This is a genomic window from Roseovarius sp. M141 (genome assembly GCF_024355225.1).
Classification (GTDB): domain Bacteria; phylum Pseudomonadota; class Alphaproteobacteria; order Rhodobacterales; family Rhodobacteraceae; genus Roseovarius.
In genome coordinates, this window is record NZ_VCNH01000006.1 from 1 (window position 1) to 49,868 (window position 49,868).

The window sequence follows — 49,868 nt, forward strand, 5'->3', positions numbered from 1 at the left end:
GGCCCATCTTTCGGTTGTGACGGCCGGGATAGACGTGCAACCAAAGAAAAATCGGTGTGTCCGGGTGCTGCCTGCGCAGCTTGATTGCGACCTTCCAGCGGTTGATGACGATAAGTGCGGCGGGTCTTTGCTGCTCATCGAGGTCTTGCAGCGATCGCAACTGGCCCGCTCTCGACAAGTGTCGATGGCTGCGACCGTTCTGGTAATGCGTGATCTCGAACCGGGGGCTAAGCGCGGTGGCCACCCGCAGCACCGTGGCCTCGGTGCCGCCAAGCCCGCCGGTCTCGAGATCGGGCAGGTCGTAACCCGCGGCAGAGCACGGATCGACGATCATCAGAGGCACACGCCGGGTCTCATTTCGAAGCACTTTCATTGCGCGGCCATTTCTGTCACCGGGGCGGAGGCGAGGATCCGCTCGACCCGGGCCGACGTGGCGGGCGTGACCGGGATGTCGCGCCGCGCCAGCAGGTCGGGCCGGCTGACATGGCTGATGCCGAGGGTCGGGATATCGACCGGCACGGACTTGACCCTGCCGTTCTGCCGCCAGTCCTCGACCTTGGCCCAGACCTTCTGCCGGTCCGCCTTACGTCTGGCGCTGTCGTAATCCGAGACTGCGGATTGCGTCAGGCTGTCCGGGGTCTCGATCTTGGTCAGCAACAGTTCGGGAACGATCCAGATGACCTCGCCGTTCAGGATCAGCCGGTTGCGGAATTCCCGGTCCTCCTCGATGCAATCCTCGAACCCGCCGAGGCGGCGGAACACATCCGAACGGAAGAGACCCGAATTGATATGTGTCCATTCCCCCCGGCACCTGCGCGCCCATCTGAAGGTTCGGGAACACGTCATCGAGCAGGGACAAATCGCGCCGGATCTCGACGCGACGCCCGTCCGGCAGGATCAGCTCATGGTGGGTGAGTGCCGCGCTGACCTCCAGCCGCTGCCCCGCCTCCTTGTTCGCCAGTTGCCAGTTCAGGCAGTCGTCGGCCCCGATATCCTGCGCGGTCAACACGCGGACCTGCTGCAACACCTTGTCGCGATGCGGGATGTCGTCGGAATCGTGGAACGTGATCGCGTCGCCCGCAGTCAGCAAAAGACCCGCGTTCTTGGCGTTGGCGGTGCCGAGGTTTCGCGACAACCGGATATAGTTGAAACGCGGATCAGAGAGGAACGGCTGCACCGCGCTTTCGATCGCGTCCGTGCTGGCGTCGTCGATGACCGTGACGCGGATGTTCCACCAGCTTTGCTCCAGTGCGGCTCGGATGGCTCCGGCGATCAGATGCGCGCGGTTGTAGGTGGGGATGACGATATCGACCAAGGGGGCGAGCAGGTCGGATGTCATGTGGAAACCTCCGTCAGGGGTGGGGCGATCGCGGCGCGATAGGCGCGCAGGCTTGTGTCGGTCAGCAGCGCGGCGGGCAGCGGCAGCAGGAGCGCCAGCAGCGCGGCGCGGATCAGCGGCTCCGTGGGTTGCACGCCGAGCAGCAGCAGGATCGCGGTGAGGAAGACCATGAGATGACAGGCGGAGAGTGAGGGATCGCCCTTGCCGCCGGCCTTGTCGGTGACCACGAATGTCAGGCGGCAGCCCGTCAGCGCGTCGAAGGTTGCCTTGGCCGATTGCGGGGCCAGCGCGATGCGACAGGCCAGTGCGTGCAGGATAACCGGAAGGGCTTGCCCGTCGCGGATCCCGCGCACGACGACGCGGGTCGTGATGTCAGCCAGGCCGAGCAGGATAGCCCCCGCAGCCAGCGTGGCGGCGACCGTTTGCCCCTGTCCGGTCAGCAGCCAGACCGTCAAGAGCGCGGAGGGAACCAGTGCGAGGCTGAACCAGGCGGTCAGTTGCGACAGGATGACGAGCCGCTTGTGCAGGTTGAAATTGCCGACAGGGGTGAGGATCGTTCGCCCATGTCGCAGCAGGGTCTGGACGTTGCCGCTGCACCAGCGATACCGCTGCTTTTCGAGATCACGCAGGGACAGCGGCAGCAGGCCCTTGCCCACGACCCGGTTGATAAACCGCCCGGTAAAACCGGCGTGGCAAAGCCGCACGCCCAGGTCCGCATCCTCCGTCGTGGTGACACCGGACCAACCCCCTACGTCAATCAGCGCCGCTTTCGAAATCACGCAGAGCGTGCCGGTCAGCAGCACTGCCTCGGCCTCGTCTGCACCGGCGGCGTCGGTGCGAAAATATTCTTCGAGCTCGGCATCCACACCCGGTGCGGTGGTCGTCGTGGCAACATAAGATTGCGGAAACTGCACGTAATCCGCCCCGGTCCGATGCAACGCCTCAGCGGCGCGGCTCAGAAAATCGCGATGGACGACATAATCCGCATCGACAGTTACCACATGGGTCGCATCGGCGCGCGTGTGCGCCAGCGCGATGTTGAGCGCGCCGGCCTTGGCGCCGCGCACGCCCATCCGGTGCAGGAAGGTGATCCGACACGGATGCGCCGTGCAGAAGGTCGCGACCGGCTTCCACAGCGCGGGATCGGCCGTGTTGTTGTCCATAACGATGATCTCGTAGCCACCTGACGGCCAGTCCTGATCGAGTAAGGCCCGCAGGGTGCGGATCACCAAGTGAGGCGGTTCCGAATGGGTCGCAACATGAATTGAAAATCGCGGGGTAACGGATCTCTGCTGACCTGCTGTCAATGACGTGGGCAAACAGGCGATAATTGGCCGAAGAGCCATCAGGGCAACCTGAATTGCAACGATGGCGGCGCAAACGATCATGCCCACTGTCGGAACGGCAGCGGACAGAATCAGTATTCCACAGATTGCGACAAGCCGTAGTTTCACACTCGCCCCCAAGCGTTAAATTTCGATAAATATTATTTACAATCAGTAGTTTGTCCGGTTCGGACGCTACCGAAGAGGTAACAACTCTCGTTGCTGTTTAGTTCCCGCGGGCAGGGCAATTCGCAATCCATGCCGACGCTTCGACAATGCGCCAGACCGCCGGCCCCCGCTTTCAACTGGATTGAATTGGTTTTCCGTCTCTAGTCTTGCGGAAACCACGAAGTATCCATGTCGGCGTAGCGATCATGGAAATCCGTAAGTTCGATCATCGCATCTTCTCTAAGAATCCGGAGGCGATTCTGATCGCGGTGAATGTAGCCATCCTCTTCCATCCGGATGAAGGTCTTGCTGATGTAAACGTTGGTAAGGCCCAGATAATCGGCAATCTGGCTCTGGGTCATTGGCAGGCGAATGGTGTCGGTCATATCCCGGTTGGTGATCCTGAGCCGCGCGATCAGATCCAGCAGCATGTAGCTGACCCGTTCTTGCGCACTCATCCGGCCCATTGCACGGAGCACATCGATCAAAACGACTTGGTCGCGAAGCGCTATCGACAGCAAAAGTGCCGAAAGCCGCGGAGATCTGCGCAGGATTTCGTCGAGCGACGACTTTGGAAACGGACACAGGCACACTTCTTCGACAGTGCGCAGTGTGGTCGTGGAGTGCTTAAGGGCGACGTCGGGGAAACCGATGATGTCGCCGGGATGATGGATCTTGACGATCTGGCGGCGGCCATCGGGCAGATCGGTATAGCTGAAGGCCCAGCCATGCTTCACGACATAGAGGTCCTTGTTCTCGTCACCCCCCTGATACACCTCATATCCGGCACCAAAGTTGCGCTCTGCCTTCTCTAGTGTAGCCAATCTGTCCCGATCCGCATCTGACAGGGAGACGTAGTGTGAGAGCTTCGTAACGAGGCAACTGGATTTGCTGGACATGATGGCCTTTCTATTTGCCCCCCGGATGTGAAGCCAGTCAAAAATGTTGAGAACGATGAAGATCAGCGCTGAGATGAACGCCGCCTCTTTCAGGTAACCTAGCCCGCAGGCGATACCGATCGACCCTACGGCCCAGATCGCCGCGCCGCTGCGAACGCCCTTGAGCCGTCCATCGTCGCTGGGCGACATGATCGCCCCCGCTCCGAGGAAGCCGATACCGCCGACAATACCTTGGATCAGACGGGTGGGATCGATCGACATGGCCTCGTCCTCGGCCATACTGCTCAGGGCAAAATTAAGGGTGACTGCCATCAAGGCGGCAGAGCCAATGGCGACCAGGACATAAACTCCTGCCCCTAAAGGCTTGCCCTTGATCTCGCGATCAAGCCCGACGACCAACCCGCATGCGCCGGAAAACAGGACGCGGAGTATGAACTCACTGAAATCGACCATTATCGAAAACTTACCTCCGCAGATTGTCGTCATCAACTTTCCTTAGCTGTAATTGCAGGTATCGGGTTTAATCTGCATTGAGAAACGGTAAACGGTCTATGGCTATGGTCGCATGTTGGACCGGCAATCCCTCCGGATGAAAAAGAAACCTTTCCGACAGGAGGAAACACGAATGTTTTTTGACGGATTCGTCATTGATGCCTTTGCCAAGGGTGTCCTGTTGAGCGCGGCTGGCATTGCCTGGATCATCCTGCTAGTCCGCGTGGTCGGCCTGCGGTCGTTCTCAAAAATGACGAATTTCGACTTCGTGATGACCGTCGCCATGGGCTCGCTTCTGGCTGGGGCGTCGCAGTCGCAGGAATGGACAGGATTTCTTCAGACGCTGACGGCGATGGCCACCCTTTTTGCCGTCCAGTATTTCGTCTCGCGGCTGCGGCACTGGTCGCCGCGGCTGGACGCGCTGGTTCAGAACACGCCGGTTTGTCTGATGAAGGACGGCGTCATCCTGCATGACAACCTGCGCGCGACGCGTGTGGCCGAGGAAGACCTGCTCGCCAAACTGCGCGAGGCGAACGCGCTGGAGCTGTCGACGGTGCGCGCCGTGGTGCTGGAAACGACCGGCGATATCTCGGTGCTGCACGGCGATCATGTGGATGAGGTCCTGTTCAAGGGCGTCGCCGAGGACTGATGGAAAACGCCACTTTCTTCGAATTCAGCCCCTATCATCTGACCCTCGCGGTCGTCGGCTGCATCGTGATCCTGTCACGCTGGTTTCCACGGCTCATTTCATCGCGCGAACCGGCGGCCGCGCCGCTGATGATCCTGCTGGGGGCCGGAGCCGTCTTGATGATCCCCGGCCTGCCCGCGCCCCCCGATCCGCGCACGGCGCCGCTGCTGTGGGAGGTGATGGCAGAGATCACCGTCATCGTTGCGCTCTTCGCGGCGGGCATGCGGGTCGACAGCCTCGGGCCGCCGGGAAAATGGGCACCGACGCTGCGGCTGCTCCTGATCGCGATGCCCCTGACCATCGCGGCGGTCGCGTTCCTCGGCGTGGTGCTGGGCGGGCTGACCGCCGGAGCTGCCGTTCTGCTGGCCGCCGTGCTTGCACCCACCGACCCAGTCCTTGCCGCCGACGTGCAGATCGCGCCGCCGCAGGAGGGACAGGAACATCCGGTGCGTTTCGCCCTGACCACGGAGGCCGCGCTGAACGACGGGCTGGCCTTTCCGTTCGTTTATCTCGGCCTGATCCTCATTGCGCAGGGTTTGGCCCCCGCTGAATGGGGGCTTCAGTGGTTGCTGGAGGACGTGATCTACCGGATTTCCATCGGGGCCGCGATGGGCTGGGCCGGGGGGTGGCTGCTGGGCCAGATACTGTTCAACCTGCCGCGCGAAACCCGGCTGGCCGATACTGGCTCGGGAGTGATCGCGATTGCCGGGGTGTTCCTGTGCTACGGCTCCACCGAACTGGTCGAAGGCTATGGTTTCATCGCCGTGGCCGCGATGGGCCTATCGCTCAGGCGTATTGAGAGCGAACACCACTATCATCGGCATCTGCACGATTTTTCGGAATCCATCGAACACGCCCTGACGGCGCTTTTGCTTATCGCTCTGGGAGCCCTGCTCCCCACTCTGGCAGCGGACCTGACCTGGAGCCATGTCGCCATCGCGGTGCTGCTGATCGTGGTGCTGCGCCCGCTTGCCGGATGGATATCGTTGACGGCAAGCGCGCTGGCCCGTCCCGACCGAGCGGTTGTTGCCGTCTATGGGGTGCGCGGGATCGGGTCGATCTATTATTTGGCCTATGCGACAGGCTACGCCGAACTCGATAACCTGTCCGACCTGTGGATCATCACCGCACTGACGATTTTCCTGTCGACCGTCCTGCATGGTTTCACAGTGGGCTGGAGCATGGAAAAGATCGGGAGATGACTATCAGATCAATCTGTTTGGAACTGAGGGTGAGCGCTTTGGATATCATCCATAGAGGAACGCCTAACCACGTGAAGGTGCCGCAATGTCGCTAGTTATCGGACTTTTAGGATGGCTTTTCCTGATCATCGTCACGACGGACTTTCTGATCACGACGGCTGGCACAAACGATAGCAGTCCAATCGCGATACGTGTGGCCCGGACCGCATTCCGCCTGTTCAGGCGACTGCCCGACACGGACATCAAGCACAAGATCATCGGCCCGCTGGTCGTGGCAACCGTGGCCACATGGTGGATCCTGAGCGTGAACCTGTCCTGGGCGATGATCTTTTACGGCATCACTGGATCAGTCGTGGACCAGAGCAGCGGGTTGTCGGCAAGCCCGGTCGGATTCATATCGCACGTCGGTCATCTCCTCTCGACGGTTGGAGGCGGCACGACATCGCCTGCCACATCGACTATCTCACTCCTGGGTGTAGTGGTCGGTGTGAATGGCATGGTTGTCCTGACACTCGGCGTGAGCTTTGTCATGGCGACCACTCAAACGGTGGTCCATGGGCGCAAACTTCTACTATACCTTCACGCCAGCCAAGACGATAACCTCATGCTTTTGAAGGATCTGGCAGGATTGACCGCCGAACTGAACGCCGCTCCCTTTGCGCTATTTTTCAGTCATCAGGATCCAGAAATGAGGGTTCCGGAGAGACTGACAGAAGTGTTTGCCCATAGGCTTGATGACGCGGAGACAGACTGGGCACATCTGGCCCGGGCACTGCCTTATTTCCGGCAATATTCCGGACCCGACGTCTCATCAAAGCTGCAGGAATGGCTCAGGGATTTCTCCGCCCGCCATATGCCGTGATCCGACAGTATAAAGATAGATTATCCGCGCTGCCAAAACCTCATTTTCCCGCAAGCCTCGATGAAATCCGCACAGTCGTCCTTGCCCTCGAGTCGGAATACGCCGTCGTCAAAATCGTCAACTCCTGCCGCATGGAACAGTTGCTCGGCTTCGCCGGTGAGTGCGATGAACTTCGCATGTGCAAAAGCGTCGGCAGCAAATCCCTTGGCCGGATGCATGGATGCCAGCTTTTTTACCCCGTCTGCAGATGCCATTACAGCGACAGCATCATAGAGCACGGATGGCCCGCCATCTATTTTCTGATCCGCCGACACGCTTTTGCCGTCGGACGTCTTGATGCCGCCGATCGTGGGGGCGACGATTTCCATCATGCCGCCCACGTCTTTCACCGCCTGTTGCAACGAGGCGAGCAGGCCCCCATCGATACCGTCGGTTACAAGGATGCCCAGTTTCCGACCCTTGAAGCTATCCGGTCCGTTCTTGAGGATCGACAGCGCATCCGATGGCTTGAGCCCTTCAACCATATCGCGCCGCGGCGCATGCGGTTCCGGCATTTCGTCAAAACCCAGCCCATCCGAGACAGCCTGAGCAAGATCCGTATCGATATTTGGCAAGTGGGCTACGACACGCTTGCGGATATCCAGCACCTCGCATTTCGACAGTTCGAAGATGAGCGCGCCGGCAATGTGGCCCTGCTCCACCTCTGTCTGGCTTTGATAGAACTGGCGGGCCTGACTGTAATGGTCCGCGAACAGCTCCGCACGAACCTTCCGTTTCTCGCCCTCGATCGCTTCGGGATAGGAGGTGAACCCGGTCTCCGCATCAGCCCGAGGGCCGCCATCCTTCCAGCTGTTCGGCTCATAGTTGGCGCGCCCTGCCGGGTTATGCATCGCCATGTGCCCGTCCTGCTGGAAATGAGCAAACGGGCATTTCGGCGCGTTCACCGGGATATGGGTGAAATTCGGCCCGCCCAGCCGTTTGATCTGCGTGTCCAGATAGGAAAAGTTGCGGCCCTGTAGCAACGGGTCGTTTGTGAAATCGATCCCCGGTACGATGTTCTGGGTGCAGAATGCGACCTGTTCCGTCTCGGCAAAGAAGTTGTCGACCACGCTGTCCAGCACCAGCCGCCCGACAATGCGGACCGGCACGTCCTCTTCCGGGATCAGCTTGGTCGCATCCAGCACGTCGAAATCGAACTTGTCGGCAAAGGCGTCGTCAAACACCTGCACACCCAGTTCCCATTCTGGATAATCACCCGCTTGGATCGCGTCCCACAGATCACGGCGGTGGAAGTCGGGGTCGGCGCCGTTGATCTTGATCGCCTCGTCCCAGAGAACTGATTGCAACCCCTGCTTCGGCTTCCAGTGGAACTTCACAAAGTGGCTCTTGCCCTCTGCGTTCACGAACCGGAGCGTATGGACGCCAAACCCTTCCATGAACCGGAATGACCGCGGAATGCCCCGGTCCGACATGGTCCACATAATCATGTGCATGGCTTCGGGCATCAGAGAGATGAAATCCCAGAAGTTGTCATGTGCCGACTGCGCCTGCGGAAAGGCGCGATCGGGTGCTTCCTTAACTGAATGGACCAGATCGGGAAACTTCATCGCGTCCTGAATGAAGAAAACGGGAATGTTGTTTCCGACGATGTCCCAGTTGCCCTCTTCGGTATAGAGCTTGACGGCGAACCCGCGTGCATCGCGGGCTAGATCCATGGACCCCTTGTTGCCCGCTACGGTCGAGAACCGCACGAAGGCCGGAACCTTGCGGCCCTTTTCCTGCAACAGATGCGCCGACGTCAGGTCCGGGATCGCATCCGTGGTCTCGAAATATCCACGCGCGCCATAGCCACGGGCATGCACCACGCGCTCGGGAATGCGCTCGTGGTCGAAATGGAACATTTTCTCGCGGAAGTGAAAGTCCTCGAGCAATGCCGGACCGCGCGGCCCCACCTTGAGAGTGTTCTGGTTGTCCGACACCGGCACGCCCTGTGCCGTCGTCAGGCGCGCACCATCCGGTGCCTGCTGGTGCGTTTCACCGCCTTGCCCCGTTTTTTCGGAGCGCTTCGTTGTCTCGTTGGACTTCTGCGTTTCGATAGAGGGGTGAAAGTGCGGTGATTTTTCAGACATCAGTTTATCTCCAGCGACAGAAATGTGCGCGCAACAGGGGAATTATCGAACAGAACAAATGCTACGCTGCGCAATGTTTCGGAACTTCCATCTAGATTGATGCAACCGGACATAAAATCGTGCTTACCCCTCTTCTCGCAGTCAATCTGCAAAATTCACCAGACGTCCGCCTTGCTTCGGGACGGCTGGAGTCTTGGCAGACGGCTCACTCTCCATTCGCGCTAGAAAAATCATGGAACATGTTTCGATAGACCTCTGGGCTGCCAATCTTGAATCGAGCGTGCAGGATCTGCAGACGTGGCTCGCCGCTCTGGAAGCGCGGGTCGCACAGACGGCAGCGCGGGGCGGACACATGTTGGTCCTTCCCGAGTTCGCCTGTGCCCAGTGGTTGAATTTTGCCCCGGCAGATATGGCGGAGGCGGATACCCTCGGCTGGCTCTTTGAATGTGGGCAGATATCGCTGGATGCGATTGCTATAATCTCCGCGAACTATGGTGTCTCGATACTTGCCGGAACGATACCGTTCGCGGCCGGGCCGGTGGACGGTATTGCCACATATTTCAACCGTGCATGGTTGATAACGCCGGATGGTGCGCGTCATAGCCAAGACAAACTGAGCTTGACCCCGCTCGAAGCTCAGGGCGCTGGCGGCATTACCGTCCATGGTGAATCGATAAATGTCATCGAATGGAACGGGCTACGGATCGCTATGATCATTTGCCTCGACAGCGAATTTACGGACTTGTGGTCCCGACTGGGGACTCTCGATCTCGATCTGGTGATCATTCCTGCCAAAACAGACATGATTACCGGCTACAACAGGGTGTTCGGCTGCGCGCGTGCGCGAGCCATCGAGCTTCAGACTGTTGTGTGTGTTCTGGGCGCAGTCGGAGTGCCCTTCGGTGCCGCGCTGACGGATTCGGGCGTGGGCGGCGCCAGTGTCTTTACGCCTTGCGATATCGGCGTTTCACTTGATGGCATTCACGCGGCGATCGCGCCCCAGACTGCCGCCATGATGACCGATCACGTTCTGGTTGCTGTCGATATTCCTGTAGGTGCGTGTCGCAGGCTACGCAACGGCCATGCTGAGGCGGAGGTTTGTCCCGCACGGTGGGATGCCGGACATCTGATTGTGAATGATCCTGCCTCACCGAAATTGGTGGCATGACCGGGGGGTCACTTAGGTAGCGTTGATCGACGCTTCTTGGTCGTGCGGTGTCGTAGAAAAAAGCGCACCATCTCCCGCGAGGCATCAGGGCCTGTGGGATCGGTGTAGCTTCCGGCCGCATGTCCGCCGGACCAGGCGTGTCCTGCACCATGGACGACCCACTGCTCGGTGTAGGGACGTCCCCTGCCCACCCGATGCACGGTGCGGGTAAATTCACGGCCACCGTGAACGCGCCCTTTCTTTTCTGTCCGGTCAAGGGCGGCGAAAGGTTCGAGTGCGCGAATGGCGATGAAACGACCGTTGCGGGGGTTGATGACCTTATCCGCGTCGCCATGAAAAATGATGGTCGGCACTTGAGCATCAAGACGCTTGCCCGGATCGCCACTTTGCATCGCTCTCGGAACGGATGCTGGATCATGAGCGGCTCCTACGGCCAGCCCCGAATGAACACCGACCGCCGCAAAGATATCGGAATATTCCGTTGCTAGGATCAACGCTGCTGCTGCCCCGGCAGACAGGCCCGCGACATAGACTCTGGAGGGATCGGCGTTCCAGTCGGCAATGATCTTGCGCGTCATGTCCGCCAGCAAAGCGGGTTCTCCCGCGCCCCGGTTCTGATCGCCCCGTCTATACCAGTTCCAGCACCGATAATGATGGGCGTCCCGCGCCTGATCCGGATAAAGAACCAGAAAACCGAATTCCTCTGCCAGTGTATTCATCCCGGTGCCACGCGCAAAATCCTTCGACGATTGCCCACACCCGTGTAGCATGACGAGCAGCGGAAGCGGCGTCGTTGCCTTGTTCGCAGCGACCGGCACATAGAGCTTGTATGAACGGGTGCCAAAAGCGGTCTCATGTTGTCCGGCCTTGAACGTTGCGCCCCGCGGGGTCCTTGCTTGGGATCTGGTGGCAGGAACAGCCGCCCGGGCTTTGACTTTACCACTTCCGCCCATGGCTGCACGCGACGGGCTGGCAGGCTTCACGGCTTTGCGCGCGGGCGTGCCGGGTTTTCTGGCTCTACGTTTCTTCGGTTTGGACGGGCCAAGGAGCGTGCTCCACATTTCGGTGATTGCGGAAGCGCCCGCGCGTCTTAGCTTGCGCTGTGTCTTCGCGCGTGCGCGCCTGAACGGATCGTGCATCTGACCTCACAAGCTCTGAAATATATGATACCGCGGTGTTTCACACACCGGGGTCCGCCGTTTCGCCGCCTGCTTGATTATGGCTGGCAACATGTCCGTTGCAGACGGGACGAGAAGCTCGTCTGCCTTTGCGTTGGCCAGAACGGGAAATCGGAAAAATCGCCCTGTTCTCCATACCGTCGTGTCCGATTGACATGCAACGGACATGTCTTGGTTTAACTCCGGCTTCGACTATTGGTTCATCAGCGAATAGACCTTTTTAATCGCTGCAAAACAAATGTATCGGTATTATCCACAAACCGATGAATTTCGTCATTCGACGGGTCTCGTAGCGTCCATCATTCGCTGTTCTCCGAAGGATCAGGCAGATCTTGTAGTTGCCGCCCGAGCGCCATCAGCCGCCACGCCTGATCATCTGATAACAATTTGCGCGCTTCACCGATGTTCAGCTCTGCACCCTTGACGGGAACCACATTGGCCCGCACAAACCGTCCGGTTTCACGCACCTGCACGTCATGACCCGGAAACCGCTTACGTAACTCGTACTCGAAAGCGTGTCGACGATCGGATGAACATCGGTCGAGTCCAGTTCTCGGGGTGCTCCGTCCAGCAGCTCGGCAACTGCAATGCGAAGGTTGCGCAGCCCGTCCCGCAGGATGTCAAAGGAAATCAGCCCCGCCGCAGCCGCATCAGCCCACCAGAATCCGAAACCAATGCCCACGATACCCGCAATACCTGCCAAGCCCGTCTTCCAGTCGGCTGCGTTCATATCCGCATCTGTGTAGAGGATCTTGTCCATCGCCGCACGGGCCAGCGGTTTCTTCATGTGGCCAAGGATGACAGGGGGAATGATGGAATAGACAAGTGCGGCGACCATCAGCCAGCCCAGCCAGACATCCCAGCCGAGGATCGTGACGTTTCCGATGGTGGGGTGCTCCTGCAGGATCAGAGCACTGGTCGCGTCATAGAGCAGGAATCCTCCCATGGCGGTCAGCGCGCCAGCAGCCAGAAGAAAAGCCAGCGACCCGACACGGTGAAATCCGAAAGGATATTGCTCGGTCGCGGGCTTGTTCTCAAACTTTCGCGCCAGCAGGAACAGGATGGGCGGCAGCAGACTGAGCGTGTCTTCGATCCACGCTGCCTTCATTGCCTGGCTGGATCCCATCGCAAAATACATCACCGCAATGATGGTCAGCAGCCAGAAAATTGACCACCACTCCAGTCTGGCGGCACGGCGCAGCTTTCGCTTGATTTCGTCGGGAAGGTCGTGGCTCATTCGACCATCCCCCGGATTGCGCGGTTTACCGTAATCAGAAACCTGTTTTCGCCCTTGCGAATGGCCAAAGCCCGGTCTTCTGTTTCATTTCCAAGTGTTACGCGGCCCAGCGGATTGCTCAGCGCGACGTCGGCGGCAAAGGGTGTATTGGCTGGAATACGTCCGGCGATAATGTGTAACTTCCCGTTTTCCAACTGCACAAAAAGCGTGTGCGGATCACCTGTCACGAGTTCTGTCTCTGCTTGCATGGCACTGGCAATCCGCGCGACTGCATCGCTATCCGCCTGGTCGAGTGGTTCTACCAACGCCCCGACTCTGAGGATACCACCCGTCACTTCCTCTGTCGTTCCTTCCGGATCATCCGGGACTTTACAAGCAATTAACAGGGACATGGCCAGCACTGCCATGAGGGTGCGCCAGGATTGCGAAGAGATAGCTGTTGCGCGCATGGATGTTCCTGCAAATCCGGCCCCGTCGCCGATGAAATACACTTCCTTTCTAAACCAAACGTTTGAAAATAGGTTCCGAGTCTAAAAATGTGGAACGCTTGTCGTTTCAAATCTATATCTTCATTATCCCGTCTTTGAACATGGCGGCGCACCCGCAAGGAGAGGACCGACATGGCACCGCGCGCACTCTGGAAAGGACAGCTTCGCCTGTCGCTCGTCTCCATCCCGGTCGAGATTTTTTCGGCCACCAAATCGGGCGCGCGGGTGTCGTTCCGCCAGATTCACAAACCGTCGGGCAAGCGCATCCGGTATGAAAAATCCGTTCCCGGCATCGGCCCGGTCAAGACCGATGACATCGTCAAGGGCTATGAGGTGGAGGACGACGAATATATCCTGCTCGACCCGGATGAGATCGACGCGATCAAGCTGGAGACGAAAATGACCTTCGAACTGGTGCAATTCGTTGATGCCTGCGAGATTTCGCCGCTTTATTTCGACAAGCCCTATTACATCACCGCCTCGGACGATCTGGCGCAGGATGCCTATCGCGTGGTGCGCGATGCATTGCGGCAAGCTGGCAAGGTTGGTCTCGGGCAAGTCACCATGCGCGGCAAAGAATATCTGGCGGCCGTCAAACCCTGCGGCGACGGGCTGCTGATGGAGACGCTGCATTACGAGGGCGAGTTGCGCGAGGCCGACCAGATCTTCACCGATATCGAGGATGAGAAAGTTGACAAGGAGCTGCTGGAGGTCGCCACATCCCTGATCGACCGTAAAAGCGCACCTTTCGATGCCGGCGCCTATCACGACAAATATGCCGAGGCGATGCAGGATCTTCTGGAAGCCAAAATCAAGAACAAGAAGACACCGCGCGTGCGGACCGACGACGATGACAGCACTGGCGGCGACAATGTCGTCGATCTGATGAGCGCGCTGAAACAGAGCCTCAAGGATGCCGACGGTAGGAAAAAGAAGAAACCGGCTAAAAAGGTGTCCTAGATGGCCAAGCACCCCGATCCACTGGCCAATTACAACCAAATGCGGGACTTTTCCCGCACCAAGGAGCCACACGGCCGCGTGGGCGAAGCGCGCACGAAACGGCGCTTTCTGGTGCAGAAACATGCTGCATCGCGCCTGCATTATGATTTCCGGCTGGAATGGAACGGCGTGCTGCTCAGCTGGGCGGTGACCAAGGGGCCGTCCCCCGATCCGGGCGAGAAGCGTCTGGCAGTGCGCACCGAGGATCACCCGCTGGACTACGGTGATTTCGAAGGCATTATCCCGAAAGGCGAATATGGCGGCGGCACGGTGATGCTGTGGGATACCGGAGGCTGGGTGCCGCAAGAAGATTTCGAAAAAGGCCTCGCGGATGGCAAGCTGAAATTTACCCTGCAAGGCCAGCGGATGAAGGGCGGCTGGGCGCTGGTGCGGATGCGCGGGAAATCAGGCGAGAAACGCGAGAACTGGCTTCTGATCAAAGAACGTGACGATTACGCCGCAAGCGATCCGGACGGTTTTACTAAGGGCAACGCGGTCTCGGTCAAGACGGGTCGCACCATGTCGCAGATTGCTGACGATACCCCCGCCAAAGCCCTGCCCGACCCTGCCCCCAACCGCAGCCGCAAGCGCCCCGCTTTCGTCAAGCCGCAGCTTGCCACGCTTGTGACCGAGGCGCCCGAGGGCGACGACTGGTTGCACGAGACCAAGTTCGACGGCTATCGCTGCCTTGCCGCACTCGGCAAGGGCGGCACGCGGCTTTACACCCGGTCGGGCAAGGATTGGACCGACAGGTTCCATGCGCTGGACGGCGCGTTCGATCCCCTGCCCTGCGATGCCGCGCTGATCGACGGCGAGGTGATGGCGGCGCGCATCCGCGGCTCGGCGTTCTCCTCGCTGCAAAAGGCGCTGAAAGAGGGCAACGCGCTGATCTTCTTTGCCTTCGACCTGTTGTGCATCGACGGCGACGACCTGCGCAAGAAGCCCCAGACCGAGCGGCGCGAGCGACTGGCACGACTGTTGTCCGGCGTGCCCTCCGGCGGCGGCCTGCGGCTCAGCGAGCATATCGTCGGCAACGGCGCGGAGGTTTTCGCCAACGCCTGCAAGGCCGGTGCCGAGGGGATCATCAGCAAACGCATCGACGCCCCCTATCGCGGCACCCGCAGCAAGGCGTGGCGCAAGGTCAAATGCACGCGCCGACAGGAGTTCGTGATCGTCGGCTATTCGCCGTCGGACAAGGCGGGGCGGCCCTTTGCGTCGCTGTTGCTGGCCAGCCACGAGGGCGATGCGCTGCGCTACAAGGGACGGGTCGGCACCGGGTTTTCCGACGCGGTGATGACGCAGATGGCGCAGGCGATGACCGCGCGCAAGACCTCGCCCTGCGACGGTGTCCCGGACGACATCGCGCAGGACGCCAAATGGGTGCGCGCAGATCTGGTGGCCGAGGTCGAGTTCACCGAATTCACCGGCGACGGCTATGTGCGCCACGCCAGCTTTCTGGGCCTGCGCGAGGACAAGACGGCCGGTGACGTGCGATTGGAGGAACCGATGGAGAACGGCAGCGACACCACCGTGCAGGGCATCCGAATCAGCAACGCGGATCGCCCCGTCTTTCCCGATGCGGGCTGCACGAAGGGCGACGTGGCGCGGCATTACGCGCGCGTGGGCGCGCGCCTGATCGCGCTGGCGGGACACCGGCCCTTGTCGCTTTACCGCTGCCCCTCCGGTATCGACGATCCGTGCTTTTTCCAGAAGCATGACGGCGGCGGGATGCCCGGTGCGCTGTCGCGCGTCAGCATCGAGGAAAGCGACGGCGACAGCGCCGATTATCTGTATGCCACCCGTCCTGAAAGCCTGATCGCCGCCGCGCAGATGGGCAGTATCGAGTTCCACATCTGGGGTGCGCGCACTGACCGGCTGGAACGGCCCGACCGGCTGGTGTTCGATCTCGACCCCGACGAGGGGCTGGACTGGACCGATGTGCAGGCCGCGGCCTTCGACGTGCGCGATGCGCTAGCCGATCTTGGCCTGCAAAGCGGTGCAATCGTCACCGGCGGCAAGGGCGTGCATGTCTGGCTGGCGCTGCGGCGCACCCGCGGCTGGGACACGGTCAAGTTGTTCGCCAAGACCTTTGCCAACGTGATGGCGGCGCGCGACCCCGATCGCTACACTGCAACAATGTCTAAATCCAAACGCAAAGGCCGCGTCTTCATCGATTGGCTGCGTAACGAGCGCGGTGCGACGGCGATCGCCCCCTACTCTCTGCGCGCCCGCCCCGGCGCCCCGGTCGCAGTGCCGGTGACCTGGGACGAGCTGAAGGAGCTGGACAGTGCCAACCAGTTTTCCATGTCCGACATGGCGGCGCGGCTGAAAGCGGATTGCCCCGCAGATCAGGTTCAGGACAATCTGCAGACCCTCAGTGACAATGTGATCGACGCGCTTCAATCCCTGACGGAAGAATAACCGGCGTCCTCTTGGAACAATCCCCGCCAAAGCAGCAAAATGCTGCCAGCCGCACCTGTGCAACGGAACCACTCTGCGTGCTACTCGGTTTTCCTCTTAGAAAATTAGAAGAAGGAGGAAAACAAATGGACAATTCTGCACATGCGAGTCTCGTCTCATCGAACGATGTGAACGGAACTGACGTCTATGGTAATGATGGTTCCCACATCGGCACAATCGACCACCTCATGATCGACAAGCAATCCGGCAGGGTCGCCTACGCGGTAATGGGCTTTGGTGGCTTTCTGGGGCTGGGCGAAGACCATCATCCGGTCCCGTGGGGAAAACTCCGATACGATACGGCCCGGAACGGCTTTGTGACGGACATCACGGAGCAAGAAGTCAAAGGTGCTCCCGCCCGTAGCGACAACTGGTATGGGGACCGGGACTGGGAGCGCCGAACGCACGATCATTATGGCGTTCCACACTATTGGATTTGATGACGAATGCACCGGAAACATCGGCGGCGGCTCTCTCAGAGAGCCGCCATTTTTATACAGCCGATAACTTTTTGATAATGCTCTCTTGAGCTTGTGAGGCATCATGTGGAACTGGCTGGCCGAGAATGCGTCACCTATCCAAGCGGCTGTAGGTGCAATCACCGCTCTGGTCTGGGTCGTCTATCTACAGATCCTTGTCTCAGGACTGCGTCGCCAACGCCGCACCGAAGTCCTGATACACCTCGGTGGCAGTCAAAGCCTCGATGCCCGCGCTTTCATCAGCAACCTCGGTTTCGAGCCGATTTACGTTTTAGAGATTCTTCTGACAATCTGGTCCACGGACGGCGAACGCGAGACCTCCATCGCCGATCGCACTGAAATGGCGAAAGAGGATCTATCCAACCCGAGCGCCACCACCTTTCAAGGGCCTCTGAAAAGCGGGGATTTTATTGATATTGGCAGCTTCGAAGATCTTCTGAAACGTGCTCGCTGGAACACCTCGGACGATCTGGATCCCGGTGCGATCAAACGCGTGGAGATAAAAGTTGCAGCGATTTCAGCCGCCAGTTCCGCCGTGGTAGCATCGAAACGGCAGTTTTACGTTGAGTGTGTCGGGGACAAATGCGGACTTCGACCGAAGACGCTGTATGCCACGCAAATTCGGTCTTGGTGGGGTCGCTACAAACTCAAGCGAGAGTTACAGGAAAATTTGAAAAGCTGATGATTGGACCTGCCCCGGTCCGTAGCAGGGGCAGGTGTTCACGAAGGCAAGATCAAGTCGACTGGTCTGACGCATGGGCCTTGTGAGCAGTGCCTGATCAACCGGATTTTACGTCGATGCGCTTGAGCCCATGTCTTCGTCCATGGTTGTGCGTTCATCAGCATCGATCTTTTCATCCTGATTGCGATCATATCCCCTGAATACACAAGAGTTGTATTCATCCTCGCTCAGCATGGAATCGCCATCGGAATCACAGGACGTAAAATTTCCGGTCTGGCTGAATCCAGTGCTGAACTGGTCCATGTTGATATTGCCATCCGCATCTGTTTCCATAGTGGAATCCTGCGCAAACGCGGCGGTTCCGGTCAACATCACCAGAGCACAGGCAGTTTTCGTGATGATCTTCATTACTTTTCCTCCTGATAAAATGTGGTATGAACGGCAAGGCGTTAGCCTTCATCGTTCAAAAGGATGTTAAGCGTCCTTGGAGGACTGACCTTCAATCCATTTTAAGATGTGCGCATCTAGGCGTCGTTCCGCATAAAAGCGTTTGTAGCCTACATGGTTTCACCGAGCATCTTGCGCAGCTGTCGCGTTAGACGATGTGGCGTGATGGGTTTCGACACCAAGTCGAACTGATGAAACTGCAGAGGAATTTCTTTCCGGGCATAGGCGCTGACAAACGTAATCGGCACTGACAAGGCATCCAGCTTCTCGACGATGGGGAATGAAGTCTCTGGTCCGAGAGTGACATCAAGGAAGGCGGCGTCGATCTTGTGATTTTCTATCAGGCTCATTGCAGCCGCAACATTACTGGCCGGTCCGACAACGCGGTATCCCAAATCTTCGATCATCATCTGGATATCGATGGCAATGAGCCATTCGTCTTCCACGACCAGAATATTATGAGAGTTTTCTGGCCGGGACATGAACGAAACTCCTGTCTTACAAGGGAAACTCCATTTTCAAGCTCAAACCCTCAGGGTTGAATTTTGTTTCCAGTCTGCCATTGAGCTGTTGCTCTACCTGACCTTCAATAAGAACGTATCCGAAGCCGTTTCGTTCCGGCTCGCTCGTCTCCGGTCCATCACGCTCCCGCCATTCGAGAGCCAATCGGTTGTCCGTCGAATTCCACCTCACTTCCAGCGTGCCGTGGCTGTCGGAAAGCGCACCGTATTTGATCGCATTGGTAACGAGTTCATGGATGACCATGCTGATGGCCAATGCCTGGGAAGGCTGCAGGTTCACGTTCGGTCCACTGACGTGGATCCGGTCCTGTTCGAACGGTTCGGTTTCTGCCTGAATGAGGTCCCGCATCCCGACCGTGGTCCAGGAGCGTTCGGACAGCAGGCTGTAGACGCGTGCCATGCCGTGCAATCTGTTGATCAGCGTTTCCAGAGCATCCGGGGGTATTTTCTTTCCCCGGAGCGACGTCTTCACGATGGTGATGATCACGGCCAGCATATTCTTGACGCGATGGTTCAGTTCCGCAATCAGAACTTTCTGGTGCTCCTCGGCTTGCGCGAGCGAGGTGACATCGACCAGTGTGACCACAGCGCCCTCGACCGTTTCATCCGCGCCAAGGTAGGGGGTTATCCGCACCAGATAATGGGGCTTAGCCTCAGACCGGGACAGGCGGTGTTCATAGATCGAGCCTGACTGGAACACCTCGCTTATATGCTCCCTGAGTTCGGGGTAATCGCTGACGCTGGACAACTCTGACAACGGTCTTCCAAGATCCGCAGCGCGCAAATTGAACAATTCCGCCGCCGCGGGCGTGAAGTTGCGGATGACCAGGTCGGCATCCAGAAACACTGTAGCGATCTGGGTCGCGTCGAAAAGATTGCGCAGATCAGCGTTTGCGTGATCAAGTTCTTCGATCTTGCCGCTCAGCTCGGAATTGATCGTGTTCAATTCCTCATTCAGGGACTGCATCTCCTCTTTCGAGGCCTCAAGTTCCTCATTGGTTGACTGGGCCTCTTCATTGACGGATACGAGTTCCTCATTTGATGATTTCAGCTCTTCGAGGGCAGTTTCGTATTCTTCGACGGTGGATTGCAGACGCTCACGCATCTCACGCACTTCGTTTTCTGCCGCCTCGCTTCGACGACTGTGGTCCGTGGTGTCCGCATCAGAATCCGGAAGAGCGGCTTCAACTGGCTCGAAAAACACGATAAACAGCGGATCCCGCTCCCCTGTGCCGCGCAGAGGCTCCACGGTCAGATTCAGACGTTTCAACTCCCCTGAGGCCGTAAGCATCGAAAGGTCGCGCCGAATAGTCGATCGCCTGCTGTCGACCACCTGCCGCAAGGCCGCGCGCAGTTCCAATCGCACATCACGCGGCACCATATCCAGAAGGTGATGAGAGGGGGCGCCGCGCGGCAGTTCCAGCAAACCTCCGGTGCCGCCCGAAACGAAAACGATTTCACCGTCTTCGCGCACGACGGCATGTGCAGGCGTGTGCTGTTCAAGGATATGCCGTTCGACCTTGTGGCGCAGCTGGATATCGGACAGCCCCTGTTCGTTGGTGGTCCCTGCCCTCCTGTCGGAAATCCGGTTCATCATGCCGGCCGGGTTCCAGCGCCGATCAGAGCGTTCGATCGCCTGAAAAATACGGCTTTGCTTGTCCACAGTGCGAAACAGATCGGCATATTGGCTGATACTCTCCGACGTTCCAAGGAACAGATAGCCGTCCGGTTTCAGCGCATAATGGAAGGTCGGGATGACCTGACGTTGCAGTTCTGGCCCGAAATAGATCAGGAGATTGCGGCACGATACCATGTCCATGCGCGAAAACGGCGGATCACTGATCACATTGTGGGGCGAAAAAATGCACATCTCGCGCACCTTCTTACATACAACATAGCTGACCCCATCACGGTGAAAATATTTGTCCAGCCGCTCTGCGCTGACCTGACGCAACAGTTGTTCGGGATAACGCCCCTGACGTGCTACAGCGAGTGCCGGGTCGTCGATGTCGGTGGCGAAAATCTGCACGGGCGTGGAATAGGCATTTTGCTCAAGGTGCTCGCTGATCAGGATGGCAAGGGAATAGACCTCTTCACCAGTGGTGCAGGCCGGCACCCAGACACGCACCGGGTTCTTTGCATCCCGGTTCTCGCAGATCTGCGGAATGACCTTTTCCGCGAGGATCTTGAAGGCATCCGTGTCGCGAAAGAAGTTCGTGACGCTGATCAACAGATCGCTGAACAGGTTGCTGACCTCATCCTCGTCGCGCGACAGCAGGGCACAATATTCTTTCAGCTCGCTGATCTGCCGAACCTGCATGCGGCGCGCGACACGGCGAAAGAAAGTCTTGCTCTTGTAGCCGGAAAAGTCATGGCCGGTCTGCTTCAGCAATATCTCGCAAATCGTCGCCTGCACCTCAGGGGGATCGGCATCGTGATCCGGATCGGCGGTCATGACGAGCGCGTCCAAGGTTGCGCGACCATCGCGGATCTCCATGAGCTTTTCAGCCATTTGTGCGGCGGGAATGGCAAAATCGACGAGACCGGTGGCGATGGCACTCTGAGGCATTTCCGGATTGAGCGGCGGGTCTAGGTCCGCTGTCTGTGCAAAGGTCATACCGCCTTGTTCCTTAATGACCTTGACGCCGAGCGTTCCATCACCGTCGCCCCCGGACAATACGATGGCGGCGGCGTTTTCTTTCTGGTCCTCGCCAAGCGAGCTGAAAAAAATGTCGATGGGTTTATGTTCGCGGCTACCTCGTGCGCTTTCCATCAACTGCAACCGGCCATCCTTCATCAGCAGGAACACCCGTTCGGGCATGACATAGACCGTGTCCGCCTCGATCCGTTCACCGTGTTGCGCGACTTTTACCTCCATCCCGGTTTTCTGGGCCAGCACGGTGTGAAGCAGGCTTTCACGATCCGGGTTGAGATGGGTCACGACGACGAAGGCCATTCCGCACTGCGATGGGACCCCTTCGAACAGATGCGACAATGCATCGATACCCCCGGCAGAGGCTCCAACACCGACGATGAGTGGCAAATCAGTATTCATACAGGCCACGCTACGGTTTTGCTGTGCCGAAATCCACAAGGGACTGCTCCGATGCTGATGCGCGGATATTGGCGCATCTCTTGTCCTAGCCCACCAGATCAGAAAATTGCTTAAAACACTTTAATGAGCGTTGTCACAAAACAACGAACCCTGAATGGGTCGGTCGGCACTTTGCAGACGACTCACCTGGAGGAGGAATATCAAGATGAGCAATCAAAATTATCGCCAAGACCATTCCCGCAATGATGAGCGCGGCCAGCAGGGCCGTGACGACTGGGGAAATGACCGTGATTGGCAAGGGTCGCGTGGAAGGAGCCAGCATCAGGATCGTGACGACTATCGCTCGCGTGGTGAGCAAGGACGCGGCGGCCCGCAGGACTGGAACCAAGGCAACTATGGACAGGGCAATTACGGGCAGGACGACTACGGTCAGAACAACCGCGGACAAGGTAACTATGGCCAGAGCGATTACCGACATAATGAGAGCGGTGAACGTGATCAGGACGGCTGGAACCGTGATCGTGGCGGTCAATCCGGCCAGAACTACAGATCGGAACGTGGCCAGCACGATTCCGGTTACGCGCAAGGCGGTCAGGGCGGCTATCAGCAAGACGGCTACCAGCGGGGCAACTACGGCGGCGGGTATGACCGCGGACAGGGCCAATACGGCTCCAATCAGGGCGGCTATCAGCAGCCCGGTCAGCAAGGTGGCTCGTCATGGAACCAAAATGGTTCGCGGGGCATGCAAGGAGGCTACGAGGGTAGCCAGTCCCATCGTGGGCGCGGACCGAAGAACTACCAACGCTCAGACGATCGTATCTGCGAAGACGTTTGCGATCGCCTGTCGGACGATCATGATGTTGACGCTTCGGACATCGACGTTTCGGTGTCCAACCGCGAGGTCACACTTTCCGGTGAAGTCGATTCCAAACAGGCCAAGCGCCACGCTGAAGACTGTGCAGATTCCTGCTCCGGCGTAGAACATGTTCAGAACAATCTGCGGGTGAGGAAGTCGCAATCGGCGCGAGACGACGACAATTCAAGCAAGTCCAAGAGTAAATAGTTCCTGTCGTCAGTCTGTGGTCCCATAGGCACGGAGAAGGCCATGCCATGTCGGCATGGCCTTTTGCCTGGTTTCATCCTGTTTGGTAAAAACTCGAGCGACAATCTCTATAGATTTTAGGTGCTTGTGATGTTTGTCCCCGGATTTCGCAAGTCACCTGAGGCGACGAATGGGTTGGCTGAGAACCCCATTGGTTCATAACTGATCATGGACCGCAGGTCGGCTCGTCGCCGGATCAAGATTTTGCTGCCTTTCCGTTCAATATATCCTTCGTCCGACAGCTGGCAGAGCATTTTACTGACAGACACGTTTGTCAAACCAATGAGATCGCCAATTTCGGATTGGTTGAAAGGAATTTCGACGATTGGCCTTCGAGTTCCTGAACCAGGAATTCGATCATGTAACATGAGGATGAGCCACACTATCCTATGCCGTGCCTCCATGCGCCCGACTGCAATAAGAGTTCGCATGAGGATTGACTGCATTTCCGCCGATTTTCGCAAGAAGTAAGTAGTTATTTCAGGCGTCAGAAAATCTGCTGTCGCAATGGCAGTGATCGGGACTGGTAAAACCACACAATCTCCCAAGCTTCGCAGTGAGCAGCTGACACGCTCCACGCCAAAATCTGCCAGACCTGCTATATCGCCTGCCTGATGTAGGAAAAGGATCTGTCGCTGTCCGTCGGCAAGCAAAGCGTAAGAGTAGATCCAGCCAGATTTCACCAGATACATCGCTTTTGGCCGGTCTCCTTCATGTTGGATATCTATTTGAGATTCGAGAGAGACGGACTCGACATTCCATTTACTCAAAGCAGAACGTATTTCTGCAACGACGGAAGTAGCCGTGCCCCTTTTACTGATGTCCGGCAGCCGGGACATTGTGCTTTCCCCCACGTCAACTCTCTGTGAGGTCAACAAATGAGGGGCCTGAACAGTTCCGGCGGTTTACTTGTAGATTTCCACGCGGAAGTGAGCCGGGTTTTCCATCGAGAAGTGAGCCACCTTTAAGTTATGTTTCGGGTGTCAGGCTTAGGTCAATGCATGATTGCTATCCTTCTTTTTCTGCGCCGCGGCGGCTGCGCTTGCTTTGAAGCGGAAGCTGTCGTTTCCGGTCTCCAGGATGTGGCAGCGGTGGGTGAGACGGTCGAGGAGCGCGGTCGTCATTTTGGGATCACCGAAGACTGTGGCCCATTCGCTGAAGCTCAGGTTCGTGGTGATGACGACGCTGGTGCGTTCGTAAAGCTTGCTGAGCAGATGGATTTCGTGAGGCGGCTGAAGGATCGGCTGTAGTCTGCCTGGGAGAGTGTCCGATCTTCTGTGTAATCGCGATCTGGTCCATGCTTCCTGAGAGGAGCAAAGACTATGACTATTTCCAAGGAACTGTTGGACGAGCTGCTGAAGGGCTGCGAGCGGCCTGAAGATCTACTTGGGGTGGATTCCGGCTGAGTGCAGAATGACACCCTAAGGCATTTTGAGGACGCGGCTTCCGTATTCACGCAGATTTCCGTTTGGATCTACGTATCGATAGAGCGTAACAGGCTTGATCCCCAACTCCTTGCAGAGATCACTAACAGACGTGTCGCGATTGGCCATGGCGGCTTGCGCCATACGGACCTGCGCTTTTGTCAGCGCAAACTTCCTTCCACCTTTCCGGCCACGGGCGCGGGCGGCTTGGAGCCCGGCCATTGTGCGTTCGCGGATCAACTCACTTTCAAATTCGGCCAAGGCCGCAAAGATGCCAAATGAAAGTCGTCCTGCCGCAGTTGTTGTATCGATCTGCGCGCCTTGTCCGGTGAGCACCTTGAGGCCAACGCCGCGCTCGGACAGCAAGCTGACGGTTTTGACAAGATGGTGCAGGCTGCGGCCCAAGCGGTCAAGCTTCCACACAACCAGAACATCGCCATCCCGCAATGCCTTGAGGCAGGCCTCCAGACCTGAGCGGTCATCTTTCTTTCCGGATGCCAGATCCGAGTAAATCTGGTCCTCTTCGACGCCTGACGCGATCAGCGCATCCCGCTGCAAGTCGAGGGACTGGCTGCCGTCGGCTTTTGAGACGCGAGCATAGCCGATCAGCATGTTTCACAAACGAATGTTTGTGATGCTCTGGCAGATGCTCTGCTTCCGCTCATAAAAGCTATTCCTTATTAATTATCTTAATCAAAGATAAGCAAACCCAAAATAGAAAGCAAAAGAAACATGGCGCACCGCAGCATCCTGACCGAGCGCCAGCGTTCGGCCCTTTTTGATCTCCCTATCGATGAACTTTCGCTCCTTCGACATTACACGCTTGCCGATGACGACCTTGACCACATCAACGCACGGCGTCGCGCCGAAAACCGGATCGGCTTCGCCCTGCAACTATGTGCCTTGCGATACCCTGGGCGACTTCTGTCTTCCCATGAGGTCATTCCCGAGCAGGCCATTCGCTTTATTGGAGCCCAACTGGGTCTGACAGGTGATGAAATCCTACCCTATGCGGCGCGGCGCCAAACCCGACAGCAACATCTGCAGGAGCTTCGGGAAATATACGGCTACAAAATGTTCTCTGGGCGTGGTGCGCGTGATCTGAAGGGCTGGCTTGAACGAGAGGCAGAGACTGCTCGATCAAATGAGGGCCTCGCCCGGCGGTTTGTCGAGGAATGCCGCCGCACCCAGGCGGTCCTGCCCGGTGTGTCTGTTATCGAACGGCTTTGTGCTGACGCCCTCGTCGCCGCCGAGCGCCGCATTGAGAGCCGGATCACTGACCGACTGAATGATAAGCTGAAGGGCCGGTTGGATAATTTATTAACGGAGATGGTCGATGGCACGGTCAGCCGGTTCATCTGGCTTCGGCAGTTTGAGGTCGGCAAGAATTCGGCGGGGGCCAGCCGCCTTCTTGATCGCTTGGAGTTTTTACAGGAGATGGAGTTGGCACCCGACATTCTTGAGGGTTTGCCGCCCCACCGGGTTACGCAACTGCGCCGTCAGGGCGAACGATATTTTGCCGATGGCCTGCGAGACATTACCAGCGACCGGCGCCTGGCCATTCTCGCGGTCTGCGCCATAGAATGGCACGCGGGGATTGCCGATGCGGTGGTCGAGACCCATGACCGGATCGTGGGTAAGACCTGGCAGGATGCGAAAAGGTTGTGTGACACGCGCATAGCGGATGCAAAATCCGCCCTGCACGACACACTTCGCTCCTTCAAAGCCTTGGGCGCTGCCCTTTTGGAGGCCAAGGGGGATGAGGCCTCCCTTGATGTGGCAACCGAAATGTCCTGTGGTTGGCTTCAGCTTGAAGGTCTTGTGGCAACCGCCGCCGAACTGACGAATACGATGTCCGCTGACCCTATAGTCCATGTCGTGCAAGGGTATCATCGGTTCCGGCGATATGCACCGCGTATGCTGCGAGCTTTGGATATCCACGGGGCCGCTGTGGCGCGGCCCTTGGAGCAAGCGGCACAGATCATTGCTGATGATGGGAATAGCAAATCTCAATCCACAAGCTTTCTACGGCGTGGTTCCAAATGGCACCGCCACCTTAACGCTCAGGCGACCGATGATCACCGGCTCTGGGAGGTGGCCGTTCTGTCCCATCTCCGCGAAGCGTTTCGATCGGGCGATATCTGGCTGGCCCATTCACGTCGTTATGCAGATCTGAAAGAGGTCTTGGTTCCGGTTGAAGCTGCACAGGCCACGCCCAGATTGACCGTTCCGTTTGATCCGGAAAGCTGGCTTGAAGACCGCAAGGCGCGGCTGACAGATGGGCTTGACCGGCTGGCAAAGGCAGCGCGGTCTGGGGCCATTCCCGGCGGCTCCATAGAAAACGGCGTTCTGAAAGTTGACCGGCTGCCCGCAGCCGTGCCCGAAGCAGCAGAGGCTCTGGTGCTTGCTCTCTATGATCGCCTGCCCGCCGTGCGCATCACCGATTTACTGCAGGAGGTCGATGAAGACATCGGCTTCACAGATGCCTTCACCAACGTGCGCACTGGCTCCCCCTGTACCGATCGCATCGGGCTGCTGACCGTATTGCTGGCCGAGGGGCTAAACCTTGGGTTGAGTAAAATGGCCGAGGCCACCAATACCCACGATTACATGCAGCTCTCGCGCCTGTCGCGATGGCATATTGAAAGCGACGCAATTAACCGCGCGCTCGCCATGGTGATTGACGCGCAAGCGGGCCTGCCCATGGCCAAGTTCTGGGGCGGCGGCGTCACCGCGTCCAGCGACGGACAATTCTTCCCCGCCGCGAGGCAAGGTGAAGCGATGAATCTTATCAACGCCAAATACGGATCTGAGCCAGGGCTAAAGGCTTACACGCATGTCTCCGATCAGTTTGGACCCTTCGCAACACAAACCATTCCCGCCACCGTGAGCGAAGCACCCTACATCCTGGACGGGCTGCTGATGAACGAAGCGGGCCGAAAGGTCAAAGAGCAGTATGCTGACACCGGTGGCTTCACCGACCACGTCTTTGCCGTCACCTCGCTGCTGGCCTTCCGGTTTATTCCGCGCATACGGGACCTCCCCTCGAAACGGCTGTATCTCTTTGACCCGGCCGCCGCGCCGAAGGAGCTGCGCGGCCTGATCGGCGGCAAGATCAGGGAGGGCCTCATCGTCCAGAACTGGCCGGATATCCTGCGGGCCGTGGCCACGATGGCGGCGGGCATCATGCCGCCCAGTCAGTTGCTCAAGAAGTTTGCGGCCTATCCACGACAGCATGAGCTTGCACTTGCCCTGCGTGAAATCGGTCGCATCGAGCGCACGCTCTTCATCATCGACTGGCTGCTTGATGCCGACATGCAGCGTCGTGCCCAGATTGGCCTCAACAAGGGCGAGGCCCATCACGCCCTAAAAAACGCCCTGCGCATCGGGCGGCAGGGCGAAATCCGCGATCGGACCGTCGAAGGTCAGCACTACCGTATGGCAGGGCTGAACCTGCTGGCCGCCATCATCATCTACTGGAACACCAAGCACCTCGGGCAGGCTGTCACACGGCGCCAACACGTCGGATTAGACTGTCCATCCGATCTCCTGGGGCACATCTCGCCTCTCGGATGGGCACACATCCTCCTCACAGGCGAGTATAAGTGGAAAAAACGATGAAGGGCTGGCTTAGGGTGTCATTCTGCACTCAGCCGGAATCTACCCCTTATGCGTCTGGTTCCGATTTATCAGGAACCCAACACCAGCAAAAAGCATCCGCAGCATAAGATCTGGCCATATCTGTTGCGCAATCTGGTGATCGACCGCCCGAACCAGGTCTGGTGCGCTGACATTACATACATCCCGATGCAGCGTGGTTTTCTGTATCTCGTGGCGATCATGGATTGGCACAGTCGCAAGGTTCTGAGCTGGCGATTATCGAACTGAACTGGCCCCCTTTTCGACCGGACACTTGGGCATAACCATGGAGGCTTAGGTATATGCCTGAGCACGTGCTTATGTCTGAGATAGAAATCATCACTGATGGCGGCCGTCGTCGTCGCTGGAGCGCGGCCGAGAAGCTGCGCATTGTCGAAGAAACGCTGGATGACCGGGCCAGCATTTCTGTGGTCGCACGCCGCAATGGCGTGGCCCCCAATCTATTGTATCGTTGGCGCAGGCTCATGCTGGAGGGGGGAAGTGTCGCCGTGTCAGAGGATGATGATGTCACAAGCAACAAGGTCGTCCGACAGATGGAAGATCGCATCCGTGAACTCGAACGCCAGCTTGGCCGCAAAACGCTGGAGGCCAAGATCCTGCGCGAGGCGTTGGACAAATCACGCTCAAAAAAACAGACCTTGCACGTGCGGTCGCCTCTGAGGGGAGATTTCCAGTGAAGGTCGTGGCCGAAACAGTGGGTGTGGCCCGCTCGAACTTGATTGACAGGTTGAACAACAGGACGAAGCCGCGTCGGCGCTACTATAAAGCGCAAGACGCGGCGGTGGTGCCGCTGATCACGACGCTGGTGGCGGCCCGACCGACCTATGGCTACCGGCGGATTACGGCAATCCTTAACCGGCAACTGCGCGCGGAAGGGCTGGCAGCCGTCAACCACAAAAGGGTCTATCGCATCATGAAGGCACACAACCTGCTTCTGGCACGGAAATACACGCAGCGCCCGGAGCATGTTCACGACGGCAAGGTCATCGTCATGCGCTCGAACCTGCGCTGGTGCAGCGATGGCTTCGAGTTCACCTGCTGGAACGGTGACATCGTCCGTGGCGCCTTTATCATCGATGCTCATGACCGCGAAATCATCGCTTGGCGCGCCGTGGTGAACGCCGGGATCAGTGGCTCTGACATCCGCGACATCATGCTCGAGGCCGTGGAACGCCGCTTTGGTCATCATCGTGCGCCGTCGGTCATCGAGATGCTGTCCGACAACGGCTCGCCCTATATCGCGAGGGACACGCAGATCTTCGCCCGCCAATTGGGCCTGAAGCCATGCTTCACGCCGGTCCAAAGCCCACAGAGCAATGGCATCTCGGAGGCATTCGTGAAGACGCTGAAGCGCGACTACGTCCAGGTGACGCCTCTACCGGACGCCCACACAGTTCTTGGATTGATCGGAGCTTGGATCGAAGACTACAATGACAACCACCCGCACTCAGGGCTGAAAATGCGCTCGCCACGTGAGTTCATCGCAGCTCAAACCGCAACCGCCTGAGTGTCCGGTCAAACGGGGGCAAGACCACGAACAGCATGGACGCGGGGTTCTGCATCGAGGCCCTGAAAGAGGCCTTGGCCAAACACGGCGCGCCGGAAATATTCAACACGGATCAGGGAAGCCAATTTACCAGCGGCGACTGGATCGACGTGCTCATCGAGGCAAAGGTAAAGATCAGCATGGATGGCAAAGGCGCATGGCGCGATAATCGCATGATCGAACGGCTGTGGCGGTCATTGAAGTATGAATGCGTCTACCTGCATGCCTTCGAAAGTGGTTCAGAGACAAAGGCTGGTATCAGAAAGTGGCTGGCCTATTACAACGGCGAACGCCCGCACTCCACGCACGGAATCTTGACCCCTGACGAGGCATATGACAGCAAGACAGAACCAATGAGATTAGCGGCCTGAAATGAAATCCTGATCCATCTTAACAAGGCTGCATACTGGTCGAAAATCCAGGACCACCTCTTAAGTCCTTATATGTTACTCAGCTGCGATCAAAGTGGGTATCTCTGATACATCAACCGCACGCGACGCCTGCCATTCATCATAGGCACCCTGCATCCTGATCCAAAGACCGGCACCGTTGCCAAACAACTTGCCAAGGCGGACAGCGACCTCAGGGCTTACGGGTTTCCGTTCGGCCAGGATGTCATGCAGATGCTGCCGGGAAATACCTAGTAACCGGGAAATCTCTGCCTTCGATTTTTTGACTTCTGGAAGTACATCTTCGCGCAGCAGTTCGCCTGGATGCGTAGGGCAGCGGTTCGGGTTACGGCTCATCATCGTCTCCTAGTGATATTGCTCAAAATCGAGCACATACGCATTGCCATCGTTGAACTCAAAAGTGACACACCATGGCCCGTTTATATGGACGGTATAGCGCGTTGGCTTGTGTCCTTTGAGAGCATGAAAGTCGAAACCGGGTAACTTCATATCTTCAAGGCTTGTCGCAGCGTCTAGTGCATCCAACCGTCGAAGGATGCGCGCATGAAACCTAGCATCAATTTTGGACTTTCCTGTTTCCCAAAGAGCCTTGAGTTGTTTGTTGTCGAAGGTCTTTATCATCTGGTAATGTAACCTATTAGCTTACATGTGTCAACAGTCTGCTTACACATTATTGATTGCAACGTCCACAACCAAGGAAGTTGAAAAGACCCGCGCTAAATCCTTGCCTCGATCATACTATTCAAGATAAATTTCTAGCGCTTATAGAGAATCTTGGTAGGTTTCCCACATCTGTTCAATGAGTTGCCCTTGAGTGATGCCGAGGCGTTCGGCTTCACTCGCTATGGCCTCCCCTACCCTTGGGAAAACTTTGGGGTGCAGCTGATATGTTCGAGGGCTTGGCTTTCGGCCAGGTTTTTTCCTGGGTGTGCGGTCTACAAAGCCTCTGGCTTCGCCAACCTCGTCAACTTTCCGAACTTCGGCGGGGCCAGTGTCTTTTGGCCGTGCTGTAAGACCTGCTAGTCTATTTGAGCCGCTCATACACTGCCTCCGTAAATGCTGTGGCGTTCAACAAAGCCCTGTCCACCTTGCCGCCAGTCACAATCTCAGGGTTGTTCAACATCGATGTGAGATCACCGCCATAGGCAAACAGTTCTGAGAACGCCGCGCGAGCCACCAGTGACGGTTCGATCATATCGATCCCTGCCCCGCGTAATTGATTTTCTAGCTCTTTTTGCACCCGGCTCTTAACCGCTGCGCTTGTCTTGGTCAGAACTACCGCGTGTCTGATGGTCCGGTTCAGAGCTTCTTCCTCTTCCCGAACAAGCGCTAAAGCCTCCGATCCGATCTCAGCGTCCAGTGCAGTTGGCTGCATCGGCACGATGACTAGATCAGCCTGTGAAATGGCACGGCTCACCAGTTGTGAAGCGACACCTTCAAGATCGACAATCACGATCTTGCCGTCTCCATCCGCATTTTTGATTGTGGTCACAATCTCTGAACGCCCAATGTCGCTGTGAAGTGTGACGCCCTTAGGCAGTCCGTGGGATGCCCAACGTGTAAGAGACTTGTTCGGGTCACAATCCAAGGCAGTCACACCAGCGCCCATCCGAGCGAACTCTGATGCCAACAGAACTGCGCATGTAGACTTTCCAACTCCGCCCTTGGGGCTCGCCATTACGATGACTGGCATTCAACTAACCTGCTTTATTTTTCTTACCAGAAATGTATCTCTAACCTGATTTAAATTCAATACCTGTTATTTTTCTTATACCAGCATTATTTATATTACCGGATTTAAACCCCACACCTGTTTTATTTCCATAACCGGTTTTCAATCCCGTCATGGACGACCCCTTTTCTCAAACCAACTCTCACAAAACTTGATGTAGTGCTTAGTTGGGTGTTTCGGCTCGATCTCTTCTTTGCCGCACCAACGACGCCACTCATGCTCCAGATGCCGGGTATCCCAGCCAGGAGCAGCTTCCCGCGCAGCATCATACGCATCTGGCTCAAGTCGCCCCTCGAACACGTCTTCTTGTGGAGTAGGGACCGAACCACGGGAATAAAACACCGCCTGTGAACCCTCAAGACGAAAGCTATAATCTGGGATGTGATCGTGAGCGACATCTTCCGCAACGATCTTAGAAATAAGGCGTTTAAACTCTTTGTCAGTGGAGTAGGAGCCGCATTTGTCCTTGAGCTTAGTCAGGCCGATGGCCCAACGCTGCTTATATCCACAGTGCTTTCGTGCAATCTCATAAAGACGGCGTTCCAACGGCTTTCGAAGCCGAAAATAGTTTCGGCTGAGCGTAAGAACTTCACGCGCGTTGATGGCATTGAACACCCAGTCCGACAGCTTAACTTCGATTTCCTGCATCCGACCATCGCGGGTTTCCCTAACGATACGGTAGCGGTCAATCAGGCCGAAGCCATCTAGTACTTCAGTGTCTGCCGTTGTGATGTTCGTGGCAATACGAGTCCCGGAAAGCCGCTCAAATGCGGCTCTGAGCTGCTCATAGCCGCGTCCATCAGTGCCTCGGTTCGTTGAGGTAAGTAGGTCAAACGCCTTGAAACGTATCGTTTGGTTGACCTCTCGACCATCATTTAAAGCCGCAATCACTTGAGAGATACAGAAGATCAGGATGTCTCGATCATAAACGGTTGCTAGTCCCTTTACCGAAGGAACAACTTCGACAAAAACATCACCATTCTCATATCGACGGATGTTCTTATCAGGCTTTGTAGAGATCGAAAAAACGGGATGCTCCATTGAAGCCATATCGCCCTTGGGCGCAGCATCAAAGATATCGCAGACGAAGAAATCGCCTTGCTGCATTCGGTCCGGCAGAAGAGGGGACCGTGCTTTCGTGTTATTACCCACCATGTACCCTAAATTCGTGTTATTGCACACCAAGTCAAGTTATTTCGTGCTAACACACACCAATCAGCAGAAACGTGCTATTACACACCAAGTTTCGTGCTATTGCACACTGTTGAACGTGTTACCACACACTGCGCTTTCACGTAAGATACTGTTTAGTCACACTAAAGTAGCATAAAAAATTAGCGTAACACATATATTAACTCATATTTAACACAAGAAGCTGCCTAGAAATCTATGCAAATACAACTGCACCTAACCGTTTAGACGCCTACAGCCGCTGGCTGCGCCTTCTGGTCTCTCGGGCGCTTCAGAACATCGCACGGGACGCAGACGCGTCTTGTAAGCTGCCGTAGGCATCATCGTGCGCCGATGACTGCTATGCGGGACAAAACCGCCAACCGGACGGCACCAATGAATGTCCTCTTCGCGGCAAAATAGAATTTGTATCTGAGGCAACAAATGCCCGGCGACCATTGGCCGCCGGGCACTCGATAAAGGCACTCGTTACTTACTTGATTGCCAGAATGTCGAAGTTACTGACGTTGGCGACCACGCCGTCGTCCCAACCGCCCTCGACATGCGCTCCTCAGGGGCACGACAGGTCTGCGGATCGGAGTCAGCGAGGGCAATCGCTGACCCCTTGTCCGGCGCAGGCATGCCAAGGTGGGAACATGGCGTAGCTGCAGCCCGAACGATCGAGGCGGATATCAGCCGCTCCGAATTCTCAAAGTTTTCCAGTATTTCGATATGTCGCGGGAGATCCTGCACATGCAGGCGGAAGCGGGCAGGCACATGCGGGGGCCAAGGGCCGAGCGTCTTGCCGCAGGCCTGCCTGACCAGCCAGTTCGCCGAGGGCAGGCAGTCGTCGATCAGGTAATCCATGCCACTGATCCGCGCCATCAGCGCGTCCGACATGCCCCCCGCCGCGCGACCGGTCAGGCGACAGGACGCCTGAACCTTTACGTCGTCGGCGTGGCACACCTTGCAGCCAGCGGTTCGGAGTTCCCGCACAATCCGGCGGTCTTCGCCGCACCTGACCTGCGCGAACCCTCCGACATCCAGATACGCGGTGCGGGTGAACGCGAGGCTCGCCCCCGCCGCTTCGCCGTGAGTGTCAGCGATGTCCACACACCCGGGCGCGTGGCGGGCGTAGATGTCCTGCACTAAGGCCCTGTAGATGCCTTCCAGTTCGGCCAGGTGCGGGTCCATGCCATCGAGGGTATCCGCTTCGCCCGCGATCAGATCGACCTTGCCGCAGACAGCGTCCACCGTTTGCAGATGCGCAAGGTTTCGCGCGATCCAATCGGGGGCGACGATGCAATCCGCATCTGTTGTGAGCAGAAATTGCAGATCAGGCATGTTGCGCAGAGCGTGATCGCACCCGCTTTTTCGTGCCGATCCGACACCTTTGTGCGGCGCGAGTTCGCGCTCAAGCACCGTCAGGTCAAGGCCGAACCGCGCGGCGGTGTCGCGGGCCACGCCACTGGTGCGGTCGGTGGTGTTGTTGACCATCAGGATCACCGAGACCTGCACCGTGCTTTGTCCGGCCAGGGCAGTCAGACAAGCACCGATCCGGCCTTCTTCGTTGCGGGCGGGGATGACAATAGCGGCCTTTTTTATGGCGGTGCGGCTCATGTCTGGCCCTCCGGCAATCCTCGGTCTATGCGATATCCTTCGGCCTGCGTCACGCAATCGAAATCATGGGTCGACAGTGCCGCTGTGAAGACCGCCAACGCCTCTTCGCCCTGCAACTCATGATCCGTTTCGCCAAGCCAAGTCACAGAGAGCACCTCCGCCTTCGGCCAAGAAGTGGCGATATCCGAGGCCAGTTCGCGCAGGCTGTCGCGATCAAGGAAATAGAGGATCTCGGACAGGATCAGCAGGTCGAAATCGTCCGCAGGCAGCGGACAAGGATAAAAGTCGTGAATGAAAGTGGCATCCGGCACCGCCCGGCGCGCGGCTTCGATCGCAATGACTACCGCATCCATGCCGGTATAGCGGTCGCGGATATTCACCAGATGCCGGGCAAGCTGCCCGTTACCGCAGCCCAGCTCGAAGACCGAGGTGTAATGAGCCCGCGACAACGCAGCCCGTGTCGCGACAAACTTTGCCTGCTCATACTCGCTGTGCTCGAAATCCCAGGGATCCGGGGTATCCGCATAAAGCGCGTGCAAATGGTCCCGGCCCACACCCATCACGGCATCCTCCAGAAGATCTCGTCTTCTGTAATGAATTTCTCGATGAATTCGGTCGGCAGGGTGAAACCCGAAGGATCATCGGTAACGATCTGTCCCATTTGGGTGCGATGGGCGTCGATGGCCGCGCGTTTTCTCAGCTTGAAGTCAGTCGAAGGCACAGTCACCGGGGCATAACCGGCGATGTTGCGGTGGAAATCAGGATCGTCCCAGCGAGACCAGACGGGATAGCTATAAAATTTCCAGTCCGGGCGTCGGCTGCGCAACTGGCCCGCGAAACATGCCGTTGCCTGATGATCCTCGTGGTGATCTTCGGCGGCGGGTACGAAGATATGGCGCGCGCCATGGTCTGTTATGACCTGTTCAAGCTCGGCGGTAACGGTGGCGGCATCAGTCTGGTAAAGACGGCTATCGGGCATGCCCAGCCAAGTCAGGTCACACGCCGTTCCCCCCAGACACTCGATCGCTGCGACCATCTCCGCATGTCGCTGGCGGGCCAGTCGCTCCGGTGCCCATTCGGTCGAACCCGGATGGCTTGCGCTGCCATCCGTCAAGCAGATGACATGTGCGCCTTCCCCGGCAAAGGCGCGCGCCAGAAGCGCGCCACAGCCGAGGGATTCATCGTCGGGATGTGGTGCCAGCACGGCGAGTTTTTCTTGGCCTTGGAACACACCTGACGACAAGGGATGGTGCGCGACATTCATCCGAACACCCCCCAGATGCGCCCATCAACCCCGAGGGCCGTCTCGGCCGCCCTTTGCAGGAACGCATCCCGCGCGGCCTGCCGAAGGTAGACCGCCAGATCGCGGGCCATGCGTCCGGTCTCGGACCCGGCCTCGAAATGCCGCAGGCCGATGCTCTGCTCGACGGCCCGGATGGCATCGAGCCCGACTTCCTCGGTAAAGAGCCGCGCCGCAATCGACGTGGCAACGATGTCATCCGGCGCGATGTGGCGATCGGCAGCGGCTTCGGCGGCGCGCTCGGTCAGGGCGATGCCGGCCCAGGCGCGCATCAGCGCATCCATCAACCGGCCCTTCTGGGCCTCCGCCCCCATGCGGCCTGCGGCCCTAAGCTCTGTTGCCGCCACATCCAGCAGGCCCGCGGCGGCACCGGCCTGCAAGGCCGCGATCCGCCAGACACCGCCGACGAATTGCGGCTCCTTCAGGTAATCGCCGGGGTTGCCGATCCATTCGACCTGGTCCGCAGGCAGGCCGGTGAAATCGTAGTTTCCCGAGGCAGTCGCCCGCATCCCCTGCATGTCCCATGCGGACGGGTCCGCCCGGGCGACATCGCTCACATCGATCAGTGCCAGCCGCACCTCGGGACCGGAATCGACAGTGACCAGCGCATGACTCACGTTGCCCAGTCCCGAGGCAAAGCACTTGCCGCCCTGCAAGATCTTGCCCGTGGCGTCCAGCGTCACCGGCACCGCGCCATCGGCCCCCCAGATGCCCAGCAGGGCGCCCTCGGCGATCCGGCGGTCGACCCCCGCCTTTTGCACCTTTGTTCCATAAAGGCGCACAAGATGCAGCGCGTTGGTATGCCCTTCGAACAGCCGCCCGACACCGAGGTTTGCACCGCCAACCTGCATCAATGCCCGGGCGGCGCGGGCGAGATCGGTCGCGCCATCATCCGTCAGAAGTCCCGCCTGTCGCAGCAGGTCGATAGAGCGGCTGATCGGGCGCGCGCCGCGTTCCTCCTGCGCAGCGGCGTCCCGCAGAGCCTCGGAGACATCGGAGGGCACCGGCCCGGCGGTGTTCGATGGCGGCAGCGCAGCAAGGGGTCTGGAAACTGTCATATGCTCTATACCACGCTCAATTGCGCGCGCCTCGCGGGGGCGTGCTCCAGCAGCTGCGCCCAGTCCCCGGCGACCCGGCCCAGCCGGAAGGCGGGATTGGCCGTGACCTGTGGCAGCGCGCGGCGCCATGCGCGGATGCGGGCGAGGATCTGCGCCGGGTCGTGTCCGTCCACGCGCTGCTCCGCATCTCCTACGATCTCGGCATTGGCGCCCAGTCTATCATGCACCAGCACGGGGGTGCCGATCGCATTGGCCTCGGCCAAGACCAGGCCGAAGGTCTCGGCGAATGTCGTCTGGGGGTAGAACAGGCAAAGCGCACGTCGCATCTGCCGGATGAGCGCCCCATGGGACAGCGAGCCTAGAAAGACCACCCCCTCCGGCACCGGCCCGGTGTCCCAGCGCAGATAGCCGGGATCGGCGACGGCCAGGGTCAGGTTCGGAAGATCACGGCGCAGGGTAGCAAACTGGCGGAACACCTCCGCCAGCCCCTTGTGCGGTGAACTGGCGAAAAGCAGCCGGTCGGGGTCGCGTGGCGTGGCATCGGGATGAAGGGCATCGTCGAGCGGATTGTATATCACCCGGATGCGCGGCACATCTTCCGCCCCGAGGAAATCCGCAAGCGCACGCGCATGCGTTTTGGAAACGCAGATGACGGTGATGTCGGCCGCTTTCAGCGCCGGGCCCATCTTTCGGTTGTGACGGCCGGGATAGACGTGCAACCAAAGAAAAATCGGTGTGTCCGGGTGCTGCCTGCGCAGCTTGATTGCGACCTTCCAGCGGTTGATGACGATAAGTGCGGCGGGTCTTTGCTGCTCATCGAGGTCTTGCAGCGATCGCAACTGGCCCGCTCTCGACAAGTGTCGATGGCTGCGACCGTTCTGGTAATGCGTGATCTCGAACCGGGGGCTAAGCGCGGTGGCCACCCGCAGCACCGTGGCCTCGGTGCCGCCAAGCCCGCCGGTCTCGAGATCGGGCAGGTCGTAACCCGCGGCAGAGCACGGATCGACGATCATCAGAGGCACACGCCGGGTCTCATTTCGAAGCACTTTCATTGCGCGGCCATTTCTGTCACCGGGGCGGAGGCGAGGATCCGCTCGACCCGGGCCGACGTGGCGGGCGTGACCGGGATGTCGCGCCGCGCCAGCAGGTCGGGCCGGCTGACATGGCTGATGCCGAGGGTCGGGATATCGACCGGCACGGACTTGACCCTGCCGTTCTGCCGCCAGTCCTCGACCTTGGCCCAGACCTTCTGCCGGTCCGCCTTACGTCTGGCGCTGTCGTAATCCGAGACTGCGGATTGCGTCAGGCTGTCCGGGGTCTCGATCTTGGTCAGCAACAGTTCGGGAACGATCCAGATGACCTCGCCGTTCAGGATCAGCCGGTTGCGGAATTCCCGGTCCTCCTCGATGCAATCCTCGAACCCGCCGAGGCGGCGGAACACATCCGAACGGAAGAGACCCGAATTGATATGTGTCCATTCCCCCGGCACCTGCGCGCCCATCTGAAGGTTCGGGAACACGTCATCGAGCAGGGACAAATCGCGCCGGATCTCGACGCGACGCCCGTCCGGCAGGATCAGCTCATGGTGGGTGAGTGCCGCGCTGACCTCCAGCCGCTGCCCCGCCTCCTTGTTCGCCAGTTGCCAGTTCAGGCAGTCGTCGGCCCCGATATCCTGCGCGGTCAACACGCGGACCTGCTGCAACACCTTGTCGCGATGCGGGATGTCGTCGGAATCGTGGAACGTGATCGCGTCGCCCGCAGTCAGCAAAAGACCCGCGTTCTTGGCGTTGGCGGTGCCGAGGTTTCGCGACAACCGGATATAGTTGAAACGCGGATCAGAGAGGAACGGCTGCACCGCGCTTTCGATCGCGTCCGTGCTGGCGTCGTCGATGACCGTGACGCGGATGTTCCACCAGCTTTGCTCCAGTGCGGCTCGGATGGCTCCGGCGATCAGATGCGCGCGGTTGTAGGTGGGGATGACGATATCGACCAAGGGGGCGAGCAGGTCGGATGTCATGTGGAAACCTCCGTCAGGGGTGGGGCGATCGCGGCGCGATAGGCGCGCAGGCTTGTGTCGGTCAGCAGCGCGGCGGGCAGCGGCAGCAGGAGCGCCAGCAGCGCGGCGCGGATCAGCGGCTCCGTGGGTTGCACGCCGAGCAGCAGCAGGATCGCGGTGAGGAAGACCATGAGATGACAGGCGGAGAGTGAGGGATCGCCCTTGCCGCGGCCTTGTCGGTGACCACGAATGTCAGGCGGCAGCCCGTCAGCGCGTCGAAGGTTGCCTTGGCCGATTGCGGGGCCAGCGCGATGCGACAGGCCAGTGCGTGCAGGATAACCGGAAGGGCTTGCCCGTCGCGGATCCCGCGCACGACGACGCGGGTCGTGATGTCAGCCAGGCCGAGCAGGATAGCCCCCGCAGCCAGCGTGGCGGCGACCGTTTGCCCCTGTCCGGTCAGCAGCCAGACCGTCAAGAGCGCGGAGGGAACCAGTGCGAGGCTGAACCAGGCGGTCAGTTGCGACAGGATGACGAGCCGCTTGTGCAGGTTGAAATTGCCGACAGGGGTGAGGATCGTTCGCCCATGTCGCAGCAGGGTCTGGACGTTGCCGCTGCACCAGCGATACCGCTGCTTTTCGAGATCACGCAGGGACAGCGGCAGCAGGCCCTTGCCCACGACCCGGTTGATAAACCGCCCGGTAAAACCGGCGTGGCAAAGCCGCACGCCCAGGTCCGCATCCTCCGTCGTGGTGACACCGGACCAACCCCCCTACGTCAATCAGCGCCGCTTTCGAAATCACGCAGAGCGTGCCGGTCAGCAGCACTGCCTCGGCCTCGTCTGCACCGGCGGCGTCGGTGCGAAAATATTCTTCGAGCTCGGCATCCACACCCGGTGCGGTGGTCGTCGTGGCAACATAAGATTGCGGAAACTGCACGTAATCCGCCCCGGTCCGATGCAACGCCTCAGCGGCGCGGCTCAGAAAATCGCGATGGACGACATAATCCGCATCGACAGTTACCACATGGGTCGCATCGGCGCGCGTGTGCGCCAGCGCGATGTTGAGCGCGCCGGCCTTGGCGCCGCGCACGCCCATCCGGTGCAGGAAGGTGATCCGACACGGATGCGCCGTGCAGAAGGTCGCGACCGGCTTCCACAGCGCGGGATCGGCCGTGTTGTTGTCCATAACGATGATCTCGTAGCCACCTGACGGCCAGTCCTGATCGAGTAAGGCCCGCAGGGTGCGGATCACCAAGTGAGGCGGTTCCGAATGGGTCGCAACATGAATTGAAAATCGCGGGGTAACGGATCTCTGCTGACCTGCTGTCAATGACGTGGGCAAACAGGCGATAATTGGCCGAAGAGCCATCAGGGCAACCTGAATTGCAACGATGGCGGCGCAAACGATCATGCCCACTGTCGGAACGGCAGCGGACAGAATCAGTATTCCACAGATTGCGACAAGCCGTAGTTTCACACTCGCCCCCAAGCGTTAAATTTCGATAAATATTATTTACAATCAGTAGTTTGTCCGGTTCGGACGCTACCGAAGAGGTAACAACTCTCGTTGCTGTTTAGTTCCCGCGGGCAGGGCAATTCGCAATCCATGCCGACGCTTCGACAATGCGCCAGACCGCCTGCCCCCGCTTTCAACTGGATTGAATTGGTTTTCCGTCTCTAGTCTTGCGGAAACCACGAAGTATCCATGTCGGCGTAGCGATCATGGAAATCCGTAAGTTCGATCATCGCATCTTCTCTAAGAATCCGGAGGCGATTCTGATCGCGGTGAATGTAGCCATCCTCTTCCATCCGGATGAAGGTCTTGCTGATGTAAACGTTGGTAAGGCCCAGATAATCGGCAATCTGGCTCTGGGTCATTGGCAGGCGAATGGTGTCGGTCATATCCCGGTTGGTGATCCTGAGCCGCGCGATCAGATCCAGCAGCATGTAGCTGACCCGTTCTTGCGCACTCATCCGGCCCATTGCACGGAGCACATCGATCAAAACGACTTGGTCGCGAAGCGCTATCGACAGCAAAAGTGCCGAAAGCCGCGGAGATCTGCGCAGGATTTCGTCGAGCGACGACTTTGGAAACGGACACAGGCACACTTCTTCGACAGTGCGCAGTGTGGTCGTGGAGTGCTTAAGGGCGACGTCGGGGAAACCGATGATGTCGCCGGGATGATGGATCTTGACGATCTGGCGGCGGCCATCGGGCAGATCGGTATAGCTGAAGGCCCAGCCATGCTTCACGACATAGAGGTCCTTGTTCTCGTCACCCCCCTGATACACCTCATATCCGGCACCAAAGTTGCGCTCTGCCTTCTCTAGTGTAGCCAATCTGTCCCGATCCGCATCTGACAGGGAGACGTAGTGTGAGAGCTTCGTAACGAGGCAACTGGATTTGCTGGACATGATGGCCTTTCTATTTGCCCCCCCGGATGTGAAGCCAGTCAAAAATGTTGAGAACGATGAAGATCAGCGCTGAGATGAACGCCGCCTCTTTCAGGTAACCTAGCCCGCAGGCGATACCGATCGACCCTACGGCCCAGATCGCCGCGCCGCTGCGAACGCCCTTGAGCCGTCCATCGTCGCTGGGCGACATGATCGCCCCCGCTCCGAGGAAGCCGATACCGCCGACAATACCTTGGATCAGACGGGTGGGATCGATCGACATGGCCTCGTCCTCGGCCATACTGCTCAGGGCAAAATTAAGGGTGACTGCCATCAAGGCGGCAGAGCCAATGGCGACCAGGACATAAACTCCTGCCCCTAAAGGCTTGCCCTTGATCTCGCGATCAAGCCCGACGACCAACCCGCATGCGCCGGAAAACAGGACGCGGAGTATGAACTCACTGAAATCGACCATTATCGAAAACTTACCTCCGCAGATTGTCGTCATCAACTTTCCTTAGCTGTAATTGCAGGTATCGGGTTTAATCTGCATTGAGAAACGGTAAACGGTCTATGGCTATGGTCGCATGTTGGACCGGCAATCCCTCCGGATGAAAAAGAAACCTTTCCGACAGGAGGAAACACGAATGTTTTTTGACGGATTCGTCATTGATGCCTTTGCCAAGGGTGTCCTGTTGAGCGCGGCTGGCATTGCCTGGATCATCCTGCTAGTCCGCGTGGTCGGCCTGCGGTCGTTCTCAAAAATGACGAATTTCGACTTCGTGATGACCGTCGCCATGGGCTCGCTTCTGGCTGGGGCGTCGCAGTCGCAGGAATGGACAGGATTTCTTCAGACGCTGACGGCGATGGCCACCCTTTTTGCCGTCCAGTATTTCGTCTCGCGGCTGCGGCACTGGTCGCCGCGGCTGGACGCGCTGGTTCAGAACACGCCGGTTTGTCTGATGAAGGACGGCGTCATCCTGCATGACAACCTGCGCGCGACGCGTGTGGCCGAGGAAGACCTGCTCGCCAAACTGCGCGAGGCGAACGCGCTGGAGCTGTCGACGGTGCGCGCCGTGGTGCTGGAAACGACCGGCGATATCTCGGTGCTGCACGGCGATCATGTGGATGAGGTCCTGTTCAAGGGCGTCGCCGAGGACTGATGGAAAACGCCACTTTCTTCGAATTCAGCCCCTATCATCTGACCCTCGCGGTCGTCGGCTGCATCGTGATCCTGTCACGCTGGTTTCCACGGCTCATTTCATCGCGCGAACCGGCGGCCGCGCCGCTGATGATCCTGCTGGGGGCCGGAGCCGTCTTGATGATCCCCGGCCTGCCCGCGCCCCCCGATCCGCGCACGGCGCCGCTGCTGTGGGAGGTGATGGCAGAGATCACCGTCATCGTTGCGCTCTTCGCGGCGGGCATGCGGGTCGACAGCCTCGGGCCGCCGGGAAAATGGGCACCGACGCTGCGGCTGCTCCTGATCGCGATGCCCCTGACCATCGCGGCGGTCGCGTTCCTCGGCGTGGTGCTGGGCGGGCTGACCGCCGGAGCTGCCGTTCTGCTGGCCGCCGTGCTTGCACCCACCGACCCAGTCCTTGCCGCCGACGTGCAGATCGCGCCGCCGCAGGAGGGACAGGAACATCCGGTGCGTTTCGCCCTGACCACGGAGGCCGCGCTGAACGACGGGCTGGCCTTTCCGTTCGTTTATCTCGGCCTGATCCTCATTGCGCAGGGTTTGGCCCCCGCTGAATGGGGGCTTCAGTGGTTGCTGGAGGACGTGATCTACCGGATTTCCATCGGGGCCGCGATGGGCTGGGCCGGGGGGTGGCTGCTGGGCCAGATACTGTTCAACCTGCCGCGCGAAACCCGGCTGGCCGATACTGGCTCGGGAGTGATCGCGATTGCCGGGGTGTTCCTGTGCTACGGCTCCACCGAACTGGTCGAAGGCTATGGTTTCATCGCCGTGGCCGCGATGGGCCTATCGCTCAGGCGTATTGAGAGCGAACACCACTATCATCGGCATCTGCACGATTTTTCGGAATCCATCGAACACGCCCTGACGGCGCTTTTGCTTATCGCTCTGGGAGCCCTGCTCCCCACTCTGGCAGCGGACCTGACCTGGAGCCATGTCGCCATCGCGGTGCTGCTGATCGTGGTGCTGCGCCCGCTTGCCGGATGGATATCGTTGACGGCAAGCGCGCTGGCCCGTCCCGACCGAGCGGTTGTTGCCGTCTATGGGGTGCGCGGGATCGGGTCGATCTATTATTTGGCCTATGCGACAGGCTACGCCGAACTCGATAACCTGTCCGACCTGTGGATCATCACCGCACTGACGATTTTCCTGTCGACCGTCCTGCATGGTTTCACAGTGGGCTGGAGCATGGAAAAGATCGGGAGATGACTATCAGATCAATCTGTTTGGAACTGAGGGTGAGCGCTTTGGATATCATCCATAGAGGAACGCCTAACCACGTGAAGGTGCCGCAATGTCGCTAGTTATCGGACTTTTAGGATGGCTTTTCCTGATCATCGTCACGACGGACTTTCTGATCACGACGGCTGGCACAAACGATAGCAGTCCAATCGCGATACGTGTGGCCCGGACCGCATTCCGCCTGTTCAGGCGACTGCCCGACACGGACATCAAGCACAAGATCATCGGCCCGCTGGTCGTGGCAACCGTGGCCACATGGTGGATCCTGAGCGTGAACCTGTCCTGGGCGATGATCTTTTACGGCATCACTGGATCAGTCGTGGACCAGAGCAGCGGGTTGTCGGCAAGCCCGGTCGGATTCATATCGCACGTCGGTCATCTCCTCTCGACGGTTGGAGGCGGCACGACATCGCCTGCCACATCGACTATCTCACTCCTGGGTGTAGTGGTCGGTGTGAATGGCATGGTTGTCCTGACACTCGGCGTGAGCTTTGTCATGGCGACCACTCAAACGGTGGTCCATGGGCGCAAACTTCTACTATACCTTCACGCCAGCCAAGACGATAACCTCATGCTTTTGAAGGATCTGGCAGGATTGACCGCCGAACTGAACGCCGCTCCCTTTGCGCTATTTTTCAGTCATCAGGATCCAGAAATGAGGGTTCCGGAGAGACTGACAGAAGTGTTTGCCCATAGGCTTGATGACGCGGAGACAGACTGGGCACATCTGGCCCGGGCACTGCCTTATTTCCGGCAATATTCCGGACCCGACGTCTCATCAAAGCTGCAGGAATGGCTCAGGGATTTCTCCGCCCGCCATATGCCGTGATCCGACAGTATAAAGATAGATTATCCGCGCTGCCAAAACCTCATTTTCCCGCAAGCCTCGATGAAATCCGCACAGTCGTCCTTGCCCTCGAGTCGGAATACGCCGTCGTCAAAATCGTCAACTCCTGCCGCATGGAACAGTTGCTCGGCTTCGCCGGTGAGTGCGATGAACTTCGCATGTGCAAAAGCGTCGGCAGCAAATCCCTTGGCCGGATGCATGGATGCCAGCTTTTTTACCCCGTCTGCAGATGCCATTACAGCGACAGCATCATAGAGCACGGATGGCCCGCCATCTATTTTCTGATCCGCCGACACGCTTTTTGCCGTCGGACGTCTTGATGCCGCCGATCGTGGGGGCGACGATTTCCATCATGCCGCCCACGTCTTTCACCGCCTGTTGCAACGAGGCGAGCAGGCCCCCATCGATACCGTCGGTTACAAGGATGCCCAGTTTCCGACCCTTGAAGCTATCCGGTCCGTTCTTGAGGATCGACAGCGCATCCGATGGCTTGAGCCCTTCAACCATATCGCGCCGCGGCGCATGCGGTTCCGGCATTTCGTCAAAACCCAGCCCATCCGAGACAGCCTGAGCAAGATCCGTATCGATATTTGGCAAGTGGGCTACGACACGCTTGCGGATATCCAGCACCTCGCATTTCGACAGTTCGAAGATGAGCGCGCCGGCAATGTGGCCCTGCTCCACCTCTGTCTGGCTTTGATAGAACTGGCGGGCCTGACTGTAATGGTCCGCGAACAGCTCCGCACGAACCTTCCGTTTCTCGCCCTCGATCGCTTCGGGATAGGAGGTGAACCCGGTCTCCGCATCAGCCCGAGGGCCGCCATCCTTCCAGCTGTTCGGCTCATAGTTGGCGCGCCCTGCCGGGTTATGCATCGCCATGTGCCCGTCCTGCTGGAAATGAGCAAACGGGCATTTCGGCGCGTTCACCGGGATATGGGTGAAATTCGGCCCGCCCAGCCGTTTGATCTGCGTGTCCAGATAGGAAAAGTTGCGGCCCTGTAGCAACGGGTCGTTTGTGAAATCGATCCCCGGTACGATGTTCTGGGTGCAGAATGCGACCTGTTCCGTCTCGGCAAAGAAGTTGTCGACCACGCTGTCCAGCACCAGCCGCCCGACAATGCGGACCGGCACGTCCTCTTCCGGGATCAGCTTGGTCGCATCCAGCACGTCGAAATCGAACTTGTCGGCAAAGGCGTCGTCAAACACCTGCACACCCAGTTCCCATTCTGGATAATCACCCGCTTGGATCGCGTCCCACAGATCACGGCGGTGGAAGTCGGGGTCGGCGCCGTTGATCTTGATCGCCTCGTCCCAGAGAACTGATTGCAACCCCTGCTTCGGCTTCCAGTGGAACTTCACAAAGTGGCTCTTGCCCTCTGCGTTCACGAACCGGAGCGTATGGACGCCAAACCCTTCCATGAACCGGAATGACCGCGGAATGCCCCGGTCCGACATGGTCCACATAATCATGTGCATGGCTTCGGGCATCAGAGAGATGAAATCCCAGAAGTTGTCATGTGCCGACTGCGCCTGCGGAAAGGCGCGATCGGGTGCTTCCTTAACTGAATGGACCAGATCGGGAAACTTCATCGCGTCCTGAATGAAGAAAACGGGAATGTTGTTTCCGACGATGTCCCAGTTGCCCTCTTCGGTATAGAGCTTGACGGCGAACCCGCGTGCATCGCGGGCTAGATCCATGGACCCCTTGTTGCCCGCTACGGTCGAGAACCGCACGAAGGCCGGAACCTTGCGGCCCTTTTCCTGCAACAGATGCGCCGACGTCAGGTCCGGGATCGCATCCGTGGTCTCGAAATATCCACGCGCGCCATAGCCACGGGCATGCACCACGCGCTCGGGAATGCGCTCGTGGTCGAAATGGAACATTTTCTCGCGGAAGTGAAAGTCCTCGAGCAATGCCGGACCGCGCGGCCCCACCTTGAGAGTGTTCTGGTTGTCCGACACCGGCACGCCCTGTGCCGTCGTCAGGCGCGCACCATCCGGTGCCTGCTGGTGCGTTTCACCGCCTTGCCCCGTTTTTTCGGAGCGCTTCGTTGTCTCGTTGGACTTCTGCGTTTCGATAGAGGGGTGAAAGTGCGGTGATTTTTCAGACATCAGTTTATCTCCAGCGACAGAAATGTGCGCGCAACAGGGGAATTATCGAACAGAACAAATGCTACGCTGCGCAATGTTTCGGAACTTCCATCTAGATTGATGCAACCGGACATAAAATCGTGCTTACCCCTCTTCTCGCAGTCAATCTGCAAAAATTCACCAGACGTCCGCCTTGCTTCGGGACGGCTGGAGTCTTGGCAGACGGCTCACTCTCCATTCGCGCTAGAAAAATCATGGAACATGTTTCGATAGACCTCTGGGCTGCCAATCTTGAATCGAGCGTGCAGGATCTGCAGACGTGGCTCGCCGCTCTGGAAGCGCGGGTCGCACAGACGGCAGCGCGGGGCGGACACATGTTGGTCCTTCCCGAGTTCGCCTGTGCCCAGTGGTTGAATTTTGCCCCGGCAGATATGGCGGAGGCGGATACCCTCGGCTGGCTCTTTGAATGTGGGCAGATATCGCTGGATGCGATTGCTATAATCTCCGCGAACTATGGTGTCTCGATACTTGCCGGAACGATACCGTTGCGCGTACCGGGCCGGTGGACGGTATTGCCACATATTTCAACCGTGCATGGTTGATAACGCCGGATGGTGCGCGTCATAGCCAAGACAAACTGAGCTTGACCCCGCTCGAAGCTCAGGGCGCTGGCGGCATTACCGTCCATGGTGAATCGATAAATGTCATCGAATGGAACGGGCTACGGATCGCTATGATCATTTGCCTCGACAGCGAATTTACGGACTTGTGGTCCCGACTGGGGACTCTCGATCTCGATCTGGTGATCATTCCTGCCAAAACAGACATGATTACCGGCTACAACAGGGTGTTCGGCTGCGCGCGTGCGCGAGCCATCGAGCTTCAGACTGTTGTGTGTGTTCTGGGCGCAGTCGGAGTGCCCTTCGGTGCCGCGCTGACGGATTCGGGCGTGGGCGGCGCCAGTGTCTTTACGCCTTGCGATATCGGCGTTTCACTTGATGGCATTCACGCGGCGATCGCGCCCCAGACTGCGCCGCATGTCCGCCGGACCAGGCGTGTCCTGCACCATGGACGACCCACTGCTCGGTGTAGGGACGTCCCCTGCCCACCCGATGCACGGTGCGGGTAAATTCACGGCCACCGTGAACGCGCCCTTTCTTTTCTGTCCGGTCAAGGGCGGCGAAAGGTTCGAGTGCGCGAATGGCGATGAAACGACCGTTGCGGGGGTTGATGACCTTATCCGCGTCGCCATGAAAAATGATGGTCGGCACTTGAGCATCAAGACGCTTGCCCGGATCGCCACTTTGCATCGCTCTCGGAACGGATGCTGGATCATGAGCGGCTCCTACGGCCAGCCCCGAATGAACACCGACCGCCGCAAAGATATCGGAATATTCCGTTGCTAGGATCAACGCTGCTGCTGCCCCGGCAGACAGGCCCGCGACATAGACTCTGGAGGGATCGGCGTTCCAGTCGGCAATGATCTTGCGCGTCATGTCCGCCAGCAAAGCGGGTTCTCCCGCGCCCCGGTTCTGATCGCCCCGTCTATACCAGTTCCAGCACCGATAATGATGGGCGTCCCGCGCCTGATCCGGATAAAGAACCAGAAAACCGAATTCCTCTGCCAGTGTATTCATCCCGGTGCCACGCGCAAAATCCTTCGACGATTGCCCACACCCGTGTAGCATGACGAGCAGCGGAAGCGGCGTCGTTGCCTTGTTCGCAGCGACCGGCACATAGAGCTTGTATGAACGGGTGCCAAAAGCGGTCTCATGTTGTCCGGCCTTGAACGTTGCGCCCCGCGGGGTCCTTGCTTGGGATCTGGTGGCAGGAACAGCCGCCCGGGCTTTGACTTTACCACTTCCGCCGCCGGCTGCACGCGACGGGCTGGCAGGCTTCACGGCTTTGCGCGCGGGCGTGCCGGGTTTTCTGGCTCTACGTTTCTTCGGTTTGGACGGGCCAAGGAGCGTGCTCCACATTTCGGTGATTGCGGAAGCGCCCGCGCGTCTTAGCTTGCGCTGTGTCTTCGCGCGTGCGCGCCTGAACGGATCGTGCATCTGACCTCACAAGCTCTGAAATATATGATACCGCGGTGTTTCACACACCGGGGTCCGCCGTTTCGCCGCCTGCTTGATTATGGCTGGCAACATGTCCGTTGCAGACGGGACGAGAAGCTCGTCTGCCTTTGCGTTGGCCAGAACGGGAAATCGGAAAAATCGCCCTGTTCTCCATACCGTCGTGTCCGATTGACATGCAACGGACATGTCTTGGTTTAACTCCGGCTTCGACTATTGGTTCATCAGCGAATAGACCTTTTTAATCGCTGCAAAACAAATGTATCGGTATTATCCACAAACCGATGAATTTCGTCATTCGACGGGTCTCGTAGCGTCCATCATTCGCTGTTCTCCGAAGGATCAGGCAGATCTTGTAGTTGCCGCCCGAGCGCCATCAGCCGCCACGCCTGATCATCTGATAACAATTTGCGCGCTTCACCGATGTTCAGCTCTGCACCCTTGACGGGAACCACATTGGCCCGCACAAACCGTCCGGTTTCACGCACCTGCACGTCATGACCCGGAAACCGCTTACGTAACTCGGCCGAAAGCGTGTCGACGATCGGATGAACATCGGTCGAGTCCAGTTCTCGGGGTGCTCCGTCCAGCAGCTCGGCAACTGCAATGCGAAGGTTGCGCAGCCCGTCCCGCAGGATGTCAAAGGAAATCAGCCCCGCCGCAGCCGCATCAGCCCACCAGAATCCGAAACCAATGCCCACGATACCCGCAATACCTGCCAAGCCCGTCTTCCAGTCGGCTGCGTTCATATCCGCATCTGTGTAGAGGATCTTGTCCATCGCCGCACGGGCCAGCGGTTTCTTCATGTGGCCAAGGATGACAGGGGGAATGATGGAATAGACAAGTGCGGCGACCATCAGCCAGCCCAGCCAGACATCCCAGCCGAGGATCGTGACGTTTCCGATGGTGGGGTGCTCCTGCAGGATCAGAGCACTGGTCGCGTCATAGAGCAGGAATCCTCCCATGGCGGTCAGCGCGCCAGCAGCCAGAAGAAAAGCCAGCGACCCGACACGGTGAAATCCGAAAGGATATTGCTCGGTCGCGGGCTTGTTCTCAAACTTTCGCGCCAGCAGGAACAGGATGGGCGGCAGCAGACTGAGCGTGTCTTCGATCCACGCTGCCTTCATTGCCTGGCTGGATCCCATCGCAAAATACATCACCGCAATGATGGTCAGCAGCCAGAAAATTGA

The 49,868-nt window shown here is 58.5% G+C and carries 46 protein-coding genes and 4 pseudogenes; 17 read left to right on the forward strand and 33 right to left on the reverse strand.

Going from position 1 to position 49,868, the window contains the following annotated elements; genetic code table 11:
• From FGD77_RS03695 to FGD77_RS03715, 5 genes are all read right to left on the reverse strand, one after another.
• Positions 1-334, reverse strand: a 334-nt coding sequence (locus tag FGD77_RS03695; RefSeq protein ID WP_255006475.1) for a hypothetical protein, incomplete at its 3' end; no start/stop codon positions are given.
• A gap of 35 nt (positions 335-369) precedes the next feature.
• Complete coding sequence (locus FGD77_RS03700; protein WP_255006478.1) at positions 370-657, reverse strand: hypothetical protein; 288 nt, start codon at positions 655-657, stop codon at positions 370-372.
• Positions 584-1,339: a glycosyltransferase family A protein gene (locus tag FGD77_RS03705; RefSeq protein ID WP_255006480.1), complete on the reverse strand. Its 756-nt coding sequence runs from the start codon at positions 1,337-1,339 to the stop codon at positions 584-586. Before FGD77_RS03705 ends, FGD77_RS03700 begins: the two co-directional genes overlap by 74 nt.
• Positions 1,336-2,727, reverse strand: a complete 1,392-nt coding sequence (locus tag FGD77_RS03710; protein WP_369682687.1) for a glycosyltransferase family 2 protein — start codon at positions 2,725-2,727, stop codon at positions 1,336-1,338. Before FGD77_RS03710 ends, FGD77_RS03705 begins: the two co-directional genes overlap by 4 nt.
• 266 nt (positions 2,728-2,993) lie before the next feature.
• Positions 2,994-4,217 (reverse strand): MgtC/SapB family protein, encoded by a 1,224-nt coding sequence (locus FGD77_RS03715; RefSeq protein WP_255006483.1) that lies wholly within the window; start codon positions 4,215-4,217, stop codon positions 2,994-2,996.
• Positions 4,218-4,356: 139 nt separating this feature from the next.
• Here FGD77_RS03715 and FGD77_RS03720 point away from each other — a divergent pair, with 139 nt between their 5' ends.
• The 3 genes from FGD77_RS03720 to FGD77_RS03730 all read left to right on the forward strand — a co-directional run bounded on the left by FGD77_RS03720 (position 4,357) and on the right by FGD77_RS03730 (position 6,975).
• The gene (locus tag FGD77_RS03720) at positions 4,357-4,872 is read left to right on the forward strand and encodes a DUF421 domain-containing protein (RefSeq protein WP_255006486.1); all 516 of its coding nucleotides are present in this window, start codon (positions 4,357-4,359) and stop codon (positions 4,870-4,872) included.
• Positions 4,872-6,113: a sodium:proton antiporter gene (locus tag FGD77_RS03725; RefSeq protein WP_255006488.1), complete on the forward strand. Its 1,242-nt coding sequence runs from the start codon at positions 4,872-4,874 to the stop codon at positions 6,111-6,113. Before FGD77_RS03720 ends, FGD77_RS03725 begins: the two co-directional genes overlap by 1 nt.
• A gap of 85 nt (positions 6,114-6,198) precedes the next feature.
• Positions 6,199-6,975 carry a hypothetical protein gene (locus tag FGD77_RS03730; protein ID WP_255006491.1) on the forward strand — a complete coding sequence of 259 codons (777 nt, stop codon included), beginning with the start codon at positions 6,199-6,201 and terminating at the stop codon, positions 6,973-6,975.
• A 20-nt stretch (positions 6,976-6,995) separates the two neighbouring features.
• Here the strand turns inward: FGD77_RS03730 and FGD77_RS03735 are convergent, their stop codons facing one another.
• Positions 6,996-9,104, reverse strand: a complete 2,109-nt coding sequence (locus FGD77_RS03735) for a catalase (protein WP_255006495.1) — start codon at positions 9,102-9,104, stop codon at positions 6,996-6,998.
• A gap of 232 nt (positions 9,105-9,336) precedes the next feature.
• Between FGD77_RS03735 and FGD77_RS03740 the strand changes: the two genes are divergently transcribed.
• A complete protein-coding gene (locus FGD77_RS03740; RefSeq protein WP_255006497.1) occupies positions 9,337-10,272 on the forward strand; it encodes a nitrilase-related carbon-nitrogen hydrolase in 936 nt (311 codons plus the stop codon).
• Between the two features lie 8 nt (positions 10,273-10,280).
• Here the strand turns inward: FGD77_RS03740 and FGD77_RS03745 are convergent, their stop codons facing one another.
• The 3 genes from FGD77_RS03745 to FGD77_RS03755 all read right to left on the reverse strand — a co-directional run bounded on the left by FGD77_RS03745 (position 10,281) and on the right by FGD77_RS03755 (position 13,136).
• On the reverse strand, positions 10,281-11,411 hold the full coding sequence (locus tag FGD77_RS03745) for a PHB depolymerase family esterase (protein ID WP_255006499.1): 1,131 nt from the start codon (positions 11,409-11,411) through the stop codon (positions 10,281-10,283).
• A gap of 445 nt (positions 11,412-11,856) precedes the next feature.
• Positions 11,857-12,687 carry a cation transporter gene (locus FGD77_RS03750; protein WP_255006501.1) on the reverse strand — a complete coding sequence of 277 codons (831 nt, stop codon included), beginning with the start codon at positions 12,685-12,687 and terminating at the stop codon, positions 11,857-11,859.
• The gene (locus tag FGD77_RS03755; protein WP_255006503.1) at positions 12,684-13,136 is read right to left on the reverse strand and encodes an enoyl-CoA hydratase; all 453 of its coding nucleotides are present in this window, start codon (positions 13,134-13,136) and stop codon (positions 12,684-12,686) included. Before FGD77_RS03755 ends, FGD77_RS03750 begins: the two co-directional genes overlap by 4 nt.
• A 171-nt stretch (positions 13,137-13,307) precedes the next feature.
• On the opposite strand from FGD77_RS03755, the gene FGD77_RS03760 reads away from it, so the two are divergent.
• The 4 genes from FGD77_RS03760 to FGD77_RS03775 all read left to right on the forward strand — a co-directional run bounded on the left by FGD77_RS03760 (position 13,308) and on the right by FGD77_RS03775 (position 17,795).
• Positions 13,308-14,135, forward strand: a complete 828-nt coding sequence (locus FGD77_RS03760) for a Ku protein (RefSeq protein ID WP_255006507.1) — start codon at positions 13,308-13,310, stop codon at positions 14,133-14,135.
• On the forward strand, positions 14,136-16,595 hold the full coding sequence (gene ligD / locus FGD77_RS03765; RefSeq protein ID WP_255006509.1) for a DNA ligase D: 2,460 nt from the start codon (positions 14,136-14,138) through the stop codon (positions 16,593-16,595).
• A 125-nt stretch (positions 16,596-16,720) separates the two neighbouring features.
• Positions 16,721-17,074, forward strand: a complete 354-nt coding sequence (locus FGD77_RS03770; RefSeq protein ID WP_255006511.1) for a PRC-barrel domain-containing protein — start codon at positions 16,721-16,723, stop codon at positions 17,072-17,074.
• Positions 17,075-17,177: 103 nt separating this feature from the next.
• Positions 17,178-17,795 (forward strand): hypothetical protein, encoded by a 618-nt coding sequence (locus FGD77_RS03775; protein WP_255006513.1) that lies wholly within the window; start codon positions 17,178-17,180, stop codon positions 17,793-17,795.
• A gap of 108 nt (positions 17,796-17,903) precedes the next feature.
• Here the strand turns inward: FGD77_RS03775 and FGD77_RS03780 are convergent, their stop codons facing one another.
• The 3 genes from FGD77_RS03780 to FGD77_RS03790 all read right to left on the reverse strand — a co-directional run bounded on the left by FGD77_RS03780 (position 17,904) and on the right by FGD77_RS03790 (position 21,818).
• Complete coding sequence (locus FGD77_RS03780) at positions 17,904-18,203, reverse strand: hypothetical protein (protein ID WP_255006517.1); 300 nt, start codon at positions 18,201-18,203, stop codon at positions 17,904-17,906.
• A 149-nt stretch (positions 18,204-18,352) separates the two neighbouring features.
• Complete coding sequence (locus tag FGD77_RS03785; RefSeq protein WP_255006520.1) at positions 18,353-18,724, reverse strand: response regulator; 372 nt, start codon at positions 18,722-18,724, stop codon at positions 18,353-18,355.
• A gap of 16 nt (positions 18,725-18,740) precedes the next feature.
• The gene (locus tag FGD77_RS03790) at positions 18,741-21,818 is read right to left on the reverse strand and encodes a CheR family methyltransferase (RefSeq protein ID WP_255006564.1); all 3,078 of its coding nucleotides are present in this window, start codon (positions 21,816-21,818) and stop codon (positions 18,741-18,743) included.
• A gap of 205 nt (positions 21,819-22,023) precedes the next feature.
• Between FGD77_RS03790 and FGD77_RS03795 the strand changes: the two genes are divergently transcribed.
• Positions 22,024-22,881 (forward strand): BON domain-containing protein, encoded by an 858-nt coding sequence (locus tag FGD77_RS03795; protein WP_255006523.1) that lies wholly within the window; start codon positions 22,024-22,026, stop codon positions 22,879-22,881.
• A 116-nt stretch (positions 22,882-22,997) separates the two neighbouring features.
• Here FGD77_RS03795 and FGD77_RS03800 read toward each other — a convergent pair whose 3' ends face one another.
• From FGD77_RS03800 to FGD77_RS03810, 3 genes and pseudogenes are all read right to left on the reverse strand, one after another.
• Entirely contained in the window at positions 22,998-23,759 is a 762-nt protein-coding gene (locus FGD77_RS03800) for a Crp/Fnr family transcriptional regulator (RefSeq protein ID WP_255006526.1), read from the reverse strand.
• A 150-nt stretch (positions 23,760-23,909) separates the two neighbouring features.
• Positions 23,910-24,137: pseudogene (locus FGD77_RS03805) on the reverse strand (ATP-binding protein); the annotation flags it as partial.
• Positions 24,138-24,341: 204 nt separating this feature from the next.
• The gene (locus tag FGD77_RS03810) at positions 24,342-24,956 is read right to left on the reverse strand and encodes a recombinase family protein (RefSeq protein ID WP_067629790.1); all 615 of its coding nucleotides are present in this window, start codon (positions 24,954-24,956) and stop codon (positions 24,342-24,344) included.
• 120 nt (positions 24,957-25,076) lie between these two features.
• On the opposite strand from FGD77_RS03810, the gene FGD77_RS03815 reads away from it, so the two are divergent.
• The 4 genes and pseudogenes from FGD77_RS03815 to FGD77_RS03830 all read left to right on the forward strand — a co-directional run.
• The gene (locus FGD77_RS03815) at positions 25,077-27,965 is read left to right on the forward strand and encodes a Tn3 family transposase (RefSeq protein ID WP_255006528.1); all 2,889 of its coding nucleotides are present in this window, start codon (positions 25,077-25,079) and stop codon (positions 27,963-27,965) included.
• Between the two features lie 63 nt (positions 27,966-28,028).
• Positions 28,029-28,229: pseudogene (locus FGD77_RS03820) on the forward strand (DDE-type integrase/transposase/recombinase); the annotation flags it as partial.
• Positions 28,230-28,285: 56 nt separating this feature from the next.
• Positions 28,286-29,511, forward strand: a protein-coding gene (locus FGD77_RS03825; RefSeq protein WP_255006530.1) for an IS3 family transposase whose coding sequence is annotated in 2 segments (ribosomal slippage) — positions 28,286-28,628 and positions 28,628-29,511 — 1,227 coding nt in all. Because the reading frame shifts where the segments join, the coding sequence is not laid out codon by codon here.
• A 20-nt stretch (positions 29,512-29,531) separates the two neighbouring features.
• A pseudogene (locus FGD77_RS03830) lies at positions 29,532-29,921 on the forward strand (transposase); the annotation flags it as partial.
• Positions 29,922-29,996: 75 nt separating this feature from the next.
• Here FGD77_RS03830 and FGD77_RS03835 read toward each other — a convergent pair.
• From FGD77_RS03835 to FGD77_RS03905, 15 genes are all read right to left on the reverse strand, one after another.
• On the reverse strand, positions 29,997-30,296 hold the full coding sequence (locus tag FGD77_RS03835) for a HigA family addiction module antitoxin (protein ID WP_255006532.1): 300 nt from the start codon (positions 30,294-30,296) through the stop codon (positions 29,997-29,999).
• 9 nt (positions 30,297-30,305) lie between these two features.
• Entirely contained in the window at positions 30,306-30,581 is a 276-nt protein-coding gene (locus tag FGD77_RS03840) for a type II toxin-antitoxin system RelE/ParE family toxin (RefSeq protein WP_255006534.1), read from the reverse strand.
• Positions 30,582-30,984: 403 nt separating this feature from the next.
• Complete coding sequence (locus FGD77_RS03845) at positions 30,985-31,653, reverse strand: ParA family protein (protein WP_255006537.1); 669 nt, start codon at positions 31,651-31,653, stop codon at positions 30,985-30,987.
• Positions 31,654-31,803: 150 nt separating this feature from the next.
• Entirely contained in the window at positions 31,804-32,799 is a 996-nt protein-coding gene (locus FGD77_RS03850) for a replication initiator protein A (protein WP_255006540.1), read from the reverse strand.
• Between the two features lie 552 nt (positions 32,800-33,351).
• Positions 33,352-34,482, reverse strand: a complete 1,131-nt coding sequence (locus FGD77_RS03855) for a glycosyltransferase family 2 protein (RefSeq protein WP_255006542.1) — start codon at positions 34,480-34,482, stop codon at positions 33,352-33,354.
• Positions 34,479-35,042: a trans-aconitate 2-methyltransferase gene (locus tag FGD77_RS03860; protein WP_255006544.1), complete on the reverse strand. Its 564-nt coding sequence runs from the start codon at positions 35,040-35,042 to the stop codon at positions 34,479-34,481. The genes FGD77_RS03855 and FGD77_RS03860 overlap by 4 nt, the downstream gene beginning before the upstream one ends.
• Positions 35,042-35,638 carry a PIG-L deacetylase family protein gene (locus FGD77_RS03865; protein WP_255006566.1) on the reverse strand — a complete coding sequence of 199 codons (597 nt, stop codon included), beginning with the start codon at positions 35,636-35,638 and terminating at the stop codon, positions 35,042-35,044. Before FGD77_RS03865 ends, FGD77_RS03860 begins: the two co-directional genes overlap by 1 nt.
• A 104-nt stretch (positions 35,639-35,742) precedes the next feature.
• Positions 35,743-36,840 (reverse strand): acyl-CoA dehydrogenase, encoded by a 1,098-nt coding sequence (locus FGD77_RS03870; RefSeq protein ID WP_255006546.1) that lies wholly within the window; start codon positions 36,838-36,840, stop codon positions 35,743-35,745.
• Between the two features lie 5 nt (positions 36,841-36,845).
• Positions 36,846-37,853 (reverse strand): glycosyltransferase, encoded by a 1,008-nt coding sequence (locus FGD77_RS03875; protein WP_255006549.1) that lies wholly within the window; start codon positions 37,851-37,853, stop codon positions 36,846-36,848.
• A 35-nt stretch (positions 37,854-37,888) separates the two neighbouring features.
• Positions 37,889-38,857, reverse strand: coding sequence for a glycosyltransferase family 2 protein (locus FGD77_RS03880; RefSeq protein ID WP_255006552.1), 969 nt, complete (start codon positions 38,855-38,857; stop codon positions 37,889-37,891).
• Positions 38,854-38,991 (reverse strand): hypothetical protein, encoded by a 138-nt coding sequence (locus FGD77_RS03885; RefSeq protein WP_255006553.1) that lies wholly within the window; start codon positions 38,989-38,991, stop codon positions 38,854-38,856. Before FGD77_RS03885 ends, FGD77_RS03880 begins: the two co-directional genes overlap by 4 nt.
• Positions 38,970-39,560, reverse strand: a complete 591-nt coding sequence (locus tag FGD77_RS03890) for a glycosyltransferase family 2 protein (RefSeq protein WP_255006554.1) — start codon at positions 39,558-39,560, stop codon at positions 38,970-38,972. Before FGD77_RS03890 ends, FGD77_RS03885 begins: the two co-directional genes overlap by 22 nt.
• A complete protein-coding gene (locus FGD77_RS03895; RefSeq protein WP_369682688.1) occupies positions 39,478-40,245 on the reverse strand; it encodes a glycosyltransferase in 768 nt (255 codons plus the stop codon). The genes FGD77_RS03890 and FGD77_RS03895 overlap by 83 nt, the downstream gene beginning before the upstream one ends.
• A 266-nt stretch (positions 40,246-40,511) precedes the next feature.
• Positions 40,512-41,174 carry a Crp/Fnr family transcriptional regulator gene (locus FGD77_RS03900; protein ID WP_255006555.1) on the reverse strand — a complete coding sequence of 221 codons (663 nt, stop codon included), beginning with the start codon at positions 41,172-41,174 and terminating at the stop codon, positions 40,512-40,514.
• A gap of 85 nt (positions 41,175-41,259) precedes the next feature.
• Positions 41,260-41,736 carry an MgtC/SapB family protein gene (locus FGD77_RS03905; protein ID WP_255006556.1) on the reverse strand — a complete coding sequence of 159 codons (477 nt, stop codon included), beginning with the start codon at positions 41,734-41,736 and terminating at the stop codon, positions 41,260-41,262.
• A 139-nt stretch (positions 41,737-41,875) separates the two neighbouring features.
• Between FGD77_RS03905 and FGD77_RS03910 the strand changes: the two genes are divergently transcribed.
• The 3 genes from FGD77_RS03910 to FGD77_RS03920 all read left to right on the forward strand — a co-directional run bounded on the left by FGD77_RS03910 (position 41,876) and on the right by FGD77_RS03920 (position 44,494).
• Positions 41,876-42,391, forward strand: a complete 516-nt coding sequence (locus tag FGD77_RS03910; RefSeq protein WP_255006486.1) for a DUF421 domain-containing protein — start codon at positions 41,876-41,878, stop codon at positions 42,389-42,391.
• On the forward strand, positions 42,391-43,632 hold the full coding sequence (locus FGD77_RS03915; RefSeq protein WP_255006488.1) for a sodium:proton antiporter: 1,242 nt from the start codon (positions 42,391-42,393) through the stop codon (positions 43,630-43,632). The genes FGD77_RS03910 and FGD77_RS03915 overlap by 1 nt, the downstream gene beginning before the upstream one ends.
• 85 nt (positions 43,633-43,717) lie before the next feature.
• Positions 43,718-44,494 carry a hypothetical protein gene (locus tag FGD77_RS03920; RefSeq protein WP_255006491.1) on the forward strand — a complete coding sequence of 259 codons (777 nt, stop codon included), beginning with the start codon at positions 43,718-43,720 and terminating at the stop codon, positions 44,492-44,494.
• A 20-nt stretch (positions 44,495-44,514) separates the two neighbouring features.
• Here the strand turns inward: FGD77_RS03920 and FGD77_RS03925 are convergent.
• A pseudogene (locus FGD77_RS03925) lies at positions 44,515-46,624 on the reverse strand (catalase).
• Positions 46,625-46,857: 233 nt separating this feature from the next.
• On the opposite strand from FGD77_RS03925, the gene FGD77_RS03930 reads away from it, so the two are divergent.
• Positions 46,858-47,205: a hypothetical protein gene (locus tag FGD77_RS03930; protein WP_255006557.1), complete on the forward strand. Its 348-nt coding sequence runs from the start codon at positions 46,858-46,860 to the stop codon at positions 47,203-47,205.
• Positions 47,206-47,571: 366 nt separating this feature from the next.
• Here FGD77_RS03930 and FGD77_RS03935 read toward each other — a convergent pair whose 3' ends face one another.
• Together FGD77_RS03935 and FGD77_RS03940 are read right to left on the reverse strand one after the other, a co-directional pair.
• Complete coding sequence (locus FGD77_RS03935) at positions 47,572-48,660, reverse strand: PHB depolymerase family esterase (RefSeq protein ID WP_255006558.1); 1,089 nt, start codon at positions 48,658-48,660, stop codon at positions 47,572-47,574.
• A gap of 338 nt (positions 48,661-48,998) precedes the next feature.
• The coding region (locus FGD77_RS03940) for a cation transporter (RefSeq protein ID WP_255006560.1) at positions 48,999-49,868 on the reverse strand (870 nt) is incomplete at its 5' end.

Coding starts and splice junctions, on each gene's coding strand:
- FGD77_RS03705 (WP_255006480.1), bottom strand. CDS start 1,339: ATGACATCCGACCTGCTCGCCCCCTTGGTCGATATCGTCATCCCCACC.
- FGD77_RS03710 (WP_369682687.1), bottom strand. CDS start 2,727: ATGATCGTTTGCGCCGCCATCGTTGCAATTCAGGTTGCCCTGATGGCT.
- FGD77_RS03715 (WP_255006483.1), bottom strand. CDS start 4,217: ATGACGACAATCTGCGGAGGTAAGTTTTCGATAATGGTCGATTTCAGT.
- FGD77_RS03720 (WP_255006486.1), top strand. CDS start 4,357: ATGTTTTTTGACGGATTCGTCATTGATGCCTTTGCCAAGGGTGTCCTG.
- FGD77_RS03725 (WP_255006488.1), top strand. CDS start 4,872: ATGGAAAACGCCACTTTCTTCGAATTCAGCCCCTATCATCTGACCCTC.
- FGD77_RS03730 (WP_255006491.1), top strand. CDS start 6,199: ATGTCGCTAGTTATCGGACTTTTAGGATGGCTTTTCCTGATCATCGTC.
- FGD77_RS03735 (WP_255006495.1), bottom strand. CDS start 9,104: ATGTCTGAAAAATCACCGCACTTTCACCCCTCTATCGAAACGCAGAAG.
- FGD77_RS03740 (WP_255006497.1), top strand. CDS start 9,337: ATGGAACATGTTTCGATAGACCTCTGGGCTGCCAATCTTGAATCGAGC.
- FGD77_RS03745 (WP_255006499.1), bottom strand. CDS start 11,411: ATGCACGATCCGTTCAGGCGCGCACGCGCGAAGACACAGCGCAAGCTA.
- FGD77_RS03750 (WP_255006501.1), bottom strand. CDS start 12,687: ATGAGCCACGACCTTCCCGACGAAATCAAGCGAAAGCTGCGCCGTGCC.
- FGD77_RS03755 (WP_255006503.1), bottom strand. CDS start 13,136: ATGCGCGCAACAGCTATCTCTTCGCAATCCTGGCGCACCCTCATGGCA.
- FGD77_RS03760 (WP_255006507.1), top strand. CDS start 13,308: ATGGCACCGCGCGCACTCTGGAAAGGACAGCTTCGCCTGTCGCTCGTC.
- ligD (WP_255006509.1), top strand. CDS start 14,136: ATGGCCAAGCACCCCGATCCACTGGCCAATTACAACCAAATGCGGGAC.
- FGD77_RS03770 (WP_255006511.1), top strand. CDS start 16,721: ATGGACAATTCTGCACATGCGAGTCTCGTCTCATCGAACGATGTGAAC.
- FGD77_RS03775 (WP_255006513.1), top strand. CDS start 17,178: ATGTGGAACTGGCTGGCCGAGAATGCGTCACCTATCCAAGCGGCTGTA.
- FGD77_RS03780 (WP_255006517.1), bottom strand. CDS start 18,203: ATGAAGATCATCACGAAAACTGCCTGTGCTCTGGTGATGTTGACCGGA.
- FGD77_RS03785 (WP_255006520.1), bottom strand. CDS start 18,724: ATGTCCCGGCCAGAAAACTCTCATAATATTCTGGTCGTGGAAGACGAA.
- FGD77_RS03790 (WP_255006564.1), bottom strand. CDS start 21,818: ATGAATACTGATTTGCCACTCATCGTCGGTGTTGGAGCCTCTGCCGGG.
- FGD77_RS03795 (WP_255006523.1), top strand. CDS start 22,024: ATGAGCAATCAAAATTATCGCCAAGACCATTCCCGCAATGATGAGCGC.
- FGD77_RS03800 (WP_255006526.1), bottom strand. CDS start 23,759: ATGTCCCGGCTGCCGGACATCAGTAAAAGGGGCACGGCTACTTCCGTC.
- FGD77_RS03810 (WP_067629790.1), bottom strand. CDS start 24,956: ATGCTGATCGGCTATGCTCGCGTCTCAAAAGCCGACGGCAGCCAGTCC.
- FGD77_RS03815 (WP_255006528.1), top strand. CDS start 25,077: ATGGCGCACCGCAGCATCCTGACCGAGCGCCAGCGTTCGGCCCTTTTT.
- FGD77_RS03835 (WP_255006532.1), bottom strand. CDS start 30,296: ATGAGCCGTAACCCGAACCGCTGCCCTACGCATCCAGGCGAACTGCTG.
- FGD77_RS03840 (WP_255006534.1), bottom strand. CDS start 30,581: ATGATAAAGACCTTCGACAACAAACAACTCAAGGCTCTTTGGGAAACA.
- FGD77_RS03845 (WP_255006537.1), bottom strand. CDS start 31,653: ATGCCAGTCATCGTAATGGCGAGCCCCAAGGGCGGAGTTGGAAAGTCT.
- FGD77_RS03850 (WP_255006540.1), bottom strand. CDS start 32,799: ATGCAGCAAGGCGATTTCTTCGTCTGCGATATCTTTGATGCTGCGCCC.
- FGD77_RS03855 (WP_255006542.1), bottom strand. CDS start 34,482: ATGAGCCGCACCGCCATAAAAAAGGCCGCTATTGTCATCCCCGCCCGC.
- FGD77_RS03860 (WP_255006544.1), bottom strand. CDS start 35,042: ATGGGTGTGGGCCGGGACCATTTGCACGCGCTTTATGCGGATACCCCG.
- FGD77_RS03870 (WP_255006546.1), bottom strand. CDS start 36,840: ATGACAGTTTCCAGACCCCTTGCTGCGCTGCCGCCATCGAACACCGCC.
- FGD77_RS03875 (WP_255006549.1), bottom strand. CDS start 37,853: ATGATCGTCGATCCGTGCTCTGCCGCGGGTTACGACCTGCCCGATCTC.
- FGD77_RS03880 (WP_255006552.1), bottom strand. CDS start 38,857: ATGACATCCGACCTGCTCGCCCCCTTGGTCGATATCGTCATCCCCACC.
- FGD77_RS03895 (WP_369682688.1), bottom strand. CDS start 40,245: ATGATCGTTTGCGCCGCCATCGTTGCAATTCAGGTTGCCCTGATGGCT.
- FGD77_RS03905 (WP_255006556.1), bottom strand. CDS start 41,736: ATGACGACAATCTGCGGAGGTAAGTTTTCGATAATGGTCGATTTCAGT.
- FGD77_RS03910 (WP_255006486.1), top strand. CDS start 41,876: ATGTTTTTTGACGGATTCGTCATTGATGCCTTTGCCAAGGGTGTCCTG.
- FGD77_RS03915 (WP_255006488.1), top strand. CDS start 42,391: ATGGAAAACGCCACTTTCTTCGAATTCAGCCCCTATCATCTGACCCTC.
- FGD77_RS03920 (WP_255006491.1), top strand. CDS start 43,718: ATGTCGCTAGTTATCGGACTTTTAGGATGGCTTTTCCTGATCATCGTC.
- FGD77_RS03930 (WP_255006557.1), top strand. CDS start 46,858: ATGGAACATGTTTCGATAGACCTCTGGGCTGCCAATCTTGAATCGAGC.
- FGD77_RS03935 (WP_255006558.1), bottom strand. CDS start 48,660: ATGCACGATCCGTTCAGGCGCGCACGCGCGAAGACACAGCGCAAGCTA.